Annotated in this window: 52 protein-coding genes, 1 tRNA gene and 4 pseudogenes (1 of these 57 only partly in view); 23 read left to right on the forward strand and 34 right to left on the reverse strand. The window is 62.5% G+C overall.

The annotated features are described in order from the left end of the window. Window positions 1–222: 222 nt before the first annotated feature. Window positions 223–624, forward strand: a complete 402-nt coding sequence (locus tag ACP7DD_RS20000) for a type II TA system antitoxin MqsA family protein (RefSeq protein WP_426176555.1) — start codon at window positions 223–225, stop codon at window positions 622–624. Window positions 625–628: 4 nt separating this feature from the next. On the opposite strand, the gene ACP7DD_RS20005 is transcribed toward ACP7DD_RS20000, so the two are convergent. The 3 genes from ACP7DD_RS20005 to ACP7DD_RS20015 all read right to left on the reverse strand — a co-directional run bounded on the left by ACP7DD_RS20005 (window position 629) and on the right by ACP7DD_RS20015 (window position 2,526). Next, on the reverse strand, window positions 629–1,321 hold the full coding sequence (locus tag ACP7DD_RS20005; RefSeq protein WP_426176556.1) for an amino acid ABC transporter permease: 693 nt from the start codon (window positions 1,319–1,321) through the stop codon (window positions 629–631). After that, window positions 1,237–1,578, reverse strand: a complete 342-nt coding sequence (locus tag ACP7DD_RS20010; protein WP_426176558.1) for a hypothetical protein — start codon at window positions 1,576–1,578, stop codon at window positions 1,237–1,239. Before ACP7DD_RS20010 ends, ACP7DD_RS20005 begins: the two co-directional genes overlap by 85 nt. A 171-nt stretch (window positions 1,579–1,749) precedes the next feature. Further along, window positions 1,750–2,526 (reverse strand): ferredoxin--NADP reductase, encoded by a 777-nt coding sequence (locus ACP7DD_RS20015; protein WP_426176559.1) that lies wholly within the window; start codon window positions 2,524–2,526, stop codon window positions 1,750–1,752. A gap of 495 nt (window positions 2,527–3,021) precedes the next feature. Here ACP7DD_RS20015 and ACP7DD_RS20020 point away from each other — a divergent pair, with 495 nt between their 5' ends. After that, entirely contained in the window at window positions 3,022–3,771 is a 750-nt protein-coding gene (locus tag ACP7DD_RS20020) for a FadR/GntR family transcriptional regulator (RefSeq protein ID WP_426176560.1), read from the forward strand. Window positions 3,772–3,784: 13 nt separating this feature from the next. Here the strand turns inward: ACP7DD_RS20020 and ACP7DD_RS20025 are convergent, their stop codons facing one another. The 3 genes and pseudogenes from ACP7DD_RS20025 to ACP7DD_RS20035 form a co-directional block, all read right to left on the reverse strand. Then, window positions 3,785–5,047, reverse strand: a complete 1,263-nt coding sequence (locus tag ACP7DD_RS20025; RefSeq protein ID WP_426176561.1) for a glycerate kinase type-2 family protein — start codon at window positions 5,045–5,047, stop codon at window positions 3,785–3,787. A gap of 16 nt (window positions 5,048–5,063) precedes the next feature. Continuing rightward, window positions 5,064–6,062: a 2-hydroxy-3-oxopropionate reductase gene (gene glxR / locus ACP7DD_RS20030; protein WP_426176563.1), complete on the reverse strand. Its 999-nt coding sequence runs from the start codon at window positions 6,060–6,062 to the stop codon at window positions 5,064–5,066. Continuing rightward, window positions 5,983–6,753: pseudogene (locus ACP7DD_RS20035) on the reverse strand (aldolase/citrate lyase family protein). Before ACP7DD_RS20035 ends, glxR begins: the two are co-directional and overlap by 80 nt. Before the next feature lie 357 nt (window positions 6,754–7,110). Between ACP7DD_RS20035 and ACP7DD_RS20040 the strand changes: the two are divergent. Next, complete coding sequence (locus ACP7DD_RS20040; protein ID WP_426176564.1) at window positions 7,111–7,347, forward strand: hypothetical protein; 237 nt, start codon at window positions 7,111–7,113, stop codon at window positions 7,345–7,347. 192 nt (window positions 7,348–7,539) lie between these two features. Here ACP7DD_RS20040 and ACP7DD_RS20045 read toward each other — a convergent pair. The 6 genes and pseudogenes from ACP7DD_RS20045 to ACP7DD_RS20070 all read right to left on the reverse strand — a co-directional run. Then, a pseudogene (locus tag ACP7DD_RS20045) lies at window positions 7,540–7,710 on the reverse strand (tripartite tricarboxylate transporter substrate-binding protein); the annotation flags it as partial. Next, on the reverse strand, window positions 7,647–8,105 hold the full coding sequence (locus ACP7DD_RS20050) for a hypothetical protein (RefSeq protein ID WP_426176565.1): 459 nt from the start codon (window positions 8,103–8,105) through the stop codon (window positions 7,647–7,649). The pseudogene ACP7DD_RS20045 and the gene ACP7DD_RS20050, both read right to left, overlap by 64 nt. 141 nt (window positions 8,106–8,246) lie before the next feature. Continuing rightward, on the reverse strand, window positions 8,247–9,329 hold the full coding sequence (locus ACP7DD_RS20055) for a porin (protein WP_426176566.1): 1,083 nt from the start codon (window positions 9,327–9,329) through the stop codon (window positions 8,247–8,249). A gap of 195 nt (window positions 9,330–9,524) precedes the next feature. Further along, a complete protein-coding gene (locus ACP7DD_RS20060) occupies window positions 9,525–10,601 on the reverse strand; it encodes a tartrate dehydrogenase (protein ID WP_426176567.1) in 1,077 nt (358 codons plus the stop codon). A gap of 160 nt (window positions 10,602–10,761) precedes the next feature. Then, a complete protein-coding gene (locus ACP7DD_RS20065; RefSeq protein ID WP_426176568.1) occupies window positions 10,762–13,134 on the reverse strand; it encodes a DNA polymerase II in 2,373 nt (790 codons plus the stop codon). 79 nt (window positions 13,135–13,213) lie between these two features. Further along, entirely contained in the window at window positions 13,214–14,098 is an 885-nt protein-coding gene (locus ACP7DD_RS20070; protein ID WP_426176570.1) for a CAP domain-containing protein, read from the reverse strand. 241 nt (window positions 14,099–14,339) lie between these two features. Here ACP7DD_RS20070 and ACP7DD_RS20075 point away from each other — a divergent pair, with 241 nt between their 5' ends. Beyond that, a complete protein-coding gene (locus ACP7DD_RS20075) occupies window positions 14,340–14,516 on the forward strand; it encodes a hypothetical protein (RefSeq protein WP_426176571.1) in 177 nt (58 codons plus the stop codon). 29 nt (window positions 14,517–14,545) lie between these two features. On the opposite strand, the gene ACP7DD_RS20080 is transcribed toward ACP7DD_RS20075, so the two are convergent. From ACP7DD_RS20080 to ACP7DD_RS20125, 10 genes and pseudogenes are all read right to left on the reverse strand, one after another. After that, window positions 14,546–15,865 (reverse strand): PepSY-associated TM helix domain-containing protein, encoded by a 1,320-nt coding sequence (locus ACP7DD_RS20080; protein ID WP_426176638.1) that lies wholly within the window; start codon window positions 15,863–15,865, stop codon window positions 14,546–14,548. Between the two features lie 248 nt (window positions 15,866–16,113). Continuing rightward, window positions 16,114–16,362 (reverse strand): TonB-dependent receptor, encoded by a 249-nt coding sequence (locus ACP7DD_RS20085; RefSeq protein WP_426176572.1) that lies wholly within the window; start codon window positions 16,360–16,362, stop codon window positions 16,114–16,116. Between the two features lie 58 nt (window positions 16,363–16,420). Further along, a pseudogene (locus ACP7DD_RS20090) lies at window positions 16,421–16,576 on the reverse strand (DUF2946 family protein); the annotation flags it as partial. Window positions 16,577–16,584: 8 nt separating this feature from the next. Continuing rightward, window positions 16,585–19,695, reverse strand: a complete 3,111-nt coding sequence (locus tag ACP7DD_RS20095) for a CHASE domain-containing protein (protein WP_426176574.1) — start codon at window positions 19,693–19,695, stop codon at window positions 16,585–16,587. Window positions 19,696–19,793: 98 nt separating this feature from the next. After that, window positions 19,794–20,174 (reverse strand): DNA-binding response regulator, encoded by a 381-nt coding sequence (locus ACP7DD_RS20100; RefSeq protein WP_426176575.1) that lies wholly within the window; start codon window positions 20,172–20,174, stop codon window positions 19,794–19,796. Then, a pseudogene (locus ACP7DD_RS20105) lies at window positions 20,162–20,482 on the reverse strand (response regulator); the annotation flags it as partial. The pseudogene ACP7DD_RS20105 and the gene ACP7DD_RS20100, both read right to left, overlap by 13 nt. A gap of 91 nt (window positions 20,483–20,573) precedes the next feature. Continuing rightward, entirely contained in the window at window positions 20,574–21,473 is a 900-nt protein-coding gene (locus ACP7DD_RS20110; protein WP_426176577.1) for an MBL fold metallo-hydrolase, read from the reverse strand. A gap of 165 nt (window positions 21,474–21,638) precedes the next feature. Further along, window positions 21,639–22,028 carry a hypothetical protein gene (locus tag ACP7DD_RS20115; RefSeq protein WP_426176578.1) on the reverse strand — a complete coding sequence of 130 codons (390 nt, stop codon included), beginning with the start codon at window positions 22,026–22,028 and terminating at the stop codon, window positions 21,639–21,641. 118 nt (window positions 22,029–22,146) lie between these two features. After that, the gene (locus ACP7DD_RS20120; protein WP_426176579.1) at window positions 22,147–22,674 is read right to left on the reverse strand and encodes a hypothetical protein; all 528 of its coding nucleotides are present in this window, start codon (window positions 22,672–22,674) and stop codon (window positions 22,147–22,149) included. Then, window positions 22,671–24,080: a cytochrome P450 gene (locus tag ACP7DD_RS20125; protein ID WP_426176581.1), complete on the reverse strand. Its 1,410-nt coding sequence runs from the start codon at window positions 24,078–24,080 to the stop codon at window positions 22,671–22,673. The genes ACP7DD_RS20120 and ACP7DD_RS20125 overlap by 4 nt, the downstream gene beginning before the upstream one ends. Window positions 24,081–24,168: 88 nt before the next feature. On the opposite strand from ACP7DD_RS20125, the gene ACP7DD_RS20130 reads away from it, so the two are divergent. Next, the gene (locus ACP7DD_RS20130; RefSeq protein ID WP_426176582.1) at window positions 24,169–25,107 is read left to right on the forward strand and encodes a helix-turn-helix domain-containing protein; all 939 of its coding nucleotides are present in this window, start codon (window positions 24,169–24,171) and stop codon (window positions 25,105–25,107) included. A 93-nt stretch (window positions 25,108–25,200) separates the two neighbouring features. Here the strand turns inward: ACP7DD_RS20130 and ACP7DD_RS20135 are convergent. The 3 genes from ACP7DD_RS20135 to ACP7DD_RS20145 all read right to left on the reverse strand — a co-directional run bounded on the left by ACP7DD_RS20135 (window position 25,201) and on the right by ACP7DD_RS20145 (window position 27,039). Then, window positions 25,201–25,290 (reverse strand) — tRNA-Ser (locus ACP7DD_RS20135). A gap of 104 nt (window positions 25,291–25,394) precedes the next feature. Continuing rightward, on the reverse strand, window positions 25,395–26,708 hold the full coding sequence (gene serS / locus ACP7DD_RS20140; RefSeq protein WP_426176584.1) for a serine--tRNA ligase: 1,314 nt from the start codon (window positions 26,706–26,708) through the stop codon (window positions 25,395–25,397). A 124-nt stretch (window positions 26,709–26,832) separates the two neighbouring features. Beyond that, entirely contained in the window at window positions 26,833–27,039 is a 207-nt protein-coding gene (locus ACP7DD_RS20145; RefSeq protein WP_426176585.1) for a hypothetical protein, read from the reverse strand. A gap of 313 nt (window positions 27,040–27,352) precedes the next feature. Between ACP7DD_RS20145 and ACP7DD_RS20150 the strand changes: the two genes are divergently transcribed. The 6 genes from ACP7DD_RS20150 to asnB all read left to right on the forward strand — a co-directional run bounded on the left by ACP7DD_RS20150 (window position 27,353) and on the right by asnB (window position 33,371). Next, complete coding sequence (locus ACP7DD_RS20150) at window positions 27,353–28,396, forward strand: SGNH/GDSL hydrolase family protein (RefSeq protein WP_426176587.1); 1,044 nt, start codon at window positions 27,353–27,355, stop codon at window positions 28,394–28,396. An 11-nt stretch (window positions 28,397–28,407) separates the two neighbouring features. Continuing rightward, window positions 28,408–30,270: a carbamoyltransferase family protein gene (locus ACP7DD_RS20155; protein ID WP_426176588.1), complete on the forward strand. Its 1,863-nt coding sequence runs from the start codon at window positions 28,408–28,410 to the stop codon at window positions 30,268–30,270. Further along, entirely contained in the window at window positions 30,257–30,391 is a 135-nt protein-coding gene (locus ACP7DD_RS20160) for a hypothetical protein (protein ID WP_426176589.1), read from the forward strand. The genes ACP7DD_RS20155 and ACP7DD_RS20160 overlap by 14 nt, the downstream gene beginning before the upstream one ends. A gap of 15 nt (window positions 30,392–30,406) precedes the next feature. Then, entirely contained in the window at window positions 30,407–30,613 is a 207-nt protein-coding gene (locus tag ACP7DD_RS20165) for a hypothetical protein (protein WP_426176590.1), read from the forward strand. Window positions 30,614–30,623: 10 nt separating this feature from the next. Beyond that, window positions 30,624–31,373, forward strand: a complete 750-nt coding sequence (locus tag ACP7DD_RS20170; protein WP_426176591.1) for a hypothetical protein — start codon at window positions 30,624–30,626, stop codon at window positions 31,371–31,373. 114 nt (window positions 31,374–31,487) lie between these two features. Further along, entirely contained in the window at window positions 31,488–33,371 is a 1,884-nt protein-coding gene (gene asnB / locus ACP7DD_RS20175; RefSeq protein ID WP_426176592.1) for an asparagine synthase (glutamine-hydrolyzing), read from the forward strand. Window positions 33,372–33,460: 89 nt separating this feature from the next. On the opposite strand, the gene ACP7DD_RS20180 is transcribed toward asnB, so the two are convergent. From ACP7DD_RS20180 to ACP7DD_RS20195, 4 genes are all read right to left on the reverse strand, one after another. Beyond that, window positions 33,461–34,762 carry a replication-associated recombination protein A gene (locus ACP7DD_RS20180; protein ID WP_426176594.1) on the reverse strand — a complete coding sequence of 434 codons (1,302 nt, stop codon included), beginning with the start codon at window positions 34,760–34,762 and terminating at the stop codon, window positions 33,461–33,463. Window positions 34,763–34,928: 166 nt separating this feature from the next. Then, window positions 34,929–35,303 carry a TonB family protein gene (locus tag ACP7DD_RS20185; protein WP_426176595.1) on the reverse strand — a complete coding sequence of 125 codons (375 nt, stop codon included), beginning with the start codon at window positions 35,301–35,303 and terminating at the stop codon, window positions 34,929–34,931. Window positions 35,304–35,312: 9 nt separating this feature from the next. Continuing rightward, complete coding sequence (gene lolA, locus ACP7DD_RS20190) at window positions 35,313–35,948, reverse strand: outer membrane lipoprotein chaperone LolA (RefSeq protein ID WP_426176596.1); 636 nt, start codon at window positions 35,946–35,948, stop codon at window positions 35,313–35,315. Between the two features lie 16 nt (window positions 35,949–35,964). Then, the gene (locus ACP7DD_RS20195) at window positions 35,965–38,322 is read right to left on the reverse strand and encodes a DNA translocase FtsK (protein WP_426176597.1); all 2,358 of its coding nucleotides are present in this window, start codon (window positions 38,320–38,322) and stop codon (window positions 35,965–35,967) included. 196 nt (window positions 38,323–38,518) lie between these two features. On the opposite strand from ACP7DD_RS20195, the gene trxB reads away from it, so the two are divergent. The 3 genes from trxB to ACP7DD_RS20210 all read left to right on the forward strand — a co-directional run bounded on the left by trxB (window position 38,519) and on the right by ACP7DD_RS20210 (window position 41,049). After that, window positions 38,519–39,475 carry a thioredoxin-disulfide reductase gene (trxB, locus tag ACP7DD_RS20200; protein ID WP_426176598.1) on the forward strand — a complete coding sequence of 319 codons (957 nt, stop codon included), beginning with the start codon at window positions 38,519–38,521 and terminating at the stop codon, window positions 39,473–39,475. An 8-nt stretch (window positions 39,476–39,483) separates the two neighbouring features. Beyond that, entirely contained in the window at window positions 39,484–40,146 is a 663-nt protein-coding gene (locus tag ACP7DD_RS20205) for a Smr/MutS family protein (protein WP_426176599.1), read from the forward strand. A gap of 297 nt (window positions 40,147–40,443) precedes the next feature. Then, complete coding sequence (locus tag ACP7DD_RS20210; RefSeq protein WP_426176600.1) at window positions 40,444–41,049, forward strand: trimeric intracellular cation channel family protein; 606 nt, start codon at window positions 40,444–40,446, stop codon at window positions 41,047–41,049. 36 nt (window positions 41,050–41,085) lie between these two features. Here ACP7DD_RS20210 and ACP7DD_RS20215 read toward each other — a convergent pair whose 3' ends face one another. Then, complete coding sequence (locus tag ACP7DD_RS20215; protein WP_426176601.1) at window positions 41,086–41,424, reverse strand: P-II family nitrogen regulator; 339 nt, start codon at window positions 41,422–41,424, stop codon at window positions 41,086–41,088. Window positions 41,425–41,441: 17 nt separating this feature from the next. Continuing rightward, on the reverse strand, window positions 41,442–43,055 hold the full coding sequence (locus ACP7DD_RS20220) for an NAD+ synthase (protein WP_426176602.1): 1,614 nt from the start codon (window positions 43,053–43,055) through the stop codon (window positions 41,442–41,444). A 33-nt stretch (window positions 43,056–43,088) separates the two neighbouring features. Between ACP7DD_RS20220 and ACP7DD_RS20225 the strand changes: the two genes are divergently transcribed. After that, a complete protein-coding gene (locus ACP7DD_RS20225) occupies window positions 43,089–44,222 on the forward strand; it encodes a GNAT family N-acetyltransferase (protein WP_426176603.1) in 1,134 nt (377 codons plus the stop codon). A gap of 312 nt (window positions 44,223–44,534) precedes the next feature. After that, entirely contained in the window at window positions 44,535–46,874 is a 2,340-nt protein-coding gene (locus tag ACP7DD_RS20230; protein WP_426176604.1) for a TonB-dependent receptor, read from the forward strand. A 111-nt stretch (window positions 46,875–46,985) separates the two neighbouring features. Here ACP7DD_RS20230 and ACP7DD_RS20235 read toward each other — a convergent pair whose 3' ends face one another. Further along, window positions 46,986–47,936: a LysR family transcriptional regulator gene (locus ACP7DD_RS20235; RefSeq protein WP_426176606.1), complete on the reverse strand. Its 951-nt coding sequence runs from the start codon at window positions 47,934–47,936 to the stop codon at window positions 46,986–46,988. A gap of 201 nt (window positions 47,937–48,137) precedes the next feature. Here ACP7DD_RS20235 and ACP7DD_RS20240 point away from each other — a divergent pair, with 201 nt between their 5' ends. The 7 genes from ACP7DD_RS20240 to ACP7DD_RS20270 are packed head-to-tail and all read left to right on the forward strand — an operon-like array spanning window position 48,138 to window position 54,605. Beyond that, window positions 48,138–49,010 (forward strand): alpha/beta fold hydrolase, encoded by an 873-nt coding sequence (locus ACP7DD_RS20240; RefSeq protein ID WP_426176607.1) that lies wholly within the window; start codon window positions 48,138–48,140, stop codon window positions 49,008–49,010. Beyond that, window positions 49,007–49,768: a 3-oxoacyl-ACP reductase FabG gene (gene fabG / locus ACP7DD_RS20245; protein ID WP_426176609.1), complete on the forward strand. Its 762-nt coding sequence runs from the start codon at window positions 49,007–49,009 to the stop codon at window positions 49,766–49,768. The genes ACP7DD_RS20240 and fabG overlap by 4 nt, the downstream gene beginning before the upstream one ends. Before the next feature lie 14 nt (window positions 49,769–49,782). Then, window positions 49,783–50,970, forward strand: a complete 1,188-nt coding sequence (locus ACP7DD_RS20250; protein WP_426176610.1) for a substrate-binding domain-containing protein — start codon at window positions 49,783–49,785, stop codon at window positions 50,968–50,970. A 1-nt stretch (window position 50,971) separates the two neighbouring features. Beyond that, the gene (locus ACP7DD_RS20255; RefSeq protein ID WP_426176612.1) at window positions 50,972–51,748 is read left to right on the forward strand and encodes an ABC transporter ATP-binding protein; all 777 of its coding nucleotides are present in this window, start codon (window positions 50,972–50,974) and stop codon (window positions 51,746–51,748) included. Next, complete coding sequence (locus ACP7DD_RS20260; RefSeq protein ID WP_426176614.1) at window positions 51,741–52,466, forward strand: ABC transporter ATP-binding protein; 726 nt, start codon at window positions 51,741–51,743, stop codon at window positions 52,464–52,466. The genes ACP7DD_RS20255 and ACP7DD_RS20260 overlap by 8 nt, the downstream gene beginning before the upstream one ends. Before the next feature lie 10 nt (window positions 52,467–52,476). Further along, window positions 52,477–53,523, forward strand: a complete 1,047-nt coding sequence (locus tag ACP7DD_RS20265) for a branched-chain amino acid ABC transporter permease (RefSeq protein ID WP_426176616.1) — start codon at window positions 52,477–52,479, stop codon at window positions 53,521–53,523. Window positions 53,524–53,531: 8 nt separating this feature from the next. Continuing rightward, entirely contained in the window at window positions 53,532–54,605 is a 1,074-nt protein-coding gene (locus ACP7DD_RS20270; protein ID WP_426176617.1) for a branched-chain amino acid ABC transporter permease, read from the forward strand. Window positions 54,606–54,667: 62 nt separating this feature from the next. Here ACP7DD_RS20270 and ACP7DD_RS20275 read toward each other — a convergent pair whose 3' ends face one another. Both ACP7DD_RS20275 and ACP7DD_RS20280 read right to left on the reverse strand, forming a co-directional pair. After that, window positions 54,668–55,714: a T6SS immunity protein Tli4 family protein gene (locus ACP7DD_RS20275; RefSeq protein ID WP_426176618.1), complete on the reverse strand. Its 1,047-nt coding sequence runs from the start codon at window positions 55,712–55,714 to the stop codon at window positions 54,668–54,670. Between the two features lie 92 nt (window positions 55,715–55,806). Beyond that, window positions 55,807–56,805, reverse strand: the 3' portion of a protein-coding gene (locus ACP7DD_RS20280) for an esterase/lipase family protein (protein WP_426176620.1). The gene runs 618 nt beyond the window's last position; only the last 999 of its 1,617 coding nucleotides appear in the window; the start codon falls outside the window, past its right edge; its stop codon occupies window positions 55,807–55,809.

Consider the following 56,805-nt stretch of genomic DNA (forward strand, 5'->3'; position numbering starts at 1 on the left):
TGCGACGCGTTCTTTCCACAGCGCTTCGCGTTCGATATTTGCCATTCCTATCTCCTTTTCAAAACCGGAGTATGGCTAGGTGGAATTGGCAATGGAAGGTGGGTGGACTGGACGCTTACGGATCAGACCCCTGCTGCCGAGGTAGGTATCACACAGTTGAGGTGGCGCGTGTACTTCGTGCGAACGACTTGAGAGGTTTAACCAAATAGGTTAAATTAAGATATGAGATGTCCAAACTGTGGCGCCGCGCACTTAATTCATGACACGCGCGATGTAGCCTATTCTTACAAGGATGAGGCCACTGTGCTACCCCATGTTACCGGCGAATTCTGTCCTGCCTGCAATGAGTACATTCTCGACGCAGACGAGTCGCGACGTACTATGACTCTAATGTTGGCGTTCAACAAGCAAGTCAATGCCTCGATAGGAGATCCGGAATTTATTGTCAGCGTCACAAAGAAGTTGAATCTCGATCAACGGGAAGCGGCCGAACTTTTTGGCGGCGGTGTGAATGCATTTTCGCGGTATGAAACCGGAACAACGAAACCTCCTCTGGCATTGCTAAAGTTATTGAAATTTCTTGATCGTCACCCCGACCTCCTCGCCGAAGTGAAAATGGCGTGATCCGTTAGCTGGGTACTGCAACGCGCCGCTGGACTCGCTTCACCAGCAGCGACAGCGCAAAGCACAGCACGAAATACACGACGGCGACGAACAGGTACATCTCGACCAGCCGGCCGTCGCGCTGCGCAATCTTGCTGGCGGCGCCGACAAAGTCCGGGATCGACAGCACGTACACCAGCGACACATCCTGGAACAGAATGATGGTCTGGGTCAGCAGCACCGGCAGCATGTTGCGCACCGCCTGCGGCAGCACGACCGATCCCATCACCTGCCCGTACGTCAGCCCCAGCGCCTCGCCCGCCAGCATCTGCCCTCGCGCCACCGACTGAAGGCCGCTGCGCATGATCTCGCAATAGTAGGCAGCCTCGAACATGACGAAGGTGATCAGCGCGGAGGCGAATGCGCCCACCTTGACCGGCTGCGCGGCGTCAATCACCCACGCGGCAATATACGGCACCAGGAAGTAGAACCAGAAGATGACGAGCACCAGCGGCACCGATCGCACCAGGTTGACATAGGTGGCGGCCGGCAACGATATGAGCCGGTTGCCGGACAAGCGCATCATCGCCAGCATGGTGCCCAGCACGATTCCGCCACACATGGCCAGCACCGTCAGCTTGAGGGTGAACACCATGCCGGTGCCGAACAGGTAGCCACGCGACCGGACAATGACGTCGACGTCGAAACCGGCGAACATGTCAGTGGACCTTGGACCTTGGCGGCGGCAACGGTGAAACCGGGCACCGCCACCCGCTTCTCCAGCAGTTGCATCAGGGAAGCGACAAGCATGTTGATGACCAGGCAGATGATCGTCGCCGCCGAAAACGCTTCGAACACCTGGAACGAGCACTGCTGGATGGCGCGCGCGCTCGCCGTCAGTTCGACCAGGCCGATGGTCAGCGCGACCGAACTGTTCTTGATTATGTTGAGAAACTCGCTCGTCAGCGGCGGCAAAATCAGACGCGGCGAACAGTGCCCGAACCATTGCCGGAAGCGAAGTCATGGCAATCTCCAAACGAAAAAAGGCCGGCGCCCGATGCGCCGGTGCCTTTAGTTTGGAGTTGGATGCGTGCGGTTTAGTTGCACGCTAAAGCTTGAGACAAGCTTCAGGTGCGGCGCCGTGCGTCACTTTTCGACGAAGGCCCGTTCGATCACGTAGTCGCCCGGCACGCCGATGTGTGGCGAGGATTTGAAGCCGCGCTCATCGAGCAGTACGCAGATGTCTTTCAGCATCGCCGGACCGCCGCAGATCATCACGCGGTCGGTCGCCGGATCGAGCGGCGGCAGGCCGATGTCTTCGAACAGCTTGCCGCTTCGGATCAGGTCGGTCAGGCGGCCGCGGTTGACGTATGGCTCGCGAGTGACGGTCGGGTAGTAGATCAGTTTTGCGCGCACGTCCTCGCCGAAGAATTCGTTGGTCGGCAACTCGTCGGTGATCACGTCCTTGTAGGCCAGCTCGCTGACCTGGCGCACGCCGTGCAGCAGGATCACTTTTTCGAACCGCTCGTACGTTTCCGGATCCTTGATGATCGACAGAAACGGCGCCAGGCCGGTGCCGGTGCCGAACAGGTACAGGTTCTTGCCGGGCAGCAGGTCATGCAGGATCAGCGTGCCGGTCGGCTTGCGGCCTACCAGCAATTCGTCGCCGACGGCCAGGTGTTGCAGGCGCGAAGTCAGCGGACCGTTCGGCACCTTGATGCTGAAAAACTCCAGGTATTCGTCGTAGTTGGCGCTGGCGATGCTGTAGGCGCGCATCAGTGGCTTGCCGTCGACCTGCAGGCCGATCATGACGAAATGGCCGTTCTCGAAACGCAGGCTAGCGTCGCGCGTGGTGGTGAACGAAAACAGCGTCTCGTTCCAGTGGTGAACGCTGAGCACGCGTTCTGTTGCAAAATTTGCCATAGATAAGCCTTAAAAAAACGTCCGATTCCTCAATGTTACCTTGTCCGGCGAAATTGCACTTTCCGCGGGCCTATTTTGAGGCAAACTACCGGCGCCGCCAACGTGACTGATCAGGCCGTACGCGATGCAGTCGCTGCGGTTTTGGGATCCTGCGCAAAGTGGGTCGCACTCATGGAATTTGTCGGTATCAGCCGAAGCCGCACAATTTAGATCGATCAACACACACCAACGTCTTCCCCGCGAAGGCGGGGACCCATTCTGAATATGCAGAATGGTGTCTTCCGCTCAGCAGGGGTCGCCGCCTTCGCGGGGACGACGGCTTTGCATATTGAAGTGTTTAAAACTTCAACTATTGCTGTCGGGGCAGCGCGTGTACCACAGGCTGGACGCACACGGCGGCCGATGTTGTCCGTTGTCGGACAAACGATGTCGCAGTATAATTGGCAGCATCGGCAATAGCAACCGCATCGATATCATCCTTCCCGCCTACACGCCATGAATTCTGCTCCCCTTCCCTCAGCGCCGCCCAAGAAGCATCGCAACCTCGCCCAGGGCGTTGTCGCTTATATTGCCGACAGCATCCGCGATGGCGCGCTCGAGCCGGGCGACAAGTTGCCGACCGAGTCGGAAATCATGCGCATCCTCGGCGTCAGCCGCACGGTGGTGCGCGAGGCGATCTCGCACATGCAGGCGGCTAACATGGTCGAAACGCGCCACGGCATCGGCACCTTCGTGCTGCAGCCGCAGCCGGCCAACACGCTCGGCATCGATCCGAACACCGTTGTCACCGTGCGGGACGTGCTGGCCCTGCTCGAGCTGCGCATCAGCCTCGAGACCGAGGCCGCCGGCCTGGCCGCGATCCGCCGCAGCGACGCTCAGCTGCAACAGCTGCGCCATGCGCTCGATTCGTTCCAGGCGTCGGTGCGCAGCGGCGCCGAGACTGTGCCGTCCGACCTGCAGTTCCACCTGCTGGTGGCGCAGGCCTCGGGCAACCGCTACTTCCACGATATCCTCAGCCACCTCGGCACCAATATCATCCCGCGCTCGCGCCTGAACTCGGCCAAGCTGGCAAAGGACGATCCGAAATTTTACATGGACCGGGTGATCAACGAGCACGAGGATATCTACAACGCGATCGCGCGCCAGGATCCCGAAGCGGCGCGCGCCGCAATCCGCACGCACCTGAGCAACAGCCGCGAACGACTGCGCCGCGCGCAGGAAATAATCGAAGGCGCCGGCGCTTGAAGCCGCCGAATCGTCAAGCGATGATGTAGATCGCGCGGAAATCGTTGACGTTCGTGAGCGTCGGCCCGCTGATCACCGCGTCGCCAAGCGCGCCGAAAAAACCGTGGCCGTCGTTGTTGGCCAAACTCTCACGCGGCTTGATGCCCTGTTGCCACGCGCGTGCCAGCGAATCAGGCGCCAGGTAAGCGCCGGCGATTTCTTCCTGGCCGTCGACGCCGTCGGTGTCGCAAGCCATCGCGTGCACGCCGGCCAGGCCATTGAGCGTCACTCCCAGCGACAACAGGAATTCGACGTTGCGCCCACCGCGCCCATTTCCGCGCACCGTGACGGTGGTCTCGCCACCGGAGAGCAGGATGCATGGCGCCGCGAACGGCTGGCCGTGCGCCACCACCTGGCGCGCGATGCCGGCCATGACGATGCCGACGTCGCGCGCTTCGCCTTCGATGCTGTCGCCCAGAATATGCACCGGCACGCCGGCCGCCCGCGCCACGCCGGCCGCCGCCTCCAGCGCCATCTGCGGCGTGGCGATCATGCGCGTTTCGCTGTTGGCCAGCCGCGCATCGCCCGGCTTGATGCTTTCGCCGCGGCCGCTCTCGAGCAGCGCGCGCACCGCGTCGGGCATCGCAATGCCGTGCCGCTGCAGGATCGCCAGCGCATCGGCGCAGGTGGTGGGATCGAACGTGGTCGGGCCGCTGGCGATGTCGGCCGGGTCGTCGCCAGGCACGTCGGAAATGAGCAAGGTCACCACCCTGGCCGGATGGCAGGCCGCGGCCAGCCGGCCGCCCTTGATGCTTGAGAGATGGCGCCGCACGCAGTTCATCTCGCCGATGGTGGCGCCGCTTTTCAGCAGCGCCTTGTTGATGTCCTGCTTGACGGCCAGGTCGAGGCCATCGCCGGGCAGCACCAGCAGCGACGAGCCGCCGCCGGAAATGAGGCAGATTACCAGGTCGTCGGCGGTTAAATCGCCGACCAGGCCGAGTATGCGCTTGGCGGCGGCGAGCCCCGCTTCGTCGGGCACCGGGTGCGACGCTTCGACGATCTCGATGCGCTCGCACGGCGCCGAATAGCCGTAGCGGGTGACGACCAGTCCGGACAGTTCGCCGGGCCAGTTCTGCTCGACCACGCGGGCCATTTCGGCCGACGCCTTGCCGGCGCCGATGACGAGCGTGCGTCCGCGCGGCGGCGGCGGCAGGTGCGGCGCCAGGCAGTGCGACGATTGCGCCGCTTCGACAGCGGCATCGAACATCTGCCGCAACAGCTTGCGTGGTTCGCTCATGCGCGACTCCTTAGAATTATTGAGGGACTGGCGCGCCGATTTCGTAATTGGCCATGATCTCCAGCGCGCGCACCAATGCCGAATGATCCCACGCTTTGCCGCCGTGCGCAGCGCAGGCGTTGAAAAGCTCCTGCGCGGTGGCGGTGTTGGGCAGCGACAGGCCGACCTGGCGCGCACTGGTCAGCGCCAGGTTCAGGTCCTTCTGGTGCAGTTCGATCCGAAAGCCTGGATCGAAGGTGCGCTTGATCATGCGCTCGCCGTGCACCTCGAGGATGCGCGAGGCCGCAAAGCCGCCCATCAGGGCCTGGCGCACCTTGGCCGGATCGGCGCCCATGCGCGAGGCGAACAGCAGCGCCTCGCCGACCGCTTCGATGTTGAGCGCGACGATGATCTGGTTGGCCACCTTGGTGGTCTGGCCGTCGCCATTACCGCCGACCAGCGTGATGTTCTTGCCCATCAGTTCGAACAGCGGCTTGACGGTGGAGAACGCCGATTCCGGACCGCCTACCATGATGGTCAGGCTGGCCGCGCGCGCGACCACTTCGCCGCCCGACACCGGCGCGTCGAGGTAGTCGCAGCCGAGCGCATTGATGCGCGCGGCGAATGCCTTGGTCTCGACCGGCGAGATCGAACTCATGTCGACGACCGTCTTGCCGGCCGACAGACCCTGCGCCACGCCGCCGCCGTCGAACAGTACCGACGCCACGTGCGGCGTGTCGGGCACCATGATGATGATGATGTCGGCCTGCTGCGCTACTTCCTTGCCGGACGCGCAGGCGACTGCGCCCTGCGCCGCGAGGTCGCTTGGTAACGGCTTGTGGTCGTGCGCGAACAGCTGGTGTCCGCCTTTGAGGATGTGGGTTGCCATCGGCAAGCCCATGATGCCAAGACCGATGAATCCGACTTTACTCATGTTGTTTCTCCTTGTTGGTGTATCAGGTAGCGGTCTTGAACTTGGCGGCCAGCGCCTCGGCGCCGCGCGCGAGGATGCCGATGTCGCTGCCGACGGCGACAAACGTGCAGCCGATCTCGATGTAGCGGCGCGCCAGCGCTTCGTCGCCGACCAGGATGCCGGCAGCCTTGCCGCAGGCGAGGATGCGCGCCACCGCGTCTTCGATCGCGGCCACCACCTGGGGATGCATCGGATGGCCGATGAAGCCCATCGACGCCGACAGGTCGCCCGGTCCGATGAAGATGCCGTCGACGCCGTTGACCGCGGCGATCGCTTCGATGTTGGCCAGCGCCTGCGGCGTTTCGACCTGCAGCAGCACGCACAGGTGTTCTTCACACCGGTTCGGGTAGTCCTTCACGCGGCCGTAATCGGACGCGCGCGCCGCCGCCGAGTAGCCGCGCACGCCGCGCGGCGGATAGCGCGTCGCCGCGACGGCGTTGCGCGCTTCGTCGGCATCCTGGACGAACGGGATCAGCAAGGTCTGCACGCCGACGTCGAGGTAGCGCTTGATGGTGACGGTGTCGTTCCAGGGCGGGCGCACGATCGGATGCGCCATGCCTTGCGCGATCGCCTGCAGCTGCGAATGCACCATCGGCAGCTAGTTGGGCGAGTGCTCGGTGTCGAGCAGCCGCCAGTCGAAGCCGCAATTGGCCAGCACTTCGACGGTGATGTTGCTCGACAGGCCGGACCACAGCCCAAGCTGCAGCTGGCCGGCCGCGATGGCGCGCTTGAATTCATTGGTCGGCATGGTCATGGTCTGGTTTCCTTGAGCGGTGAGAGGAACACACTCGGAAGTGCTAGCGGTCGAAGCCGGGACGCTTGTTATCGAATTTCCAGCCGGGCAAGAAGAACTGCATCGCAACCGCGTCGTCGCGCACATCGAAGCCTGCGAAGTGATCAGTTGTCGTACAACATCAAGAAGTATAGTCAGGCCAACAATTTAGCGCAACCACTGATTGGTACGGTTCGCACATAACTGTTATTGAGCTGGCCGCTAAACTGAAGCGACTCATTACGCTTGTGAATAATGCTTATGAAAACTTGAAATTGGCATTGGAGGTCTTGCGTACCCATACTGGATCTACGCCACCAAATTAATGAGGAACCGAAAATGACGACAACTACCGCAAACCTTTCTGTCCACGGTCACTCACTGTTCGCTGCTGTTTCGACTTTCTTTACCGCCATGTTCGCCGCGCCGAAGGCCCGTGCCAAAGTCACGCTGGTGAAGCCGGTTGCCGCGACAGCTGCCAACACCGGCCAGAACCTCTGGAAACTCTACCGCATGAGCGCCGGCATGGACTCGGTCAACCCGGAACTGTTCCGCGCCCTTGCCGCCAAGGGCTAACCGTAGTCTATAACGGTTCGATGGCAGCGGCTGCGCGTCAGTTTCCCTTGCGCCGCTGCCCACCGTGATGACCAATCCCGCGTCGCCAGCACGGCAGCGACGGTGGCGATTGAACTTACTCGACCGATATCTTCCCAACTTCGCCTTGACGTCTTTCGGCAGCCCTTTCGGCGCTGCGAATGCCTGCCACGAATACACGTCTACCCCGCGCGCGCCGGCTTCGTCGAGCGTCGGCACCTGCGGCAGGAGCGGTGAGCGCCGTTCGCCAGTCACCGCCAGCACTTTCAACTTGCCAGCCTTTACGTAAGGCAGCGCCGTGTTGATGTTGACGAACGAAACGTCGACGGCGCCTTCGCTTTCCAGGCGCCGCTGCGCACGTACCGGTCCATCGCCGGCAGGCGGCGGCCGCTGGCCAGCAACAAGGCGAGCGCAAGGTCCGCCACGTCGTCGGTCAGCACGCCGGGGGTGTTGGTGACCTTGATGCCGCGCAAGCGCGTGGCGTCAAGGTCGACCGCATCGACACCGATGCCGTGGACGACGACAATTTCAAGCGCCGGCAGCAACTCCACCTGAGCGGCCGTGATGCCCACCGTGCCTGTGGTGAAGACGCCCCGCACCTCCGGCGCGACTTGCCGCAGTAAGCTGTCCTGCTGCGGCGCAGCGACGCGCCACAGGTGATGGCAAGTGAACTCGTGGTCCAGACGCGCCATCACTTGCGCCAAAGAGCCGGCGGCCAACACAAGAATCGCAGGGTTCACGCCGAATGTCCTTGAACAGATTAACGTCTGTACCAGGCCATCCTACAAGACTCTTCGATTTCCTCGACTTTCGTGTACGGTTACAGCGGCTGACAGGAAGGCGTGAGCTTGCCCGCCAGTCCGCAGGAAAGACGATTGCGTTCAGAACGAGTGACGCACCCCCAGGTTGAAAGCACGGTCGCCCGTGCCAGGCTCGGTGTTGTTCGCCACCGTGTACCCTGCCCCGTTCTTGTTGTTGACAACGCCGTAGGCCAGGTAAGCGCTGGTGCGCTTCGACAGCGGATAGAGGTAACCGATGCCCCAGGCGCGCGCATCCCGGTTGAAGAAGGTCTTGTCGTTCTTGCGCATGTAGCTGGCCAGCACGGTACCGCCCACCAGCGGCGCTGTGACGCCGACAAGGAATTCGTTGCCGTCGGTCGACGCCGTCGCTGGCACGCCACCGTACGGGTTCGCGTTGTTGCCCAGCGGGGCGCTGTTGAAGCCCTTGTCCCTGCTGTACGCAAAGCAGGCCTTGGCAACGCCGAAGTCGTAGTTGGCCACCAGCATCCGGCTGGTGCCGAGGCTGCGGTCCACCGGCGTGACGCCGGGCGCCGCCGCGATGTCCGTGTTCTTGTAGTTGTAGGCGGCGCGCACGTTGAGTGGTCCCTGCGAGTAGCCGACCGAAAAGCCGAACTGGCGACCGGCCTTGTTGTCGCCCGCCTGTTCGCCGGCGGCGTACGCGATGTCGGCGTTAAATCCCATCAACGGTGGCGCCGAGTATTGCGCCGTGTTGCTCGTACGGACGTTGCTGCCGTAGTCGGGAAACAGGTTCTTCGCGCCGCCCGCGTAGCCTGTGCCCCACGGGTCGCCGACCTGCGCGAGCGCCTGGTGCCACGGGGTGTACTGGCGGCCGATGGTGAGCTTGCCGGCGCGCGTTTTCAGGCCCACGAATGCGTGCCGGTTGAACAGGCTGCCGGCAGCGTCCTGCTCGCCGGTATCGACGCGGAAGCCCGATTCGAGCTGGAACAGCGCGCTCATGCCGCCGCCAAGGTCCTCGGTACCGCGAAAGCCCTGGCGCGAATACGATCCGACGCCGCTGGAAATCTTGTTGACTGTGCCGGCCGCGCCGCCGCTTTCACGAACGTAGCCGGCATCGACGATGCCGTAGATACTCAGGCCTGTCTGCGCCGATGCGCCGCCTGCACTCGCGGCCAGTAACGCCGCTGCCACGATGGTCTTGTTCATGTCCCGATCCTTTTCTTCGAGAGAAAGCACCGCATCAACAGGATGAGGCTGCGAGGCGACCCATCACGGCCCTGTCCCCAGGGACGCCACGGGTCACTCTCCTTTCGACGGAAATGGATGTCGGTGGTTCGGGCGGCGGCCGATTAGGAAGCGACCGCGCGCACAAGGTTTGCTATAGCGCCAGTGCGCCGCAACTCAGAGTGCTAAGGCGATCGCTTCGCCAACTTCCGTTGTATTCGCGCCACCACCGAGGTCAGGCGTGGTCGGTCCCTGCAGCAGCACCGTTTCGATGGCTTTGAGAATGGCATCGTGCGCGGCCGTGTAGCTGGCGTCGCCGTTGCCGAGGAAGTCGAGCATCATCGCGCCGGACCAGATCATGCCGATCGGGTTGGCGATGTTCTTGCCGAAGATGTCAGGCGCCGAGCCGTGCACCGGTTCGAACAGCGACGGAAAGGTGCGCTCCGGATTGAGGTTGGCCGACGGCGCGATACCGATGGTGCCGGTGCAGGCAGGGCCGAGGTCGGACAGGATATCGCCGAACAGGTTCGACGCCACGACCACGTCGAAGCGCTCGGGCGAGAGCACGAAGCGCGCGCACAGGATGTCGATGTGGTACTTGTCCCAGCGCACCTCCGGATAGGACGGCGCCATCGTCTCGACGCGCGAATCCCAGTACGGCATGCTGATCGAGATGCCGTTCGATTTGGTGGCCGACGTCAGGTGTTTTTTCGGGCGGCTTTGCGCCAGCTCGAAGGCGTACTTGAGGATGCGGTCGGTGCCCTTGCGGGTGAAGATCGAGGTCTGCGTGACGACTTCGCGGTCGGTGCCGTCGAACATGATGCCGCCGACGGACGAGTATTCGCCTTCGGTGTTCTCGCGCACGACGTAGAAGTCGATGTCGCCGGGCTTGCGGTTGGCCAGCGGGCAAGGCACGCCTGGCATCAGGCGCACCGGGCGCAGGTTGACGTACTGGTCGAATTCGCGGCGGAACTTGAGCAGCGAGCCCCACAGCGAGATATGGTCGGGCACTATGTCCGGCATGCCGGCGGCGCCGAAGTAGATGGCGTCGCAGCCGTCGAGCTGCTGGCGCCAGTCGTCCGGCATCATCTGGCCGTGCTTGACGTAGTAGTCGCAGTTGGCCCAGTCCATCGTGACGAACTCGAGCGCGAGGTTGAATTTTTGCGCGGCCGCGCGCAGCACGCGCAAGCCCTCCGGCATGACTTCGTTGCCGATGCCGTCGCCGGCGATTACTGCGATTTTCTGGGTTTTCATGTTGAATGTTCGGTAAGGAGCGGGAGTCGTCGATCTTACTAGATTTCGGCGTCCGATGAATGTGCGGCGGCAATACGGATTTCTGTCGGTGCATTGCGCGGATTGGTCGGCCGCTGGCGCGTCTGGGGTCTGACCCGCGGGGTCAGACCCAGTTCGGTCGCTAGAACAGCGTCTGTTGCTGGCTGGTCAGCGCAGTGAAGTCGTCGCGCACGAATGGCAGGATGGCGTCGGCGACCGGCTGCAGCTGGCGCGTCAGATAATGTTCGTAGTCGATCGGCGAGCGCCGCACTTCCAGCGGCTCCGGCCCCGCCAGCGTTATCACATACCGGATCCAGCCGCCGTTCTGGTATTGCAGCGGCCTTCCCTGTTGCCGGTTAAATTCGTCGGCGATGCGCGCCGCGCGCACATGCGGCGGCACGTTGCGCTCGTAGTCGTCGAGCGGCCGGCGCAGCCGCTTGCGATACACCAGCAGGTCGTCGAACTCGCCGCTGGCGGTGCGGCTCGCATAGTCGCGCACATAATCCTGATAAGGCTCGCCCTTGAATATGCGCAGATACAGCGCTTGCTGGAATTGCTGCGCCAGCGGCGTCCAGTCGCTGCGCACCGTCTCCAGGCCTTTGTAAATCATCTGCTCGCTGCCGTCGGCTTTACGCGTCAGGCCGGCGTAGCGCTTCTTGCTGCCCTCTTCCGAGCCGCGGATCGTCGGCATCAGGAAGCGCCGGTAATGGGTCTCGAATTGCAGCTCCAGCGCGTTTTCCAGACCGAATTCGGCGCGCAGGTATTGGTCGAACCATTCGTTGACATGCCGGACCAGCGCGCGGCCAATCTCGGCGGCGGCCTCCTCGCTGTGCGCATGGCGCAACCAGACAAACGTCGAATCGGTATCGCCGTAGATAACCTGGTAGCCCTTCTCTTCGATCAGCCTGCGCGTATGGTGCATGATTTCGTGACCACGCAAGGTAATCGAGGACGCCAGCCGCGGATCGAAAAAGCGGCAGCCGTTTGACCCCAGCACACCATAAAACGCATTCATGATGATCTTCAGCGCCTGCGACAGCGGCTTGTTCTGCTCGCGCTTGGCAGCGTCGCGTCCGTCCCAGATCTGCTTGACGATGGCCGGCAGGCAGTGCTTGTCGCGCGAAAAGCGCGCGCCGCGAAAGCCTTCCACCGACGGCGCGTCGCTATCTTCGCGCGTGCCCACCACCAGGCCCACCGGGTCGATCAGGAAGGTGCGGATGATCGATGGATACAAGCTCTTGTAATCGAGCACCAGCACCGAGTCGTACAGGCCGGACTGCGAAGCCATGACGAAGCCGCCGGGGCTGTCGCCACCTTCGACGTCGCCCAGGTTCGGCGCCACGTAACCCTGGCGGTGCATCATCGGCATGTACAGGTGCTCGAAGGCGGCGACGGAGCCGCCGCTGCGGTCCGCGGCCAGGCCCGTCACGCTGGCGCGCTCCAGCAGGAACGTCAGCAGCTCCGTCTTGGCGAAGATGCGCGTGACCAGCTCGCAGTCTTTCAGGTTGTAGCGCGCCAGCGCCGGCTTGTCTTCGGCGAAGCGGCGGTTGATTTCGTCCATGCGCTGGTACGGATTGTCGATCGACTTGCCTTCGCCCAGCAATGTCTGCGACACGTGTTCGAGCGAGAACGACGAAAAACTCCACGTTGCCGACTTGAGCGCTTCGATGCCGTCGATGATCAGGCGGCCCGCGGCGGCGGCGAAGAAGTGGCCTTGCCTGCCGCCGTGTTCGCGCCACTCCATCGGGCTGCCGTCGCGGCCGAAGCGCAGCGGCACGTTGTAGCGCTCGGCGTGGCGCAGCAGCACGCGCAGGTCGAACTGCACCACGTTCCAGCCGATGATGGCGTCTGGATCGTGGCGCTCGATCCACTCGTTGAGGCGCTCGATCAACTGCGCGCGGGTGGCGCAATATTCCAGGTCGAAATCGAGCGGCTCGTCGCTGCCGTTGGGCGGGCCGAGCATGTAGACCTGGCGCTGGCCGCAGCCTTCCAGGCCGATGCAGTAGAGGTCGCCGTGGGCGGTCGTTTCAATGTCGAGCGAGACGAGCTTGAGTGACGGGCGGTATCCCGGCGCTGGCTTGAGCTGGCCGTCCAGCAGCGGGCCTTTGCCGTCCGGACCAGGCTGGCCGCCAAAGAAGACCGGCGCGGTGATGAAGCGCTCCATCAGGTAGCGCTCGGGCGGGCGGACGTCCGATTCGTAGACGTCGATGCCGTATTCCTTCAGCCGCTTGGACAGCTTTAGCAACTGGCGGTATTGGGCGCAATACAGGCCGAGCACGGGGCGGTGATGGAAGTCGCTCAGCGACAACGACCGCAGCTCGAAGCCGCGTTCGCCCAGCAGCACCGCTTCGGCCTGCTCGCGCTGCTCGGCGGGGATAAACGCCACCGATGGATGCGGCGCCAGCCGGACCTGGCGCGGGCCGTCGTCGGTCGCCAGCCAGAACTCGACTTCGGTGCCGGCAGGCGTGTCGCGCCAATGTCGGGTGAGGAGAAAACCTTGCTGTAGTTGATCCAACGAATTGCCTTCGGGCGCCAATGAGTCTGTAAAACGCATCGCGTGCGTGCCAGCCTCGATTTTACGCCCTGCGGTCGAATTACTTCGGCTGGCCGAACACTTGCGTCCAGTAGATGCGCGACCGGTCGCGCGCGCCGCCGGTGGCGAAGGCGGCGCCCATTTCGGTGAACCAGCGGTTCATGATATTGGCGCAGTGGCCCGGACTGGCGAGCCATCCGGCCATCGCTTCTTCCGGCGTGCTTTGCCCCAGCGCGATGTTCTCGCCGATGCCGCGCCAGCGATAGCCGGCCTGGACCGCGCGCTGCTCGACTTCCTTGCCGTCGCTGCCCTGGTGACTGAAGTAATCCTGCCGGGCCATGTCGACGCTGTGCGCCAGCGCCGCCGCACCGAGCGAACGGTTAAGCGTGAGCGCCGGCGCCGCGGCGAAGTGCCGGTTGCCGCAGCTGCGATCGGTGGAGCGAGCGCGGTTGACTGCGTCGAGCAGGATCTGGCTGGTGTTGCGCGCATCGGGCAGCCGGGCGACCGGGGCCGGCGCTGCCGGGCGCGCAAACACAACCTGCCAGGTGTCGCCGGTGCGCCCGGCGCCGACAGCGGTAAATTCGGTGCTGAGGAGGATCTTGCAGTAAGCCCGCTGAAAGGCGTCCATCGCGGCGTACGCATCGCGCGGGCCGGTAATATAGATGGCCTTGGCGTGGGCGCCGGTGTAGCCGGCCGTCGCGAGCGCCTGCTGCAGCGTTGCGCCGCGACCGACGTACAGCCGGCCTAGCGCGCGATGCTGCGCCAACGGCGCCACCGGGTCCGCCTCCCAGCCTTCGCAACTGCCCGGATCGGCGCGATAGTCGTTGATGAGGTCGACGAGCGAGTCGCGATCCTGTGCATGCGCCGATCCGGCGAGCATCGGAAGGCAGGCGAGCAGGCAGCGCGCCATCGCGATCGGGCCGATGGTGAGAAGACGGTTTTTCAAGGTGCACGCTCTGTGAATGATGTTGTGACAAGCATTAGAGTGGCCGCCTGCCGTCGAGTTCGGGCACAGTAGCATGCCGTGCGGAACGATCGATTGTCCAATCGTTTCAAGATGTTGCTGCGGCCACGCGGAAGCCTCGCCAAACGAATCGTCTATCGAAAACAACAGGCACAGCACGCTTTCAAATGCGCCCGCAACCTTGCGTTCGTGCTATAAATGCATTACTTACCGGGAGATAGTCATGGAAGAACAGCATCAGCGCAAGGATCACGACACCGAAGAAAAAGTCCGCGAAGCGATCGCGATGAAGACTGCTTTCGGCACCGATGTAGCGCGCACTTTCTTGAAGATGCGCGGCATCGATTCCGACTTGACGGAACGAGTACTGACGGCGCCGCCGGAGCAACTGCGCCGGTGACCGGCGCAGGCCGCCGACGCATCGCACGCCTACCTGGCCATCCCCCCTGAAGCCGGTCCTCGGCTGCGCAACAGCAATTCGATGAGCAGCACGGCCGCGGTGGCAATGGCCAGCACGGGCATCAGCACGCACAGCGCCACCGCCGCCACTGCCGGCGCGGCGGCCGCTCTCCACGTCCCCTGAACCAGGCGCGGAAGGCCGAACGAACCCGGCTGGCGCCGCTTGAAATACATCACCCACCCGCATATCAGCGAGAACAGCACGCCGACGCCGAACAGCAGCAGCAACGCCTGGTTCCACCAGCCGAACTCGCCACGATGAAACGGAATGCCGATCGCGGTCGCCTTGCTGAAGGCGGTCTGCTTGTCCCAGCCGGCGAAATACAGCTGCTCGCCATTGGCAGCGTCTAGTGCCAGGTCGAATTTCTTCGTCGGCCGGCTTGGATCGGCTGAGCTGGCGCGCCAGACGCCGTGCATGCCGCGCGGTGGCGTCAGCTGCACCGCCACATCGGGTGCGCTGCGCCGCGTGATGTTCCACGCCGCCTGCCATGTCAGGCCGGTCTCATGATGGGCGGACTCCAGATCGGCCGGCACACGCGGCGGCGCCTGGCCGAGCGCATCGCGCGCGCTTCTGATCTGCTCGCCGGCATACTTGCTCCAGGTAAGTCCGGTGGCCAGGATCGTCAGCGTCAGCACGCTCAACGCAATGCCGAGAAACGCATGCCACTGCTTCCAGGCGACGCGCCCACGCGCGCCAGGCTGCGGCAGCGCTGGCTGCGTGGCTGACGGCCACCACAGCGCCACCCCGCTCAGCAACATGACCATCATCGCGCTGGCGGCCAGCTCGATCATCCAGCGCCAGCCGTCGCCTTGCAGCAGGCGCGAATGGAGGTTCTTGGCCCAGTTGCCGAAGCGCTTGTCGTTGGCCACCGTGCCGATCACAGCCGCTGTGTAGGGATCGACGTAGACCGTGACCGGCTGCGCCGGCGCGCGCACGGCGGCCGGCTTGGCAACGGCGGCGCCGTGATGGTGGCCTTCATCTGCGCCCGAATCCTCGACGAACACCGCCTTCACGGAATCGCGCTCGCCGTACGCCGGCAGCACCGATTGCAGGCGCCATTCGGCGGGCGCGGCGTCGCTGGCGGCCGCCACTGCATCATCGAGCGAACGCATCGCGCCGGCCGGCTCGATTTGGTCGAGCCAGCCAAGCTGGAGTGCCTCGATTTGCGGCGTGAAAATGTAGAGGATGCCGGTCAGCGCGGCAACCAGCAGGAACGGTGACGCAACCAGCGCCGCCCAGAAGTGGATGCGCCACCAGATGCTGCGGCAACGCGCGATGTCGGTGTCGATAGTTTACATTGCAGCGTTCCTTCACAGGTCAAACCTCAGCTCGGCCACCACGGTGCGCTGGGTGTACGGGTGGAAAGCGCAGTACTTGCAATTGTTCAGGTTGTCGATACCGACAGCGGCGCTCACGCGCGGCTGCTGCTTGCCGAGGCTCGCTGCATAGCCCCGTTGGCGGTGATGATTGAATCAGTATAGGTGGCGCTGCTGCCGAGCTCCAGCCCTTTGATGCCGAGGTCGCTCGTTTGCCACGATCACTCCCCGCCGTTGGTACGAATTCTATCGACATTTCGAACCGTCGTAACTGTCTGCGTCAGCGCCTGGGAGTGCAGCGCATCGCGCGTGCGTTCGAGAAACAAGGTGGTGCGCAGCGTGCCGTTGCCGGCGTTGTGTTCTGCGCTCAGTTCTCCGGTCCACGATTTCTCGGGCTTCAGGTTCGGGTCGGTGTTGACGATCGCGTCGCCGCCGATCGAGCCCTGGTACAGCTCGCCAACTGTCGGCATGCGGACGGCTGTTTGGTGGACGGTTCGGCGGGGGCGCCGCCGTCGTCGCCGACCATGACCACGCGCAGGCCATGGCGGTACAGATTTCGGCCCAGGTCTGGCCTGACGACGGCGTGAATGCATGGGAAATCGACGGCGCTAGCGCAGCCAACAGGATCGCAAAACAGGCGAGCCAGGCAGCAAAGCGTCGAGCTATCAATGTCAATCCATGCAAGGAATATATCAGCGCCTAGAATTATTCTTTTCTACACCAACGTTTTGCACCTGGATTGCCAGCGCTTCGCGTACCTTGTGCGCCAGCTGTTCGCTGCGGTAGGGTTTGCCAATGAGCTGCACGCCATCGTGCAGGCGCCCGCCAGTGGTCAGTGCATTCTGCGTGTAGCCGGACGTGTACAACACCGCAATGCGCGGCAGCAGCTCGCGCGCCGCCGCTGCCAGCTGTGTACTCGACACGGGACCGGGCATCACGACATCGGTAAACAGCACGTCGATGGCGGCGCCGCCACCGATCACCGCGAGCGCGCTTTCGCCGTCGTGGGCCTCGAGCACCTGGTAGCCAAGCTCGCGCAGCATGCCGACCGCGGTTGCCTTGACGTCGGCGTCGTCCTCGACCACCAGTACCGTTTCGCTGCCGCCGACGGCAATCAGCGGCGCGGGCGCCAGCGCCGCTTCGTCCGGCGCATCCGAGCGCGGCAGATGGATCACCACGGTGGCGCCCTGCCCTGGCGCGCTTTCGATATGGATGTGGCCGTCGCTTTGCTTGACGAAGCCGTACGCCATGCTCAGGCCAAGGCCGGTGCCCGAGCCGATCGGCTTGGTGGTGAAGAACGGCTCGAATGCCATCGCGACGACCTCGGGCGGCATGCCGACGCCGTTGTCCGTGATCGACAGGCGCACGTAGTCGCCGGCAATCGCGTCGACCCACGCCGGCGTGTCGTCGGCGCGCAGCGTGACGTTGCGCAAGTCGATCTTCAGCGTGCCGCCATCCGGCATGGCGTCGCGCGCATTGATTGCCAGGTTGAGAATGACGTTTTCCAGCTGGCCCAGGTCGGCCAGCGTATTCCATAGTCCCGGTTCGGACACGATCGCCAGCTCGACCTGCTCGCCGATCGCGCGCTGCAGCAAGTCATCCATGTCGCGCAGGGCGCGCTGCGCGTTGACCGCCACCGGCTTGAGCGGCTGGCGCCGCGCGAACGCCAGCAGTTGCGACGACAGCTTGGCGCCGCGGTCGACGGCGCCCTGTATGCTGGCCAGACGCTTCTTGACGCGCTCGTCAAGGCCCTTGAACAGCTGCAGCAATTGCACGTTGCCGCCGATGATGTGCAGCACATTGTTGAAGTCGTGGGCGATGCCGCCGGTGAGCTTGCCGACCGATTCGAGCTTCTGCGCGTGGCTCAGCGCGGTGCGCGCCTCTTCCAGCGCGCGCGAACGGTCGCGCTCAAGGCGCTGCGCCAGCTTGCGGTCCGAGATGTCGCGAATAAATGCGCTGACGGCATGGCCGGCATCCTGGGGAAAGCGGCCGATCGCGAGCTCGACGGGAACGACCCGCCCGCTGCGGTGCAAGGTATTAATCTCCAATACCTTGCCGATCTCTTCGGTGTCGCCGCTGTGCAGGAAGCGCGCGAACACGGCGCTGTGGGCGGCGCGCTTATCTGCCGGCACGATCAGCGCCGTCAGTTGCTGGCCCACCGCTTCAGCCGCCGTCCAGCCGAACATCGCTTGCGCCTTGGCGTTCCAGTCGGTGATGCGGCCGTCTTGTGCGACGGCGACAAACGCGTCGTGCGAATGGTCGAGGATTACCTGCACCCTTTGCCGCTCCGCCGCCAGCCGCGCGTTGGCGGTGCGCAAATCGTCCGCATTCTCGCGCGAGCGGCTGATATCGGTGTGGGTGCCGATCGTGCGCACCGGGTGACCCGCGGCATCGCGCGTAACGGCCATGCCGCGCGCCAGGATCCAGCGCCAGCTGCCGTCCTTGCACAGCATGCGAAACTCGGCCTCGTAGTTGCCGCCGGTGGCGGCAAGGTAGGCGCGCAGGATGGCGCGCACCGGCGGCAAATCGTCCGGGTGGATCAGGCGCTGGAATTCCGACACCTGGCCTGCGATGTCGGCGTCGTCGTAACCGAGCATCTGTTTCCAGCGCGTCGAGAACACCACCGCATCGGTGGAGCGGTCCCAGTCCCACACGCCGTCGCCGGCGCCTTCGAGCGCGTACTTCCAGCGAAACTCGCTGTCGCGCAACTGGCGCGTGACGGCGTCGACCAGCGCCAGCGCTCGCCCGCGGCCCGAGGCCAGCGCCCACACCAGCAACGCCAGCAGCAAGCTGACGATGCTGCCGACCAGCGCGATGACATCCGGGCGATCCGACGCGAGGCGCCTTTCGAGCAGCGGCGCCGAGCGCAGCGCCAGCGTCCAGGGCCGGCCGGCGACGTCGATTCGCTGGGTGGTGCTGAAGTAGGATGCATGCCGCGCCTCGGCCGAGTTGGGCGAATCGGAGCTGTACAGCAGCGACGCCGGCGTCATCTCGGTGCCATCGTGAATCGACAGGATGATGTCGCCGGCGCGCTCAGGGCGCAGGCCGTTCATCAGGTCGTCCATGCGGAACGGCGCGCCGACCCAGCCGATCAGGTTGGCGCGTCGCTGCGCCAGCCCAGCGACCGGCGTCCCGCGCCGATATACCGGTAAATACATGACGAGACCGGCCTGTTCGCCTTTGCCGTCTTCCTGGATCAGCCGCACCTTGCCCGATGCTGCGGCCTGGCCGGTGTCGCGCGCGCGCTCCATCGCCGCCCGGCGGTTCGGCTCGGTCAGCATGTCGAAGCCGGGCGCGCGCAGGTTCAACCCGGACAGCGGCTCGATGTGCGTGATCGACGAGTACACCGGGCGTGGCGCGGCAGGATGGAGCTGGTAGCCCGGGTGCGTCGCTTGCATGCCGGCGACGTGCGCATCGACCTGCGACGGTTCCAGCAGCTTGACGAGGGCTAATCCCTGGATGCCGGGAAAATTCTCGTCGAGCCGCAGCGATTTCACAAACAGGCGGAAGTCGCCGGCGTCGACATTCATCGATCCCAGCAGGTACGCCTGGGTGCTGCGTTCGACTTGCTGGTAAATCGACATCCGCTGTTCGAGGCGCCGCAAGCTCTGGCGCACCGCGAAATCGAACTCGGTCTGCTGAAAGCCCTGCAGTTGCTGGTTCGCCGTGTGCCAGGCGCTGTAGGTTGCCGCCAACGAAACGAGCAACACCGCCGCAGCGACGATCCAGGCGGCGCGCGCGGGCGGCGGGTTGCTCGCTGTGCTATCGGCAGGCGGACGCGAAATCGCAGAGTTGATGGGCATGGGCGCTATCAGGAAAGGACTGCCGCCATTATCGACGAAGGCGGCGTTCTGTGGCGCAAGGTTACTGTAAAACTACAAAATTATTCGGTTGTAGCGGTTCACAACCAGCCGGCGTCGCGCGCCAGCCGAAACGCTTCGACGCGATTGCCTGCATTTAACTTGCTGATGGCCTCCGACAGGTAATTGCGCACCGTGCCTTCGGACAAGTGAATCGCTTTGGCAATCTCCGCCCCGCTCTTGCCCTCCCCGGCCAGCCGCAGCACCTGGCGTTCGCGGTCCGACAAGGGATCCTGTTCGCCGCCCCAGCTTTCCATCGCCAGTTCCGGCGCAATGGCGCGCCCGCCGGCATGTACCGTGCGGATGGCCGCAGCCAGCGAGTCGGCCGGCGCGTCCTTGAGCAGGTAGCCGCGCACCCGGCCTGCATGGCGCGGCGCAGGTATCCGGCGCGCGCGAACGTCGTCACGATGATCACCTTGCATGCGCAGCCCTCCTCTGCCAGCGCGGCCGCCAGTTCCAGCCCCGTCATCGATGGCATTTCGATATCGGTCAGGACGATGTCGGGCGCGGCCGAGCGGCACAAGGCCAGCGCCTGCTGGCCATTGACGGCGCGGCCGACCACTTCGATCTCGTCATCGAGCCCGAGCAGCGCCGCCAGCGCACCTAGCACCAGCGCCTGGTCTTCGGCGATCACAATTCGTATCATCGTCATGCTCTCATCGGTAAGGCAATTTCCAGGGTCATTCCCTGCTCGTTTGCCAGGTGAACATGTCGACTTGGGTAGTGTCATAGTCCCTCCGGTTCAAGATGAGCCGAGTCTAGGGACTATGACATCACCGGACAAGAACCAAAGAGCATGACTTTCGCATTACAAATGTCATTTATTGACCGCCAATGCGGTAAGTCTCGCCACGTTTCAGGTAGCTCACCTTGTTCGCAAGGCCAGCTTCGTTGACCGCCTTGTGGAAGTCGGTCAACGGCGACTCGAAGCGGTCGTAATCGTCGTAATGGATCGGGATGGCGCGCTGCGGAGCGATCAGCTGAAGCATGCGCAAGCGTTCCCTGGCGTCCATCGTCACCGTCACCACGCCCAGGACGCGCGTGCCGCCCAGGTGAAGCAGCGCCAGGTCGATGTCCGGGTAACGCTTGGGAATCTCGTCGATGTCGCCGTAGACCATCGTGTCGCCGCTGATATACATCCGGTAGGGTTTCGCCGCGGCGCGGCGCCACTCCAGCATCGTGCCCATCACGTCGGGCAGCAATGCAGCCACGGCCAGCGGTCCATGGCGCCCCGGCATCGCCGTCGCCGCCAGCGTCGTGTCGCCGTTGACGATGTCGATCCGGCCCCATGTTGCCAGCCCCGTTGCGCGCTTGAAGCCGAGCTTGCGCAGGTGCTCCGCTGACGCTGCATTGTTCACGATCGGCAGGTTGCGGTCGAGCTTTTGCTGCACCAGTCGGTCGAAGTGATCTTCGTGAAAATGCGACTGGATCACCAGGTCGATCGGCGCCAGCGCTTCCAGGTTCATGGCCGGGTCGGTCAGGCGCGTGGCGGTCAGTCCGTAGCCGAGGTGTACCTTGTCACCTGGATCGGTCAGGATCGTGATGCCGCCGATCCGGATGATCACGGTGGCGGTGCCGACAAACTGAACCGAGTTGTCGGCCAGGTCTGCTGACGGTACGCTGGGCAGTTCCAGGCGTTGCGCCGGCGGTGCGGTCTGCGCCGCCGCGACACTCGCCGTCAGTACCAGCATCGCCATTGCCACACGCATCCATTTTTTCATGCCGGCCTCCCCGTTAACTAGCTTCCAGAAAGGCTAGCACAGGGGCCTGTTCAGCGCCCGTCGTCGGATCAATCGCGCCGAATCCTGGCGCGCCACGACTCCGTTGGCTTTCGGCGCACAGCACCATTCATGGTCTGCACGGGCACCAGCGCCTGGCGACGAAGGTTAGACGGCACTCACGCCAAACCAGATAAGCGCCGCCACCGCTGAAAGCGCGATCCAGCCCGGATGCCTTCCTTTGGTGCCAACGAGCACAAGCAAAGCCCCGGCCAGATTAGCGAAGACCGCGGCGCTCAAGATAACGGCGCCCGGTGCGCCGTCAGGATCGAGCGCCAGCCTGAGCATCACGCCTGCGAAAGCCCAGCCAAATACAGTCGCCAGGTGCCAGGTTGCCCAGAGAATGCCGATGTGCCTGGCGCGAAGTGGCGGTGCCGCCATCGCTGGAACAAGTGCGCCTTTTCGCGCGTGGCGGAATATCAGCGCTTCGCCGAACACGGAGTGAACCAGGCCGATGGCGATGGCAAGCACGCCGGCAGCAAGAAGGATTGTTTGCATTGTCTCTCCCTGAACATGATGGTTGGCTATCGCTGCGGACGATAGGTGTTCTTGTACTGCTCGGGAACCTCGTACGGATAAATCCTGCCCATCAGTGCTGCGCATATCAAGGTCGATATCAGCACGCCGATGCAGACGAATAAGCCAACGACCCAAAGGCGCAGGCAAATCGTTGAACCGACGTACCAGGACAGGGCGCAGCCCAGATGAGCAAATAGCGCCAGGACTGCGAAGAAGTAATATGGCGCAAAAAATACGCGAACGGATAAACGTGAAGCCCTGCCGCGGCGTAGTGAAAATTAGTATCGCGCCCGTACACCGCGCGGCCCATCAAGACTGCGGCAACGTGAATCCACAAAAACAGCGCCAGATAGGCGCCAGATCCGGCCTGGAGCAATTCAATCAGGCCGGATCGCGTTTTGCGCCGCAGCCAAACCAGCCGCAGGCCGGTCGCGGCCTGCAGGCTGACACAAGCAAGAAGGAAGACTTCGATGACAGGCTCTCGATATACCAGTCGCAGCTGGTCCATCAGACGCTGGTAAGCGTCCAGGCTTGCCAGCGCCGCAAGGTGATTCGACAGGTGCGCCACAACGAAGATCACCACGATGATCGCCGTGGTTCGATGAAATACGCGCAGCGTCGTCATGCGGGAAACGCCGACAGTGTCAGGCAAAGCGGCTGGCTTGGCCGCAAGGTGATGTTAAACACGGGTTCGGGTGCGAATATTCCGACCGGTACCGTTACCGCAAAGCGCTGCAAGAACATCGCTGCAATGACGATCATCTCGGTCAACGCCAGATGCTGCCCCAGGCACACGCGCGGGCCGGTGCCGAAAGGCATGAACGCGCCACGCGGAATGTCCGGTACGCCTTCGGAAAAGCGCTGCGGGCGAAACGCGAGCGGATCGGGAAACCATTTTGGATCGTGGTGCATCAGCTGCACAGGCACCATGAACATGGTGCGCTTCGGTAGCTGCCATCGACCGAGCGATATGCGCCCGACCGCGCGGCGGCTCATCAGCACGGGGACGGAGGGATACAGGCGCAGCGTTTCCTGCAGCGTCTGGGTCAGATAGCGAAGCTTGGGCAGGTCGTTCGCGGTTGGTACCCTGCCTTGCAAAGTGTCCTGGACTTCCCGCCGCGCCGCCGCTTGCGTATCAGCATTCGCGGCCAGGCACCACGTCCACCAGGTCAGCGTGGCTGCGGCGGTCTCATGCCCGGCAAGAAATGTCGTCATGCATTCATCCCGCACAGCTTTGAGCGGCCACGCCACAGGATCGTCACGGTGCAATATCAGCAGCCGGGTAAGCATATCCTCCGGCCAGTCTTGGGACGCCAGCCGCAGCCGCGCCTGGACGTAGCGGTCGATCATGCCGTTTAGCACCTTGATCCCCCGCCGCTTGGTTGCCTTCCATGGCATGCAGTCGGGCCAACTTGCCGGCCAGTACATTTCCGCATTCGCAGCGCGAGCCGTGTCGTGCACCGCCCGCTCGGCGATACGAGCGTCTTCATCGATGTCGCTGGAAAACATCATGCGCACGATGACGTCCATGGCAAGCGAAGTCAGTGCGCTTTCCACGGGAAAGGTCTCGTCGTCGCCATGCCACTGCGAAAACGCCCTGGCAGCTGCGCTTGTTATTGCGGGAACAAATGATTGGACGGCTTTCGGAGAGAAAGTGGCGCCAAGCGCCTGGCGCTTGGACTTCCACAACTCGCCTTCGGTCGTCAGCACGCTGTGCCCGTGCAGCTGTGAAAATACCTGAACGCCGCGCTCCCAGCGAATCAACCGCTCGTGATGGTTGACCAGCAGGTCGCGCACGAGCTGCGGTTCGGATACGACGATTTGGCGCTCCGGCCAGATGCGCACATGCACGATATCGCCGTAGCGGCGCCGCCATTCGGCCACGGTGCCCAACAAATCTTTCGACATGCCGCGTAGCAGGCGCCAGCCAGTCAAACCGCTCGCCGGACCGGGTGGCCACGTTGCTGCCGCGGCTGGGGGATTGGTATCGACAGCGGCCTCGTATGGGCATTTGGATGGTGTTGGTTTCATGCGGCCAGTATTGGATGCCGATTGGTCGCTGTCTTGAACCCAAACGACATGACGAATTGAAAACTTTTACTTGCTATACTTGGACGCTATGCTTTCTGACAACCCAACCTGCGCATCGCTTTGCCCTGATCCGCTCGAGCGGGCGCCTCGCGCATGCGCCAAGGGGAACGACGAATCAGGTGCGTGGTTGCGCTTGGCGCCGCCAGCATTGCAAGGGGTATTGGTTGCGCTGGTTGCCAGGGATACGAAAGGACTTTCGTTAAACGATGCGCAGCGCCTGACGCATTTTCCCGCATCGCCGTTAGTGTCGATTTCGTGGTTTCAGGGCCCCGACGTTGGCCTGGTTGAGCGAGGTGAGCATGGCCCACGCTGGCGCCCGTTCGACGCCCAGGTCGTCATCGCCGGCAGTCAATCGCATCCAACGGCCACTTGGGCGCCGACCTCAGGGCGCGGCTATATGGCCTGCTTTACTGCGGACGCGGCGCAAGCACTGTTCGAGGTGGAGCTGGCTGCAATTCAGGACCGTTTTCTGCCGGTGAGCCAGGTGCTGGGCAGCAAATGGTCGCCGCTGTGGCAGGCGCTGACCGCCAGCGAAGATGCGGACGTGATGGCCGTGCTGACACGCCATCTTGCAGGGCCTTGGCAGGCGCTGCAAGGACGCACCTCGGCCGAGCCATCTTTGCGCCAGCTGGGACGCCATTGGGTCGAACGGCTGGCTTGGAAGGCCCAGGAGTGGCGGCGCCAGCAAAGTCCACGACACGTTGAGCGGCGCATCAAATCGTTCAGTGGCAGGTCGCTGCGCGAGTGGCAAGCCCTGGTCCGGACGGAGGGCTTGTTCTTCGCCGCGCGCGAACGCTACGAGAATGGCCAGCCGTTCGGTTGGGCGGCGCTGGCGCAAGACCAAGGATTTGCCGATCAGGCGCATATGAGCAGGGTGGCGAAACGCGTCACCGGCTTTTCACCTACCGGATTTGCCGACCGGTTTGCCGAAGACGAATCGTTCTGGCTGTATCGTTTATGGGTGTGACGTCGGCGTCATTCCTGGCGGACGCGGTATCTTTGGTTTCCACTATGAGAAGGCGAAAAAAAAGCTCCCGTTTGGGAGCTTTTTTCCTGCTACTGGCGGAAAGGGTGAGATTCGAACTCACGGTACGCCTAAACGTACGCCAGATTTCGAGTCTGGTGCATTCGGCCACTCTGCCACCTTTCCTGATCCGGGCCTTGCTGTTCTCGCTTGCTGCTGCGAGGACAGAATTATAGCAAACCTGCCGAAAAACGGAAGAGCTTTTTTTAGGCAACTTTACACGCCCCTGGTCAGCCGTTCCGCGCGGTTGAGCCAGCTGGCGTCAACCGCTCCAGCCCGCCCATGTACGGCTGCAGCACCGCCGGAATCAGAACGCTGCCGTCGGCCTGCTGGTAGTTCTCCAGCACCGCCACCAGCGTGCGTCCCACTGCCAGGCCGGAGCCGTTGAGCGTATGCAGCAGTTCCGGCTTGCCCTGGGCGTTGCGAAAGCGCGCCTGCATGCGGCGCGCCTGGAACGCTTCGCAATTCGACAGCGACGAAATCTCGCGGTAGGTGTTCTGCGCCGGCAGCCACACTTCCAGGTCGTACGTCCTGGACGCGCCAAAGCCCATGTCGCCGGTGCACAGCGACATCACGCGATACGGCAAGCCGAGGCCCTTGAGGATCGTTTCCGCGTGGCCGACCATTTCCTCCAGTACGTCGTACGACGTGTCGGGATGGACAACCTGCACCAACTCCACTTTGTCGAACTGGTGCTGGCGGATCATGCCGCGCGTGTCGCGGCCGTAGCTGCCCGCTTCCGAACGGAAGCATGGCGTGTGCGCGGTCATCTTGATCGGCAAGTCATCGAACGCGACGATTGCATCGCGCACCATGTTCGTCAGCGTCACTTCCGACGTCGGGATCAGGTAGAACGTCTCGCCCTCGCCTTCGGCGCCGCCTTTTTTGACCGAGAACAGGTCCGCCTCGAATTTCGGCAGCTGGCCGGTGCCGCGCAGCGAATCGGCGTTGACCATGTAGGGCGTATAGCATTCGGTGTAGCCATGCTCGCCCGTGTGAATGTCGAGCATGTACTGGGCCAGCGCGCGGTGCATGCGGGCGATGCCGCCCTTCATCACGGAGAACCGCGAACCGGTCAGCTTGGTGGCAACTTCGAAATCGAGCCCGAGGCCGGCGCCGACGTCGACATGGTCCTTGACCTCGAAATCGAATACCGGCGGCGTGCCGACCTTGCGCACTTCGACGTTGCCGGTTTCGTCCTGTCCGGCCGGCACCGATGCGTGCGGCAGGTTGGGGACCGATTCCATGAAGGCGGCCAGCTTGGCCTGCACTTCCGACAGCGACGCTTCGTTCGCCTTGAGCTCGTCTCCCAGGCCGGCCACGTCGGCCATCACGCCGGCGGTGTCTTCGCCTTTACCCTTGAGCATGCCGATCTGCTTGGACAGCGCGTTGCGCTTGGCCTGCAAATCTTCGGTACGGGTCTGGATCGCCTTGCGTTCGGCTTCGAGGGCGTTGAACGCTGCCACGTCGAGGACGAATTTGCGGCTTGCCAGGCGGGCGGCGACATTGTCGATGTCTTTGCGGAGAAGCTGGATGTCTATCATGATGGATTGCCGGTTTGTCGAGACCGCAATTGTACCAAGTCGACAGCCATTCTTAGCGAACTTTGGCGGGGAGCTCCCCAGCCGCGAGTCGCCGACGTTGCAATCACCTTGCGCATGCGCTCTGTTACGCGCCCAGCTTGGCTTTCTGTGCCGCGGTCAGGCGCTGGCCCTTGATGACGACGACTTGCATCGGTGCGTCGACGGTGACGGTGTGCGCGGCCACTGGCGCGGTGGCGATGCGGGCCGATTCATTGGCGGTGGCGTAGCTGGCGAACGTGGCGAGAACTGCTGCTGCGACGAAGGCTGCTTCGAAATTTTTCATGACTTTCATGGTGTGCTCCTGGTGGTGAAGTGGTTTGGTATGGTTGAACTTTAACGAGTCCGCCCTCCGTTCTCTACCGACTTGCGACGAACCGCAAGAAACGCGGGACAGTCTGCCGAAAAGGCGGCCTCGATGCAGGCTGCCAGACGTTCCAAACACCTCAAAAAAATGTGAAGGCCAAGCGGCATAACGAAACACTCGTTTTGGCTCAAAGAATAGCGAGAAAGCGAATAGAACCTTTGGGACATTGCGATTTATCCAAGTCAAATTGAGGCTTAAAGCACAACATTGTTCCTGCCAATCTAACAACCTGGGGGGAGTAATGAGGCAACTCTATGAATATCATCCGATCGTCGGCTATCGCTATATCCCTAATCTGCGAGCGCGAATACCGCATGAAGGTGGCGGGTATCTGATGCAGGTGAATGAGCATGGATTTCGGTCCGACCAGCCGTTCGTGAAGGCCCGCACGCCGGGGCACCGACGGGTTCTGGTATTTGGCGATTCGTTCACGGCAGGCAACGCCGTGATGAATCGCCAACGCTATACGGAACTGTTGGAGACGCGCCTTGGATCAGCGGGTGCAGCGCCGGTCGACATCTATAATTTCGGGCTGTCCTCGACGGGAACCGACCAGCAATACCTGATCTGGCGTGAGTTTGCCAAAGGCATTGAACACGACTTGGTCGTCATCGCGGTGTTCGTTGAAAATATCCGGCGTGTTGTTGCGCAGTTTCGTCTCCATCATGACGAACACGGCCGCGAACGCGTCTACGCCAAACCCTATTACGAACTAGACGACGGTCGATTGAACCTGCGACAAGTCCCGCCGCGGCGCGAACCCTACGAGGATCACGAGTTAAGCGCCGCCCAGCGCGCCGCCGTTGACCAGGGTGGGCGTTTCTTGAACTTGCGCAGGCTGGCCGCCGCGCTTGGGATACGTGAAATGGTTCAGAAGGTATCGAAATACCAGCCGGTGCCACATTACGATTCGCCATCCACACCATCTTGGCAGCTGATGCGTGCCATTCTCGCGCAATGGGTCGGCGCGATCGATAAGCCGGTGCTGCTGATGCCGCTGCCGCTACCCCAGCACCTCGACCAGACTTGCGATGCGTCCGCCTACCAGGCTCGCTTTACCGAGCTTTCCGACGAGCTCGGATGCTACCTCCACGATCCGCTGCCCGACTTGCTCAACATCGAACCCGCGGAACGGCGGCGCCTGCGCTGGCCAAAAGACATCCACTTCACGCCGACTGGACACGCAGCGCTAGCGCAGTCGCTTGAAACGCCGATGGCCCGGATCCTTGCGCATTTGCCGATCATGCGCGACACGCACGCGGCCGCGATACCAGCGATTGACTAAAGGGGATGACAATGGGAAAGATCAGTTTGGGCATCTCAAGCGATTACCACGACTCGGCAGCGGCGCTAGTGCGCGATGGGCAAATCGTCGCGGCCGCCCAGGAGGAACGGTTCACGCGCAAGAAGCACGACCCGTCATTTCCAGTCAACGCCATCAATTACTGCCTCGAGGAATGCTTCATCGATGCATCCGAGCTTGACGCCATCGTGTTCTACGATAACCCCTTGATGACCTTCGACCGAGTTGTACAGAATGCCCGGGCCGGCGGCGCACAGGGACGTGACTTTTTCGCCAAGGCTGCCGGCTCGCTGCTGGGTGACAAGATATGGGTCAACGAACACGTTCAGCGAGCGCTTGGCACGCTCGGACGGGAAGGACGGGTGCTGTTCGCGGAGCACCACATGGCGCACGCAGCCAGCGCCTTCTACCCTTCTCCTTTCGACAGCGCGGCGGTGCTGACCATCGATGGCGTCGGCGAATGGGCAACGACGAGTTTGGGCGCCGGCAACGGACGCTCGCTCGAATTATTTGCCCAGATCGACTATCCGCATTCGCTCGGCCTGCTGTACAGCGCATTCACCGCGTTTTGCGGCTTTAAGGTGAATTCCGGCGAATACAAACTGATGGGCCTGGCTCCCAACGGGCGTCCGACCTATGCGGACCAAATCCGCGAGCACCTTATCGATATCCGTGCAGACGGCTCCTATCGCCTCGATATGACCTATTTCGGCTACCTGGATGGCGCGGCGATGTTCGGACCGCTATTCGCGCACCTGTTCGGTGGTCCGGCGCGGCTTCCCGAGTCGCCCATCACGCGCCGCGAGATGGATCTGGCCGCAAGCATCCAGAAAGTCACAGAAGAAATTGTGCTTGATACTGCCCGCTACCTGCGCCGCACGACAGGAGAGAAGAACCTTGTTCTGGCAGGCGGAGTCGCGCTCAACTGCGTTGCCAACGGCAAGCTGGCCGCATCCGGGATTTTCGACCGCATCTGGATCCAGCCGGCAGCAGGCGACGCTGGCGGCTCGCTCGGCTCAGCGCTGCTGGCGCAGCATGCATACTGGGACGTGCCGCGAACGCGCGGTACAGGGGCCGGTGATGCCCAGCGCGGCAGTTATCTGGGACCGCGCTATTCGAGCGAAGAGATCGCCGCCTTCCTTGATCGCAAAGGCTATCCATATCGCCGCATTGTGGACCAAACAGAGCGGCTGACCTTGGTGGCAGAGAGCTTGGCCAAAGGAAATATCGTCGGCTGGATGTCGGGTCGGATGGAGTTTGGACCTCGCTCGCTGGGCGCGCGCTCGATCTTGGGCGACCCGCGCAATCCACGTACGCAAGCCAGCATGAACTTGAAGATCAAGTACCGCGAGTCATTCCGCCCGTTTGCGCCGGCAGTCCTTCGGGAAAAGTGCAGTGCGTATTTCGAGTTCGACGACGACAGCCCTTATATGCTGCTGGTGGCTCCAGTTAAGAAAGCACTCTGCAAGCCGATGGACCTGGCGGCCTTCGACAATGGCGATGACGACATGATGGGAGTGAATAACCAGCCGCGCAGCGACTTGCCGGCAATTACCCACGTTGATTATTCAGCAAGAATCCAGACAGTGGATTGTAAAAGCGTCGAGAACGGCGGCCATCCCGAGTTCCGCTCCCTGCTCGAAGCCTTTGAACAGGTGACGGGTTGCCCAGTGCTGGTCAACACCTCGTTTAACGTACGTGGCGAGCCAATCGTGTGCAGTCCGCAAGATGCCTACCGCTGTTTCATGCGTACTGAGATGGATCTGTTGGTGCTGGAGGACATGATTCTGTGGCGATCCGAACAGCCACCGCTGAAGGACGATGACGACTGGAGGAAAACGTATGAACTCGATTGATCACAAGGCATTGCGAGCGCTGACCGATCCGCTGTTTGAGGCGCTTACACGGGACATCAACCCGACACTTTCGCCATTTCCCCTCGGTCCCGATCCGAAGGAGACCAGCTACTACATTTAACGCACGCATTGCACCATGACGCCCGCGGATTTCCGAGCCGCGTCTTGCCTCGATGCCGATGAGTTTGGCCGCAGCCTGAACGCCTACTGGACGGCGATCGGCCACCCCGAACTGGCGCTCTGCACGCCTGAAGTGGTCGAGGCGGCGCGCGCACTGCACGCGCTGCAACTGGAGGCCCAGCCCGAGCCGGACGTATCGGCTCTCATTTATCAAATGTTCTAGCGGTGCTTCCATGATTCATGACTTTGCGGATATGGCTTCCAAAACTGCCATCGCGGCGTTTTTACGCGGCTTCCCCCATGCCTTTGTCGCGGTGGCGCCGACCACACTGGCGTGCGGAAAAACTGTGCCAGCCTTCGCGGTTTCTCGCTGGCTGGCCGCGCGCGGACGGGACGGCCGAGTACTGCTGAGCGAGACGGCTGCTCCGTGGGTAAACATCGGCTACCTTGCCGCGCGTGCTGCCTGCTTCGAATCTTCCCTGCAGTTGCTGACCGAATCGCAGTCGCTGGCGATCGCGCACGACTTGGCGCGCCAGCCAATTAACTGGAGTGGAGGTGCCGTGGGCGTGGGCAAGCTTTTCCAAGGACTGCATCGGAGCGGCTTTGACCGGCCCCAGGCGGCGTGCATGCCCTCGGCCCATCGGAGCGAACGACGCTGGCATATGTTGTCAAATGGACAAATCATCGTCGACATTGCCGGTAACGCATTCAATTGGGTGTTCGACGATATTCAAGGCGATGGAGAGGGATTGGTGGCGCGTGCGTTCGCCGAGAACTCGCCGACCGTGTCCGAAGCGCCCGGCGCGACCATGGAATACGGACTCGGCTGGTGGCCGCGCCGCGGCTGCGGCTGGCACGGACGGGCCCTCGCGCGCGGCGGCAGCTGGTCATCCCAAGAGGGATCAGGGCTTTTTACAGTAATCGATGAAAGGCCGCGGGCTGAGAGACCGTACATCGGGTTTCGGTGTACGTTGCCGATGTAGCAGCCGATTCTGTTCGGATCTGCAAAATCTGGAACCGGTTTCAATACGCAGCTTGCCCTCTGAGTGATTTCTCGCGGCAGGGTTTAGTCTTACCCAACCATTTAGGATTAAGACATGTGCGGTATCAGCGGAATTATTAACAAGAATGGCTCGCCGGTCACAGATTGGCAGATAAGTTCGATTAATAACATGATTACTCACCGCGGTCCTGATGGCTGTGGATTGTATTTTGGCCGAAACTTGGCGCTCGGACACCGCAGGCTGGCGATCGTCGACGTGACGACTGCCGGACATCAGCCCATGGTATACCACAATAAGCATGTGATAACGTTCAACGGAGAAATTTATAATTATTTGGAGTTGCGAGCACTGCTTTGTGCTGCGGGCTACGACTTTATGTCAGGAACCGATACGGAAGTCATTCTGGCGGCATACGAGGAGTGGGGTGCCGATTGTGTCAAGCGGTTCAACGGCATGTGGGCTTTTGCAATCTACGACATAAAGAAAGCCGAGATATTCTGCAGCCGCGACAGGTTTGGTGTAAAACCATTCTATTATTCCGACACGCCCGACAAGTTGGTGTTTGGATCCGAAATAAAGCAGATCCTGGTGGGCGCAGGTCGCGGAGCGATTGCAAACATGGCCGTCGTAAGAGATTTTTTGGTCGAAGGATACCACGGGCAGACCGGCGACACGTTTTTCAAGGGTGTCCACAGTCTGCGAGCGGGTCACAACCTGATATTCTCCCTTGAGAAGAATACCTTCAAGGAAGTAAAGTACTACTCGCTAGAAATCCAGCCCGGATTTCCAGAAATGAACGAGGGCTCAGCAACAGAACTCGTCTTGGCGAACCTCATCAAGGCGGTCACATATCAAGTGCGTTCCGACGTCAAAATCGGGCTGTGCTTGAGCGGCGGCCTTGACAGCTCGAGCTTGGCCGGGTTGGCGTCAATGAGCTATAACGGAGGATCGATCGGACCAATGGATGCTGTCCACGCAAAGTCAAGCGAAGGCAGCAAGGATGAAAGCGAATACGCCCTCGCGGTAGCAGCCGCCGCGGGGATCAAACTGTCCATTATTCAGCCTACGGCAGCAGAGTTCAACAGTGCAATTGACGAGGTGGTCTATGTGCAGGAAGAGCCTTTCAATTCTCCCTCAATCTTTATGCAATATTTTGTGTTTCAAAAAGCCAAAAAATTAGGGTGTAAAGTAATGTTGGATGGTCAAGGTTGCGACGAACTGCTACTAGGATACGACCGCTATTATTCAGCACACTTGCTCTCGATGCACTGGATATCCGCTCTGCGCGAGATTCTTCAGATAAAGAAAAATTCCAATATATCAATCCGCGCCATCGTTGGCAATCTGGTGTACTTTTCCATGTCTGAAGTCCGGATATGGAACTTGAAGCGGCGGTTTAGCTTTCTCAAGAACGAATATAAGCGCGACTTTCCAAATATAAAACAAATATCAAAAGCGGTAAGAAACATGCGCGAAATGCAGAAATTGGAAATCGAGTGTTTCCAATTGCCACCCCTGTTGCGATATGCCGACAAAAATTCTATGCGGCATTCGGTAGAAGCGCGCGTCCCATTCCTTGATCACAACTTCGTAGAAGTTTGTTACGGGATCAGTACGAACTTAAAGCTAAGCGACGGCTGGACAAAACACATTCTCAGGAAAGCCATGCGTGGGGTGATACCACCAAATGTACTCTGGCGAAAACTCAAGTTTGGGTTTGAGGCACCAGCGGAAACTTGGGTCAAAGAGACGAACGACGCCATGGTACGAGCCATCTGCGACTCGCCCGTGATAGAAATGATGTGCCAAGAAAAACTCGACTTTAAGAAACTTGATCGAGCAATTTTTTGGCGGCTATATAGCATCGCTAAATGGGAGGCTGCGTACTCGGTGCAAATTAGTCCTGATGAGACCGACTTGCCTCCCGTGGCTCACTCCAGGCGATCTTTTTTTCCCAAGCATGCCCAACAGCATTAGCGTTTCTTCGGCATGTGGCCTGAAAATCGCGGCGCCAAGGGCTTGTGATTTACCGTTACATTAAAGCGGATGCGCTCGGCCAAACGCGATCAACCGGCGGCGTCACGGTCCAGGCTGCGTAGCCAGGCCAGCTTTTCGGCGATCTTCGCTTCGATGCCGCGCGGGACGGGCTCGTACCAGCCCGGTTCGGCCATGCCCTCGGGCAGGTAGGTCTCGCCGGCCGCGTAGGCATTCGGCTCGTCGTGGGCGTAGCGGTACTCGTGGCCGTAGCCGAGCTCCTTCATCAGCTTGGTCGGCGCGTTGCGCAGGTGCACCGGCACTTCGCGCGACTTGTCCTTTTTGACGAACGCCACCGCGCGGTTGTAGGCGTTGTAGCCGGCGTTGCTCTTGGCGGCGATCGCCAGGTAGATCACCGCCTGCCCCAGCGCCAGCTCGCCTTCGGGCGAACCGAGCCGCTCGTACGTGGCGGCGGCATCGTTGGCGATCTGTATCGCGCGCGGGTCGGCGATGCCGATGTCTTCCCATGCCATGCGCACGATGCGACGCAGCAGGTACTGCGGGTCGGCGCCGCCATCCAACATGCGGCACAGCCAGTATAGCGCCGCGTCCGGGTGCGAGCCGCGCACCGACTTGTGCAGCGCCGATATCTGGTCGTAGAAATTGTCGCCGCCCTTGTCGAACCGGCGCGAGTTAAGCGTCAGCGCGTTGTCGACGAATTCGCCGCTGATGTGGGTGATGCCGGACGTCTCGGCCGACGTCTTGGTTTGCTCGAGCAGATTGAGGAAGCGGCGCGCGTCGCCGTCGGCGTAACCGATCAGGGTGGCAATGGCGACGTCGTCGAACGTCAGGTGCATGAGCACGCGTTCCTGCACGCGCGCCAGCAGCTGCAGCAGCTCGGCGTCGGTGAGCGCCTTCAGCACGTACACCTGCGAACGCGACAGCAGCGCCGAGTTCACCTCGAACGATGGATTCTCGGTGGTCGCGCCGATCAAGGTCACCAGGCCCGATTCGACAAACGGCAGCAGCGCGTCCTGCTGCGACTTGTTGAAGCGGTGGATTTCGTCGATGAACAGGATGGTGTGCTTGCCGCCGGCCAGGTAGTGCTCGGCCTGCTCGATCGAGGCGCGGATGTCCTTCACGCCCGACAGCACCGCCGACAGCGCGATGAACTCGCAGTCGAACGCATACGCGGTCAGGCGCGCCAAGGTGGTCTTGCCCACGCCTGGCGGACCCCACAGGATCATCGAATGCGGCCGGCCCGACTTGAACACCAGGTTCAGCGGCTTGCCCGGGCCGAGAAGATGGCTCTGGCCGATGACTTCCTCGATGGTGCGCGGGCGCAGCGCTTCGGCCAGCGGTGGCGACGGCTCGTTCTTGAACAGGTCATCCATGCGAGCTTCTCCGCGGCGAACAGGGGCGCACTGGCGCAAAGCAGGACAAACTTGATGGCATCATTGGAGGTGGCGGTTAAACGATTGCTGATAGTTTAATGGATGAGCGCCAGCTCCGTGAAGGTAAGACCGGCAATCGGGCGCGGCGTTCCCCGGGCAAGCGCGATTAAGCCGGCGGCAATGCCGCGCCGACTTGCACCTGCGGGCCGAACTTGAACTCCATCGTGCCCGCCTGCGGCGCGGCGCCGGCCGCGGGAACCGGCAGCTTGCAGCGCGACAATGCCATGATGGCGGCCTTGTCGAGCGCACTTGCGCCGCTGCTCTTGAGGATGCGGATGTCGGCGAAGCGCCCCTCGGCGTTGCCGACATACTGCAGCGTGACGTCGCCGGACAGGTTTCCCTTCACTGCCGCGATCGGCAGCACCGGCGCCGGACAATCGTAGGGCTTCGCTGCCTGGCTGGCGTCGGCCGCGTGCAGCGCGCCGGCCGACAGCGCCATCATCACCAGGTTCATGGCTAAAAACACGCTCTTGGCGTTCATATCGTCCAATCAGTTGTTGAAAATGTCGGCGCCTTTCGGCGTCACGAACTTGAACTGCTGCGCCGTCAGTGGTGGATTCTTCTCGAACTTCTTGAACAACAGTACCGACGTCTGCCCGAATGCGTCGTGCAGCTCCATCGCTTCGGGCGTGCCGTTACGCAACCCAATGCTGATTTTTTCGAACGTGCTGTCCTTGGCCTTCGGTACGGCATTAAGCCACTCCAGGCCGTTGCGCGTGCCCGCTTCCGACAAGGTGAAGTTTTTTTCCAGGTCGTTGCTGCCGAACAGGATGGCGGCCGGCGACGAACCGAGCGCGTTGCCCAGCTTCTTCACCGTGACCTGGTTCAAGTCCTTGTCGTAGATGTAAAGGTTGTCGCCATCGGCCTGCAGCACCTGCTCGTACGGCTTGACGTAGGTCCAGATGAACTTGCCAGGGCGGGCAAACACGAAGGTGCCCGACGACAACGGCGACGTCTTGCTGTTCTCGGCTTTCTTCATCTGCTGCTGGGTAAATTCGCCGCGCGCGGCCTTGGTGCCGGCCACAAACGACTTGAACTGGTCCAGCGCGCTCGCCTGCGCGGCGCTACTGAACGCCAGCACGCCGGCAAACAGCGCCGCGACCATGTGTATTTTCTTCAAGCTCATTGATTTCCTTGTATCGTTACTCGGCGCTGGCGGCCGGCACCAGGATTTCCCGGTTGCCGTTCGACTGCATGGACGACACCACGCCGCTGTTTTCCATTTGCTCGAGCAGGCGCGCGGCGCGGTTGTAACCGATACGCAAGTGTCGTTGCACCAGTGAGATCGACGCGCGCCGGTTCTTCAGCACCACCTGGACCGCCTGGTCGTACAGCGCATCGGCCTCGCCGCCGCCTTCGCCTGCCGGCGCGCCATCGGCGCCGCCTTCACCTTCGAGCGTGCCGCCTTCGAGAATGCCATCAATGTAATTCGGTTCGCCCGTCTGTAGTAAATGTTTTACAACTCGATGCACTTCTTCGTCGGAAACGAAGGCGCCGTGCACCCGCACCGGCAATCCTGTACCCGGCGGCATGTAGAGCATGTCGCCCATGCCGAGCAGCGCTTCGGCGCCCATCTGGTCGAGAATGGTACGCGAGTCGATCTTCGACGATACCTGGAACGCGATGCGGGTCGGAATGTTCGCCTTGATCAGGCCGGTGATGACGTCAACCGACGGACGCTGCGTGGCCAGGATCAGGTGCAGGCCAGCGGCGCGCGCCTTTTGCGCGATGCGGGCGATCAGCTCCTCGACCTTTTTGCCGACGACCATCATCAGGTCGGCCAACTCGTCGATGATGATGACGATCGTCGGCAGCTTCTCGAGCGGCTCCGGCGAATCCGGTGTCAGCGAGAACGGATTTGGGATGTGCTCCTCGCGCTTGGCGGCCTCGGCTATCTTGGCGTTGTAGCCGGCCAGGTTACGCACGCCGAGCTTACTCATCAGCTTGTAGCGGCGCTCCATCTCGTTGACCGCCCAGTTCAGCGCGTGGCCGGCCTGGCGCATGTCGGTCACAACCGGCGCCAGCAGGTGCGGGATGCCTTCGTAGACCGACATTTCCAGCATCTTCGGGTCGATCAGGATCAGGCGCACGTCGGCCGGGTCGGATTTATACAGCAGCGACAAGATGGTCGCGTTGATGCCGACCGACTTGCCCGAACCGGTCGTGCCCGCCACCAGCAGGTGCGGCATCTTGGCCAGGTCGGCGATGACCGGCTTGCCGGCGATGTCCTTGCCGAGCGCGATCGTCAGGCTCGACGGGCTGTCGTTGTAGATCTTCGAGCCGACGATTTCGGTCAGTCGCACGATCTGGCGTTTCGGGTTCGGCAGCTCGAGCGCCATGTAATTCTTGCCGGGGATGGTCTCGACCACGCGCAACGACGTCAGCGACAGCGAGCGGGCCAGGTCGCGCGCCAGGCCGACGATCTGGCTACCCTTGACGCCGGTGGCCGGCTCGATTTCGTAGCGGGTCACGACCGGTCCAGGGAAGGCGGCCACGACCTTGGCATCGACGCCGAAGTCCGACAGCTTCTTCTCGATCAGGCGGCTGGTAAATTCGAGCGTCTCGACCGACACGGTTTCCTGGTATTCGGCGGCCTCGTCGAGCAACGACAGCGGCGGCAGCGGCGAGTCGCCCGGCAGGTCGCGGAACAGCGGCGCCTGCTTCTCTTTCTCGACGCGCTCGGACTTGACGATGACGCTCGCCACTTGCGGCGCGATCTTGACCGGCGGCGAGTCGATATGCTTCTCGACATGCTTGGCGCGTTCGATGACGACCACCTCGTCGCGCTTGACGGCGGCCACTTCCCCCTGCTTGCGGTCTTCGCGGTCCTGGTAGCGCAAGCGGAACCAGTCGATCGTCATCTCGATGTACTCGCCGATGCGCTCGGCCACGGCCAGCCACGAAATATGGAAAAACAGCGACAGGCCGATGCCGAACAGCAGCAACAGCAGCAAGGTCGCGCCGGTGAAGCCGAACGACAGCGCGCCCTGGCCGATCAGCTGGCCGAGCACGCCGCCCGGCGCACGCGGCAACTGCACCTGCAGCGAGTACATGCGCAAATATTCCAGGCCCATGCTGCCGATGACCAGCAGCACGAAGCCGGTCCAGCGGATGACCGCCTCGTGCTGGTGCTCGGGATCGAACTGCGCTTCCATGACGAACTTCTGGGTCAGCGCGCGGTAATCCTTCCACACCAGGCGCAGGAAGCACACCACCCACCACCAGGCCGAAAAGCCGAAAATGAACAGCATCAGGTCGGCCAGCCAGGCGCCGGCGCGCCCGCCGAGGTTCGACACTTTATTGACGACGACGTCGTGCGACCAGCCGGGATCGCCCTTGTTATAGGACAGCAAGATGATAACCAGGTACAGGCACAGCACCGCCAGCGCGATCCAGCGCGCCTCGGATAACAGGCGCACCAGGCGGTTCGGCAACGGCTGCCGAGTCGTGGGATTGCGGGTGTAGCTGGAATTTGTCGGGGGCGGGCTGGTCTTTGTCATACTTGATACGGGCGTTTTCGCTGCTGAAAATACGATGCGCTCATTCTAAGCCATATATTGTTCGGCAGGCCCATCATTCATGCCTGCCCGCATCATCGTTGCCAGCTTCGTCTATAATCGCAGCGTCGACGCCGGCCTTGATGTTCCAGCGAACGGCCCCAATTTCCCTCCATACACACACGACCAGAAGCTCTCCATGACCACTACCAAACACGCCAAAGTCCTGATTCTCGGTTCCGGGCCTGCCGGCTACAGCGCCGCTGTCTACGCCGCACGCGCCAACCTGAACCCGATGCTGGTGACCGGCGTCGAGCAAGGCGGCCAGCTGATGACCACCACCGACGTCGAAAACTGGCCGGGCGACCCGATGGGCGTGCAAGGTCCGGACCTGATGCAGCGATTGCTGCAGCATGCCGAGCGCTTCAAGACCGACATCGTATTCGACCACATCCACACCGCGTTCCTGAACGAAACGCCGATCCGCCTGCTGGGCGACATGCACGAGTTCACCTGCGATTCGCTGATCATCTCGACCGGGGCGTCGGCGCAGTACCTCGGCCTGCCGTCGGAACAAGCGTTCATGGGCAAGGGCGTGTCCGCCTGCGCCACCTGCGACGGCTTTTTCTATCGCGGCCAGGAAGTGGCGGTCATCGGCGGCGGCAACACCGCAGTCGAGGAAGCGCTGTACCTGTCGAACATCGCCACCAAGGTCACGATCATCCACCGCCGCGACAAGTTCCGCGCCGAAGCGATTTTGATCGACCGCCTCAACGCCAAGGCTGCCGAGGGCAAGATCGTCATCAAGTACAACCACACGTTGGACGAAGTGACCGGCGACGGCAGCGGCGTTACCGGCATCATCATCAAGTCGACCGAGACCGGCGAAGTCACGCCGATGGCGGTGCACGGCGTCTTCGTGGCGATCGGTCACAAGCCGAACACCGGCATATTCGAAGGCCAGCTCGACATGCACAACGGCTACATCAAGACCCGCACCGGTCTCGAAGGCATGGCCACGGCGACCAACATTGCTGGCGTATTTGCCGCCGGCGACGTGCAGGACCACATCTACCGCCAGGCGATCACCAGCGCCGGCACCGGCTGCATGGCCGCGCTCGACGCCCAGCGTTACCTGGAAGCACTGGAAGACTGATCGTTGCCATGGCTGGACTGAAAGACTTCGCCGACCTGAATGCCTTGCGCGCGACGCTCAAGGAGCAGGAACACGCGCGCGCGCTTGAAAGGGCCGAGCGCGAGAAGCGCGAGCGCCAGGCCAGGGAAGAGGCCAACGTGTTCCATGGCGCCATCAAGGACGTCAAGCCGATTCCCAAGTCCGACCGCTACGTGGCGCCGATGGCGGCCATTCCGCTGCGCGGCGCCGCGGCCAGGCCGCGCACGGCGGAGGAAGACAACGCCGCCGTGATGCGCGAATCGCTGTCGGACCAGTTCGATGTCGACGGCTTGCTCGACGACGATCCGACCTTGAGCTATTCGGCCCCTGGCGTGGGGGCCGACGTGGTGCGCAAGTTGCGCAAGCGGCACTGGCCGGTTCAGGACGAGCTCGATCTGCACGGCATGAACCGCGAGATTGCGCGCGACCAGGTGGGTGACTTCCTGGGCCGCGCGATGAAACGCGGCCTGCGCTGCGTGCGCGTCATCCACGGCAAGGGCTACGGCTCGGCCGGCGGCGAACCGGTGCTGCGTTCCATGGTGCACAGCTGGCTGGTGCAAAAGGACGACGTCGTCGCCTTCTGCGTGGCCAACAAAAAAGACGGCGGCCACGGCGCCCTGATCGTGCTGCTCAAGCCCGTGCTGGACCGCTAACCGCCGCGTTTGCAGGTCCGGGGTCTGCAGGTCCGGGGTCTGCAGGTCCGGGGTCTGCAGGTCCGGGGTTTGCAGGTCCGGGGTTTGCAGGTCCGGGGTTTGCAGGTCCGGGGTTTGCAGGTCCGGGGTTTGCAGGTCCGGGGTTTGCAGGTCCGGGGTTTGCAGGTCCGGGGTCTGACCCCACGGGGTCAGACCCCGGTGTAGCCGCCACGACTCCCACGTCGGCCACCTGATCCGTTTTGCATGTTTACATGCCTGCATGATAGGCTGTCAACATTCTCCACAAGCACGCACCGCATGACCCTCATTAAGTTCATCGAAATCATGGCGATCCTGGTCGGCGCGTTCTCCGGCTTCATTGAAGCGCGGCGCAAGCGGATGGACCTCGTGGGCGTTTTCACGGTAGCCTTCATCACCGCGTTCGGCGGCGGCACCTTGCGCGACATCCTGCTCGACCGCCGGCCGCTGTTCTGGGTCATCCACCAGGAATACGCGATCCTGATCTTCGTGCTGGCCCTGGTCGCCTCGCCGCTGATCCGCACGCTGCGCCAGATCGTCTCCGAGCGCCTGATCGTCATCGCCGACGCCATCGGCCTCGGCCTGTTCTCGATTGCTGGCGTCGCCGCTGCGCTGGACGCGCACATGCCGATTTTCATCGCTTCGATGATGGGTGTAATCACGGGAATTTTCGGTGGCGTGCTGCGCGACATCGTCTGCAACGAGGTACCGATGGTGTTCCGGGATGGCAAACCCTACGCGATTTGCGCCTTCCTCGGCAGCTGGATGTTCCTGCTGATGCGCATGTCCGAGTTGCCCCACGACTTCGCGCTCTGGTCGAGCGCGACCTTCATCGTCGTGCTGCGCCTGGTCAGCTGGAAATTCGACATGCGCCTGGGCCGCTGAAATTCCGCTGCCAACCGACCCCGCTGGCAAAGACAATTACACCGCTTCCGGGCCCGTCTCGCCGGTGCGGATGCGGATCACCTGCTGCACGTCCTGCACGAAAATCTTGCCGTCGCCGATCTTGCCGGTGCGCGCCGCCTTGATGATCGCGTCCACCACCTGCTCGGTCATGCTGTCGTCGACGACCACTTCAATCTTCACCTTCGGCAGGAAATCGACGACGTATTCGGCGCCGCGGTACAGCTCGGTGTGGCCCTTCTGCCGGCCGAACCCCTTCACCTCCGTCACCGTCAGGCCCGTCACGTTGACGTCGGCCAGCGCCTCGCGCACTTCGTCCAGCTTGAACGGCTTGATCACACAGGTAATCTGTTTCATCGCTAACTCCCTTTTAATTACTCGTAAAACTTGGACGTGATCGGGTAGCGCCAGTCGCGCCCAAAGCCGCGGTGCGTGACGCGGATGCCGACCGGCGACTGGCGCCGCTTGTATTCGTTGATCTTGATGAGCCGCGTCACGCGCGCCACGTCGGCCGCCGGATAGCCGGCCGCGACAATCTCGGCGATCGAATGGTTCTCTTCCATGTACATCCGCATGATGCCGTCGAGGATCTCGTACGGCGGCAGCGAATCCTGGTCGAGCTGGTTCTCGCGCAGCTCGGCCGACGGTCCGCGCGTCAGGATGCGCTGCGGAATCACGTCGGACTGCGCATTGCGCCAGTCGCACAGCCTGTACACCAGCGTCTTGGCGATGTCCTTGATGACGGCGAAGCCGCCGGCCATGTCGCCATACAGCGTGCAGTAGCCGACCGCCATCTCGCTCTTGTTGCCAGTGGTAAGGACGATGCTGCCGTGCTTGTTCGACAGCGCCATCAGCAAGGTGCCGCGGATGCGCGCCTGGATGTTTTCTTCCGTCGCGTCTTCCTTCAGGCCGGCAAATTCGGCCGCCAGCGTGGCGCGAAAGGCGTCGAACGTGGCCTGGATCGGAATCTCGTCGTAGCGCACGCCGAGCCGCCCGACCATCTCGCGCGAATCGATCCACGAAATGTCGGCCGTGTATTGCGACGGCATCATGATCGCGCGCACCTTGTCGGCGCCGAGCGCGTCGACCGCGATGGCCAGCGTCAACGCCGAATCGACGCCGCCCGACATGCCGATCAGCACGCCCGGAAAACCGTTCTTGCCGATGTAGTCGTGCACGCCCAGCACCAGCGCCTTGTAGACCTGCCCTTCGAGCGGCAACACCGCCGGCAGCGGCTGCGCCACCGGCCGCGCGCCGTCGAATTCGACGATGCACAGGTCTTCCTCGAAATGCTTGAGCTGCACGCGCAGCTCGCCTTCCTGGTCCATCACGAACGAGTGGCCGTCGAAGATCAGCTCGTCCTGGCCGCCGACCAGGTTGGCGTACACCAGCGACATGCCCAGCACGCTGACGTTCTGGCGCATCGTCTCGTAGCGCAGGTCCTGCTTGTTCATGTGGTACGGCGAGCCGTTCGGCACCAGCAGCACTTCGGCGCCGGCCGCCTTCGCGCGTTGCGGCGCGTGCGGGAACCAGGTGTCTTCGCAGATGTTCAGGCCAAAGCGCACGCCCTTGACGGCAAACACCAGCGGCTCGTCGCGCGACGTGAAGTAGCGTTTCTCGTCGAACACGGTGGTATTCGGCAGCTCGTGCTTGCGGTAGGTGGCGGACACGGCGCCGTCGAGCAGCACCGACGAGGCGTTGTAGCGCGCCTTGCCGTCGGTGCCCGGATGGCCGACGATCACGTGCAGTCCGGGGAAGGCGGCCAGGTCGGCGGCCAGCCCCACCAACGTTTCCTCGGTTTTTGCGTAGAATGCATTGCGCAGCAGCAGATCTTCAGGCGGGTAGCCGACCAGCGACATCTCGGGCGTGAGCACGATGTCGGCCCCGTCCGCGGCGGCGCGGCGGGCAGCGTCGAGGATGCGGGCGCGGTTGCCGGCGAGGTCGCCGACGGTGCTGTTCATCTGAACGATAGCTACTTTGACTGTCATAACGGTAATACCTGATCACACCGAATTTGGATAATGAATTATCGCACGCATATCGTTTCTTCCCTATCGGACATCGGCCAGGGCGCATGGGATCAGCTGGCCGCGGCGCAGCCGCGCAGCAACCCGTTCCTGTCGTACGCATTCCTGCACGCGCTGCACGAGTCCGGCAGCGCCAGCGCAGAGTCGGGCTGGCAGCCGCAGTTCATCGCGCTGTACGATGGCGACACGCTGGCCGCCGCCATGCCGCTGTACGTCAAGGCGCACTCGTACGGCGAGTACGTGTTCGACTGGGCCTGGGCCGACGCCTATCACCGCAACGGCCTCGACTACTACCCGAAGCTGCTGTCGGCCATTCCATTCACCCCGGTGACCGGCCCGCGCCTGATGGCGGTCGACGCCACGGCGCGCGCGGCCTTGCTGAAGGTGCTGCGCGCCACCCAGAAAGCATCCGGCGTGTCGTCGACCCATATCCTGTATCCGCCCGAGGACCAGGCCCAGCAACTGGCCGAAGCCGGCTTCATGCTGCGCAGCGGCGTGCAGTTCCACTGGCTTAACGCCGGCTACGCCGATTTCGATGCCTTCCTCGCTACGCTGGAGCAGAAAAAGCGCAAGAACATCCGCGCCGAGCGGCGCAAGGTGCGCGAGGCCGGCGTCACGCTGCGGCGGGTGCGCGGGCGCGATGCCACCGACGCCGACTGGCGCTTGTTCGACCGCTGCTACCAGCACACCTATGCGGCGCACCGCTCGACGCCCTACCTGAACCTGGATTTTTTCCGCCGCATCGGCCGCAGCATGCCCGACAACATCCTCTTGGTGATCGGCGAGCGCGACGGCGAGCCGATCGCCGCCTCATTGGTGATCCACTCGGCCGATACGCTGTTTGGCCGCTACTGGGGCGAACTCGAACACGTGCCCTGCCTGCACTTCGAGACGGCCTATTATCAGCCGCTGGAGTATTGCATCGAGCAAGGCATCGCCGTCTTCGAAGGCGGCGCCCAGGGCGAGCACAAGATGGCGCGCGGCTTCCTGCCGACCAAGACCTGGTCGGCGCACTGGCTGGCCCACCCCGCGTTCGCCGACGCCATCGAGCGCTTCCTCGAGCAGGAAGCCGGCGGCATCGACGACTACATCGACGAGCTGACCGACCGCAACCCCTTCCGCAGTTGAACTAAGACCGTCGTGCCCGCATCCTTCGGAAGTCGGGTTCGCCAGTGGCCGACACGACGACGGTTTTAGCGAGCAATTCAGCAAACCGTTGCGCCTTCGCTACGCTCGCGCCCACCCTGGCAAAACTACGAGCACCGTCCGCTTGCGCGCTCCTTCGCTGCGAAAAAGCCCTTTCCGCACCCATGTTGTGCAATTTTGCACACAGGCCTTGCAAGCGGCTGGCTATTAATGAACTGCCAAACCGGGCACACTCTGTTGCATTGTGAATAAGCCGCAATAACAAAACATAAAATAACCCTGAAGGAGACTGTAATGCGTATGACGAATAAACAGAAGACGGTGCTGCGTCGCTCGGTCGCGCTGATCATGGCGATCCCCGCCGTGTCGTGGAGCACGGCATACGCGCAGACCGATACCGGCGGCCAGACCGCCAACGGCGACATCGAAAAAGTCGTCGTCACGGCGCGCCGCCGCGCCGAGCTGATTCAGGACGTGCCGGGCGCGGTCACCGCCATCTCCGGCGCCCAGCTCGAAAAGCAGGCCATCCCCGACATCGCCGCGCTGGCCAACATGATCCCCGGCACCACGCTGAAAAGCTCGCGCGGCACCAACACCACCTTGACCGCCTTCATCCGCGGCGTCGGCCAGCAAGACCCGGTCGCCGGCTACGAGCAAGGCGTCGGCATCTACCTCGACGACATCTACCTGGTCCGCCCGCAAGGCGCGCTGACCGACATCTACGACCTCGAACGCATCGAAGTGCTGCGCGGCCCGCAAGGCACGCTGTACGGCCGCAACACCATCGGCGGCGCCATCAAGTACGTCACCCGCAAGCTGGCGCCGAAGATGACGCTCGACGCCAAGGCCACCATCGGCAGCTACGGCCAGAAGGACCTGGTTCTCAAGGCGAGCACCCCGGTCAACGAGATGCTGCGCGTCGGCGGCACCATCGCCACCTTCAACCGCGACGGCTTCGGCAAGAACGTCATCACCGGCGCCGAGAACTACAACAAGGAAGTCGTCGCCGGCCGCCTGAGCGTGGAACTGACGCCCAACAGCGACCTGTTCATCCGCCTGGCAACCGACCGCACGGTCGACGACTCGAATCCAAAACAAGGCTACCGCCTCACCGCCGGCCCTGCGCCGACCAACCTGCCGCCGCTCGGCGGCGACTACGACACCCGTTCGAACCTGAACGCTGTCAACGGCCACGCGCAGCAAGTCATCGTCCAGGGCACGTCGCTGATGGGCGAGTACCAGATCAGCCCGACCCTGTCGTTCAAGTCCGTCACCGCGTACCGCAAATCGAAGACCTTCGCGCCGATCGATTTCGATTCGCTGCCAACGCCGCTGTTCGAGGCGCCGACCATCTACTCGGACAACCAGACCAGCCAGGAATTCCAGTTCACCTACACCGGCTCGAAGTTCCAGGGCGTGGCCGGCGTGTTCTGGATGAAGTCGAACGCGTTCAACGAATTCGACGTGCTGTACAACGCCGCCGGCGGCCTGTCGCTGTACACCCTCGACGACATCGACTCGAAGACCTGGGCCGCATTCGCCGACGTCAGCTACAACGTCACCGACACCTTCAACATCAACATCGGCGGCCGCTACACCGACGACGAGCGCAGCGCGCGCATCTTCAAGAAGAACTACCTCGGCCTGACCGGCTCGCCGACGCTGGGCAACCCGGCAGCCGTCGGCGGCGTCGCCAACACCGACCTTGGCAAGGATGCGCTGCACCGCACCGACACCAAGTTCACGCCAAAGCTGGGCTTCGGCTGGAAGTTCGCGCCGGAGCACAACATCTACGGCACCGCCTCGCAAGGCTTCAAGGGCGGCATGTTCGATCCGCGCATGGACTTGGCCGGCAACCCGAACACTCCGGGCTCGCTCGCCAAGCGCAAAGGCGTCAATCCGGAGGAAGTCACCGCGTTCGAGCTGGGCATCAAGTCGAGCATGAATGGCGGGCGCCTGCAGACCAACGCAGCGGTGTTCTACACGGACTACAAGAACGTGCAGATCCCGGGCTCGGTGCCGACGTATGACGCCGCCGGCAACGTCAACGGCTTCGCCGGTTCCCTGAGCAATGCCGGCAAGGCCAAGATCAAGGGCTTCGAGCTCGAGGCGGTGTCGCATGTGACCAGCCAGCTCAATATCAGCGGCATGTACAGCTACATCGATGCCAAGTACAATGAGTGGATCGTTCCGAACGCCGCCGGCACCGCGCTGATCAACGTCGCCGCGCAAGCCGAGTTCCAGAACACGCCGAAGCACGCCGCCAACATCACCGCCACGTACGATTGGGGCATGCCGCTGATGGGCCGCTCCGGCACCCTGTCGTTGATCAACAGCGTCTCGTACAAGGGCATGGTCTACCAGACCGAATTCGCCCGCACCGGCTCTACCCCGGCGCTCGACGCCACCGTGCCGTCCAACCTGAGGCTGGCGCAGGCTGGCTACTCGCTGTGGGATGCAGGCCTGGTGTGGACCAGCAGCGACCGCAAACTGCAAGTGGGCCTGCATGGCCGCAACCTGCTCGACAAGCGCTACAAGGTCGCCGGCTACAACTTCTCCGGCTTCTTCAACACCGTCACCACGTTCTACGGCGACCCGCGCACTGTGCGCCTGACGCTCGGCTACAAGTTCTAAGCTAGTCGTTCCAAACCAACAAAAGGGCGCCGCATCTTAAATGCGGCGCCCTTTTTATATATGCGTGTCTGACCTATGGTCAGACTCCGGATATCGATCGAAGTTCGGTATTTATGCTTTGCGCAGGCGCGGCGAACTGAGCGCCGTGCCGCCGGCATGGACGAACAGCTCCGGCTGCGCGTCGGCGTATTCGCGCAGCAGGTTCCACACGGCGCGCACACGCGGCAGGCGGTACAGGTCGACCGGCGCCACCATCCAGTAGGCGCGCTCGGCGAACACCACGTCCTGCAGGATCGGCACCAGCCGGCCGTCGTCCGGAATCACATACGGCGGCGCCATCATCAGCCCCAGGCCGGCGGCGGCCGCTTCGGCCTGCGCCATCATGCCGGTGCAGCACAGGCGCCGGCGCGGCGTGAAGCCGAGCGCGTCGAGAAAATTGAGTTCGTTGCTGGCCAGCCGGTCCTGCACGTAGTCGACGAAATCGTGTTCGGCCAGGTCGGACTGGCGCTCGATCGGCCGGTGGCGCGCCAGGTAGTCGGGCGAGCCGTACAAATACAGCCGGAACGACGCCAGCCGCGTGACCATGTAGCGGCCCGTGTTGGGCGCATCGAGCGTGACGCCGAGGTCCGCCTCGCGGTTGGCCAGGTTGGCGAAGCGCGGCTGCACCAGCAGGTCGATCGACAGGTCCGGATGCTCGGTCAGGAAGCGCGCCAGAAGGGGCGTGATGACGCGCACGCCGAGCACCTCCGGCACGCCGAGGCGCACCACGCCGCGCACTTCGACCTGGTTGCCGCTTAGCTGGTCCTGCGCCGCCAGCGCCGCGCTTTCCATCACTTCGGCGTGCGGCAGCAGCGCCTGGCCCATCTCGGTCAGCTCGTAGCCTTCGCGCGAGCGATCGAACAGCGTGGTGCCGAGCTGCGTCTCGAGGCGGTCGATGCGGCGCGCCACGGTGGTGTGTTCGACCTCGAGCCCGCGCGAGGCGCCGGACAAGGTGCCGGCGCGCGCCAGCTCGAGAAAGAAACGCAGATCTGTCCACTCAGGCAAGGTTTTCATGCGAGACATTGTGCATCAGTGCGCATCGAAATGGCAATTCATTCATCAAACGGGGCACAAATGCACAGCAAGACGGAGCCGATTTGCCCGCTGCCGCCTGGCGTTGTGCATTAATGCACAAAGGGTGTTCGCCGTCTTATCTTACGAACAAGGGGCTTTTGGCGCACACTGCACGGCAATCAGGATTCCAAAAAAATATACGGGACGGACGTGGCCACTTTCAGCGAAACCAGCTTTACCAGCGACGACGGCCTGCGCCTGTACGCACGCGACTATGCGGCGGCCAGCGGGCCGGCGCGCCTGCCGGTCATCTGCATCCACGGGCTGACGCGCAATTCCGCCGACTTCGACGAGCTGGCGCCATGGATCGCCGCCCAGGGCCGGCGCGTGCTGGCAGTCGACGTGCGCGGCCGCGGCAACTCGGCGTACGACCCGAATCCGGCCAACTACAACCTGATGGTCTACGCCGGCGACATCGTCAAGCTGGCGCACGACCTGGGCATCGCGCGCGCGGTCTTCATCGGCACCTCGATGGGCGGCCTGATCACGATGACGCTGGCGCTGCGCCGTCTCAAGCTGATCGCCGCCGCGGTGCTCAACGACGTCGGTCCCGCGCTGTCGGGCCGTGGCCTGCAGCGCATCGCCGGTTACGCCGGCAATTCCGAACCGGTCGCCAGCTGGGACGACGCGGCCGCCTACATGCGCGGCATAAATGAAGTGGCCTTCCCCGCCAACACGGAGCACGACTGGGACAAGTGGGCGCGCCGCGCGTTCGCCGAGACCGCGCCCGGCCAGCTCGGCATGCGCTACGATCCGAGCATCGCCATCGGCATCCGCACCGGCAAGCTCAAGCCGTCGTCGCTGACGGCGCGTTTTGCCTTCCGCCGGCTGGCGCACAAGCGCCCCACCCTGTTGATCCGCGGTGCGCTATCCGACCTGGTCGAGCAGGAACAGGTGTCGATGATGCGGGCGGCGGCGCCGATGATGGCGTACGCCGAAGTGGCCGACGTCGGCCACGCGCCGATGCTCAACGAGCCGCAGGCAATGGCGGCGCTGCGCGATTTTCTCGGGAGCGTAGATTGAACAACGCCGGCGCCATGAACCTGTGCGGCAAGGTGATCGTCGTCACCGGCGCCGCGCAAGGCATTGGTTTTGCGATCGCCGAACGCTGCGCCGACGCCGGCGCCGCCGTGGCGGTGTGGGACAACCAGGCCGACGCGATAGCCGGCGTGCTCGAACGGATTGGCGATCGTAATCCGCGCGCGCAGATCGCCGGCTTCATCGTCGACGTGGCCGACCTGGCGGCGGTGCACGACGCGGTGAAGGCGACGCTGGCGCGCTTTGGCCGCATCGATGGCCTGGTCAACAACGCCGGCGTCGTCGCCGACGCGCAGATATCGAAGATGAGCGAAGCGCAGTGGGACCGGGTCATCGACATCAACCTCAAAGGTGTGTTTAACTGCACCCGCGCCAGCGTCGAGGCGCTGCTCGCCAGTGCCGGCTCGATCGTCAACATCTCGTCGATCGTCGGCCTGACGGGCAACTACGGCCAGACCAATTACGCCGCCGCCAAGGCCGGCGTGCTGGGCATGAGCAAGACGTGGGCGCGCGAGCTCGGTCGCAAGGGCGTGCGCAGCAATGCGATTTGCCCCGGCTTCATCGAAACGCCGATACTGGCAAAGATGCCGGTGCGGGTCATCGACGAGATGGTGGCACAGATCCCGCAGAAGCGGATGGGACAACCGCGCGAGATCGCCGCGGCAGCGGTTTTTCTGCTGTCGGCCGAAGCGAGCTACATTAATGGTGCCACGCTCGAAGTTACGGGCGGGCTGACACTTTGACGGAGACACACGCAATGAAAAAACTGATTCCCCTGCTGATTCCCGTGCTCGTTGCCGCCGCTTTCGCGCCGGCCGCCGCATCCGCCCAGGACCTGAAGGTCGCCCTCATCGCCGGCAAGACCGGCGTGCTCGAAGCGTACGCCAAGGAGACCGAGACCGGCTTCATGATGGGCCTCGAGTACCTGACCGGCGGGAAGATGGAGATCAATGGCCGCAAGCTGAAGGTCATCATCAAGGACGACCAGAGCAAACCTGACCTCGGCCGCACCCTGCTGGCCGAAGCGTATGGCGACGACAAGGTCGACATCGCGGTCGGCACCAGCTCGTCCGGTTCGGCCATCGCGATGCTGCCGGTGGCGCTCGAATACAAGAAGGTGCTGATCGTCGAGCCGGCGGTGGCCGACGCCATCACCGGCGACAAATGGAACCGCTACATTTTCCGTACCGCGCGCAATTCGACGCAGGACGCCGCCGCCGCCGCCGCCGTTTCGCCGGCCGGCAGCTACGCGTTCCTGGCGCAGGATTACGCGTTCGGGCGCGACGGCGTCAAGGCGGTAAAGGCGGCGATGGCGGCAGCCGGGCGCAAGGCCAACGTGGTCCATGAAGAATACGCGCCGCAGACCGCGACCGATTTCACCGCGTCGGCGCAGCGATTGTTCGACGCGCTCAAGGACAAGCCGCAGCCGCGCGTGCTGTCGATCGTCTGGGCCGGTCCGCACCCGATGAACAAGATCGCCGACATGAAGCCTGAACGCTACGGCATCACCCTGGCGCCGAACGGGAACATCCTGCCGGTGCTTAAAACGTGGAAAAACTTCGGCGGTACCGAAGGAACGATCTATTACTACTACGCCTTCCCGAAGAACAAGATGAACGACTGGCTGGTGGCCGAGCACACCAAGCGCTACAAGGCGCCGCCCGACATGTTCACCGCCGGCGGCTTCGCCGCGGCCAGCGCGGTCGTCACCGCATTGACCAAGGCTGGTTCCGGCGACAGCGAAAAGCTGGTGGCGGCGATGGAAGGCATGGAGTTCGAGACGCCAAAGGGCAAGATGAGCTTCCGCAAGGAAGACCACCAGGCGATCCAGTCGATGTACCACTTCCGCATCAAGAAGCAGCAGAAGAGCGAATGGGACCTGCTCGAGCTGGTGCGCGAGATCCCGGCGGGCGAAATGCCGGTACCGGTGCGGAACAAGCGCTGACATGGGCGCCAGCAGCACGCTCGTGCCATCCTTGTCGACGCGCGACCTGACCATCCGCTTCGGCGGCCACGTCGCGGTCAACCAGGTCACGGCCGATTTTTATCCCGGCACGCTGACCGTGATCGTCGGCCCGAACGGCGCCGGCAAGACCACCTACTTCAACCTGATGTCGGGGCAGCTGCCGGCGACGTCGGGCAGCGTGCACCTGCGCGGCAAGGACATCACCGGCTCAGGCGCGGCGCATCGCACCCGGCTCGGCATCGGCCGCGCCTTCCAGCTCACCAACCTGTTCCCTAACCTGTCGGTACTGGAAAACGTGCGGCTGGCCGTTCAGAGCCATGCCGGCATCGGCATGAACATGTTCTCGATGTGGTTCAGCCACAAGGAACTGATCGAGCGCGCCGGCCATTACCTCGAGCGCGTGGCGCTCGACGGGCGGCGCGACACCAAGGTCGCGACGCTGTCGCATGGCGACAAGCGCAAGCTCGAAGTGGCGATTTTGCTGGCGCTGGAACCGGACGTGATGATGTTCGACGAGCCGACCGCCGGCATGAGCGTCGACGAGGTGCCGGTGGTGCTCGACCTGATCCACCAGGTCAAGGCCGAGCGCAACAAGACGATCCTGCTCGTCGAGCACAAGATGGACGTGGTGCGCAAGCTGGCCGACCGCATCATCGTGCTGCACAACGGCACCCTGGTCGCCGACGGCAATCCGGTCGAAGTCATGGCCTCGCAGATCGTACAGGAAGCCTATCTTGGAACACCCGAACATGCATGAACCTCTCCTGACGCTGTCCGGCGTGCACACGCACATCGGCCAGTACCACATCCTGCAAGGGGTGGACCTGGTGGTGCCGCGCGGCGGCCTGTCGGTGCTGCTGGGCCGTAACGGCGCCGGCAAGACGACGACGCTGCGCACCATCATGGGGCTGTGGCAGGCCAGCGCCGGCAGCGTCAAGTTCGACGGCCGCGAGATCAGCAAGATGGCCACGCCCGACATCGCGCAGCTGGGCATCGCCTACGTGCCCGAATCGATGGCGGTGTTTTCCGAATTGACCGTGCGCGAAAACATGCTGCTGGCCGCGCGCAATGGCCCGCTGGACGACGCCAGGGCCGAATGGATCTTCGGCTTTTTTCCGGCGCTGAAGAAATTCTGGAATTACCCGGCCGGTAACTTGTCGGGTGGCCAGAAGCAGATGGTGGCGATCGCGCGCGCCATCGTCGAGCCGCGCAAGCTGCTGCTGGTCGACGAGCCGACCAAGGGCCTGGCGCCCGCCATCATCCAGAGCCTGATTGCCGCCTTCCGCGAGCTGAAGGATACCGACACCACCATCCTGCTGGTCGAGCAGAACTTCAGCGTCGTCAAATCGCTGGGCGATTCCGTCGCCGTGATGGACGATGGCCGGGTCGTGCACGCCGGCGCCATGCGCGAACTGGTCGAGGACCTGGACTTGCAACAGCGCCTGCTCGGGCTCTCGCTCGACTCCCACCAATAGGACCGCCAACATGACCACCCTCGTTCCTCCCGCCGTGACCGAAGTGCGCCTGCCCGCGGCGCCGGACGCCGTGCTGCCGGCGGCCAAGCGCGATATCGCGCCGCTGCTGCTGGTGCCGGCGCTGATGCTGGCGATGCTGCCGCTAGTGGGCAGCTTCCCCACCTGGATTACGCTCACCGTCGCCGGTCTCGCGATGGGGATGATGATCTTTATCATGGCCAGCGGCCTGACGCTGGTGTTCGGTCTGATGGACGTGCTCAATTTCGGCCACGGCGCCTTCGTCGCCGTCGGCGCCTATGCCGCCACGATGGTGCTGCTGCCGATGCGCGGCATGCTCGAAGTCGATTCGCTGCCGCTCAACCTCGGCGTGCTTGGCCTGGCGATCCTGGTGGCGATGCTGGTTACCGGCGTGCTGGGCTGGGCGTTCGAGCGCATCATCATCAAGCCGGTGTACGGCCAGCACCTCAAGCAGATCCTGATCACGATGGGCGGCATGATCGTCGCCGAGCAGCTGATCAACGTGATCTGGGGCGCAGAGCAGATTCCGCTGCCGCTGCCCGAAAGCCTGCGCGGCGCCATCGTGCTGGGCGACGCCGCGGTCGAAAAATACCGCCTGGTGGCGGTGGTGATCGGCCTGATCGTATTCGCCGCCATGTTCCTGGTACTGAACCGCACCAAGATTGGCCTGCTGATTCGCGCCGGCGTCGAGAACCGCGAAATGGTCGAGGCGCTTGGCTACCGCGTGCGACGCCTGTTCGTGATGGTGTTCGCTGCCGGCTCCGCGCTGGCGGGCCTGGGCGGCGTGATGTGGGGCCTGTACAAGGAGACGCTGACGGCGTCGATGGGCAGCGAAATCATGGTGGCCGTTTTTATCGTCATCATCATCGGCGGTCTCGGATCGGTGGGCGGGTGCTTCATCGGCGCGCTCTTGATGGCGCTGGCCGCCAACTACGCCGGCTTCCTGGCGCCGAAGGTGGCGCTGGTATCGAACATTATCCTGATGATCGCCGTGCTGATGTGGCGCCCGGCCGGCCTGTTTTCCAACGCAAGGCGCTAGGGACCGCAATGACTTTACTGACTCGTATTTTCTCCGGCGACCTGCCGCGCAGCCGCGTGCTTGGCGCCCTGCTGCTGGCCGTGTTCCTCGGCCTGGCGCTGGCGCCGTTCCTGACCTCCGGCGCGCGCCCGCTCAATACTGCCGCCACGATTTGCATCTACATCGTGCTGGTGGCCTCGTACGACCTGCTGCTCGGGTACACCGGCATCGTCTCGTTCGCGCACACGATGTTTTTCGGGATCGGCGCCTACGGCGTCGGCCTTGGTCTGGCTAGCGCAGGCCCGACGTGGACCGGCGCGCTGGTGGGCCTGGTCCTCGCGCTGCTGCTGACGATTGCGCTCGCCCTGGTGGTAGGTTTGTTCGCGTTGCGCGTGCGCGCCATCTTCTACGCCATGATCACGCTAGCGGTGGCGTCGTCGTTTGCCGTGCTGGCGTCGCAGCTGTCCGACTTTACCGGCGGCGAGGACGGCAAGACCTTCAGCGCGCCGGAGCTGCTGTCGCCGGGCTTCAAGTTGATCGAGAACGAGATCTTCGGGCGCGCCATCGACGGCAAAGTCATCACCTATTACATCGTCTTCTTCGGCTGCCTGCTGCTGTTCCTGTTCATGCTGCGGCTGGTGAATTCGCCGTTTGGCCGGGTGCTGCAAGCGATCCGCGAAAACGAGTTCCGCGCCGAGGCGCTGGGCTATCGCACGGTCCTGTACCGGATCTGGGCCAACGTGCTGGCGGCGCTGGTGGCGGCGCTGGCCGGCGCGTTGATGGCGCTGTGGCTGCGTTATGTCGGCCCCAAGACGATGCTCGGGTTCGAGGTGATGACAGATATCCTGCTGATCGTCGTCATTGGCGGCATGGGCACGATGTATGGCGCCGTGGTTGGCGCGACGCTGTTCATCATCGCGCAGAACTACCTGAAGATGCTGATGGCCGATGGCGCCTCGTCGCTGGCCGGCATCCCGCTGCTGGCCGAGGCGCTGCATCCGGACCGCTGGATGCTGTGGCTCGGCGTGCTATTTGTGCTGTCGATTTACTTCTTCCCCGCGGGGATTGTGGGTAAGCTGCGCGGGCAGACGGCGCAGCATTAACACACCGCACCAGTATCGGACCAGTCCATGCCGAAGTTCCGTGATTGGCTTGGCGAATGAATCTAGAACGCGCCGCTGCGCGGTCGAAGCGAGGGAATTACAGCGTCCCACAGCGCGACCGCTTCCATTTCGCTAAGCGTCGCAGTCCCAATAAGGCCCGCCGTCGTTTTTCGCGAGTCTTGCCCATCGACAGGACGCACATCGCCGTTGTCAAAGTCAATAGCAATCAGCGGGGAATTAGCGCTCCCGATCTTGTTGTTCGCTTCGAACGTAAATTTGTAGGTCATAATCTGTTTCCGTTCGGGGTCTGGCTCGCCGAGCATCTTGTACAAAAATTCCTCGCCTTCACTTACTTGGTCTACTGGACGCTTTCCCACTCTAAGGATGCGTCCTTGTGCTGATTCGATGATTGGCTTGGTGCTCAGTCCACGGTTAACCAAAGAATCAGACCGCACGTACGAGCTATCGAAACTGAAAGCAAAAAACACATCATTGGCGTTTTTGAGTTTAAAAGAATGCGCGACTCTCTCCGCAGATGTCGACGGGCCAGCGACAAATCCGTTCCGAAAACAAAGTCCTGTCTGGGTTGGGATCTCACCGTTCTGACGGCCACGCGTTCGGCTCACCAGTTCGATTAATTGTTCGCTCTTTTCCTTTGTTGTTGTTTTCGATTCCTTGATCCAAGCGTCATTTGCAAACTCAGGAAAATCAGTATCGATTGCGGCAATATCGGCGAAAATCGCATAGTCATTCTTCCACTCTATCAGTTCAAGCATGCGCCCCATTCGACTGGTCCCGCCATCATTCTCTGCTCGATCGAACAGAACAGCAGTTTGCGTCTTCCCAAGCATCGTTGCCGACTTTAGGAAAGGGAATTTGTCCGTCCCGGGGAGGACCTTGGATGCATAATCCTTTATTTTTGCTTGCAGCAGGTTTTGATAGTCTCGCTCGGACATCGGCACGACCCTTAGTGACGCGCCATTGATTTCGGGTCCGCCTTCAGTACTCTCGACCAGCTGCTCCGGCAAGTTGATCAAAAACCTACCAATGCAGCGAGTTGTCGTTTTACTTGTTAATGCTTCAATACGACTTTTTTCGTCTGGGCTCATAACTGCGGTCCTTGGTTGGCATCCGAACATGGGAAAGAATAAAAGGCCAAAAATTACGCAGGGGCCGATGCAAGGTAGTTGTCGTAAAATGATCATGGCGTTTGGTAACGAAGACTCGTTTCTGTGACGCGCTGAGCGATTTTGACCACTGCGCGGAGTGTAAATCTTTTTGCGGCGTCAGAGTCTTTAAAAGCGGGCTCATGCCCGACTTTCACCTGCATTAACTCCACTACATTTTTACTGTCGCGGGGGCAAACGCCCGATCGATGTGGGACAGTGCCGTCACCCGGTTCGTCCGGCTCGCCGATTGTGTATCGCTGCTTTTGCTCCTTTTTCCATCCCTTTCCATCCAGCGGCGCGGCCACGTTTCGAATAACGCTAAACTCGCCAAGATTCAAAGATCTGGCGGTTAACGGATCTGAGTTTCGGCCGCCACGGAGGAGAAGATCGTCTACGTTCACATCGACACCGCTCCACGTAACGTTTCCGTATGCGCGATTGTCCTCGTGGCTACCGAAGAAGGCGTGAGTGTTTGGATGATATCGGTTGGCTACACCAACATGAAACGGCCTGACCTTTAGCTTCACCACATTGACAAAATCGAGCCACTCCGTGTCGTGCGTTATCCGACCGGAGTTCCCGTCGTGCTGGGCGGTCTTGGGGTTGATAAGCTTGTCATCGCACATGCTCCACCACTTTCCACGAACGGTGTAAATTTCGGTGTACGGATCACCTTTTTGGGGAAAACTTATCAATTTTTTCCCGTCTTTAATTTGCAGCCATCCATTCCCATACTCCGCCGTCGGTAATAGCTGCATCGGTCCAGGGGCACTAGACAGCACGGCGGTCATTTCGGCGGCGTTGCGACCGAGCACCAAAGCCGCAACGAGATCCCCCTCTGTACCCGCTTTGAATCTCCGATAGACCGCCGCCGCACCGATGGCAGGCATAACGCCATGTACTACACCGAGAATTTTATCGGACATCCCTAGTAGTTCAGAACAATATCTGCCGACCAATCCGCCCATCGAATGGGTAATGAGGATGACTTTTTCACACATCTTTTTTTCGCCGCGATAGCGTGCGATTAC

The sequence above is a fragment of the Massilia sp. TWR1-2-2 genome (assembly GCF_049897565.1).
Classification (GTDB): Bacteria; Pseudomonadota; Gammaproteobacteria; order Burkholderiales; family Burkholderiaceae_D; genus JAFCUW01.

Coding starts and splice junctions, on each gene's coding strand:
- ACP7DD_RS20000 (WP_426176555.1), top strand. CDS start 223: ATGAGATGTCCAAACTGTGGCGCCGCGCACTTAATTCATGACACGCGC.
- ACP7DD_RS20005 (WP_426176556.1), bottom strand. CDS start 1,321: ATGTTCGCCGGTTTCGACGTCGACGTCATTGTCCGGTCGCGTGGCTAC.
- ACP7DD_RS20015 (WP_426176559.1), bottom strand. CDS start 2,526: ATGGCAAATTTTGCAACAGAACGCGTGCTCAGCGTTCACCACTGGAAC.
- ACP7DD_RS20020 (WP_426176560.1), top strand. CDS start 3,022: ATGAATTCTGCTCCCCTTCCCTCAGCGCCGCCCAAGAAGCATCGCAAC.
- ACP7DD_RS20025 (WP_426176561.1), bottom strand. CDS start 5,047: ATGAGCGAACCACGCAAGCTGTTGCGGCAGATGTTCGATGCCGCTGTC.
- ACP7DD_RS20040 (WP_426176564.1), top strand. CDS start 7,111: ATGACGACAACTACCGCAAACCTTTCTGTCCACGGTCACTCACTGTTC.
- ACP7DD_RS20055 (WP_426176566.1), bottom strand. CDS start 9,329: ATGAACAAGACCATCGTGGCAGCGGCGTTACTGGCCGCGAGTGCAGGC.
- ACP7DD_RS20060 (WP_426176567.1), bottom strand. CDS start 10,601: ATGAAAACCCAGAAAATCGCAGTAATCGCCGGCGACGGCATCGGCAAC.
- ACP7DD_RS20075 (WP_426176571.1), top strand. CDS start 14,340: ATGGAAGAACAGCATCAGCGCAAGGATCACGACACCGAAGAAAAAGTC.
- ACP7DD_RS20085 (WP_426176572.1), bottom strand. CDS start 16,362: ATGCCGACAGTTGGCGAGCTGTACCAGGGCTCGATCGGCGGCGACGCG.
- ACP7DD_RS20095 (WP_426176574.1), bottom strand. CDS start 19,695: ATGCCCATCAACTCTGCGATTTCGCGTCCGCCTGCCGATAGCACAGCG.
- ACP7DD_RS20100 (WP_426176575.1), bottom strand. CDS start 20,174: ATGCAAGGTGATCATCGTGACGACGTTCGCGCGCGCCGGATACCTGCG.
- ACP7DD_RS20110 (WP_426176577.1), bottom strand. CDS start 21,473: ATGAAAAAATGGATGCGTGTGGCAATGGCGATGCTGGTACTGACGGCG.
- ACP7DD_RS20115 (WP_426176578.1), bottom strand. CDS start 22,028: ATGCAAACAATCCTTCTTGCTGCCGGCGTGCTTGCCATCGCCATCGGC.
- ACP7DD_RS20120 (WP_426176579.1), bottom strand. CDS start 22,674: ATGACGACGCTGCGCGTATTTCATCGAACCACGGCGATCATCGTGGTG.
- ACP7DD_RS20125 (WP_426176581.1), bottom strand. CDS start 24,080: ATGAAACCAACACCATCCAAATGCCCATACGAGGCCGCTGTCGATACC.
- ACP7DD_RS20130 (WP_426176582.1), top strand. CDS start 24,169: ATGCTTTCTGACAACCCAACCTGCGCATCGCTTTGCCCTGATCCGCTC.
- serS (WP_426176584.1), bottom strand. CDS start 26,708: ATGATAGACATCCAGCTTCTCCGCAAAGACATCGACAATGTCGCCGCC.
- ACP7DD_RS20145 (WP_426176585.1), bottom strand. CDS start 27,039: ATGAAAGTCATGAAAAATTTCGAAGCAGCCTTCGTCGCAGCAGCAGTT.
- ACP7DD_RS20150 (WP_426176587.1), top strand. CDS start 27,353: ATGAGGCAACTCTATGAATATCATCCGATCGTCGGCTATCGCTATATC.
- ACP7DD_RS20155 (WP_426176588.1), top strand. CDS start 28,408: ATGGGAAAGATCAGTTTGGGCATCTCAAGCGATTACCACGACTCGGCA.
- ACP7DD_RS20160 (WP_426176589.1), top strand. CDS start 30,257: ATGAACTCGATTGATCACAAGGCATTGCGAGCGCTGACCGATCCGCTG.
- ACP7DD_RS20165 (WP_426176590.1), top strand. CDS start 30,407: ATGACGCCCGCGGATTTCCGAGCCGCGTCTTGCCTCGATGCCGATGAG.
- ACP7DD_RS20170 (WP_426176591.1), top strand. CDS start 30,624: ATGATTCATGACTTTGCGGATATGGCTTCCAAAACTGCCATCGCGGCG.
- asnB (WP_426176592.1), top strand. CDS start 31,488: ATGTGCGGTATCAGCGGAATTATTAACAAGAATGGCTCGCCGGTCACA.
- ACP7DD_RS20180 (WP_426176594.1), bottom strand. CDS start 34,762: ATGGATGACCTGTTCAAGAACGAGCCGTCGCCACCGCTGGCCGAAGCG.
- ACP7DD_RS20185 (WP_426176595.1), bottom strand. CDS start 35,303: ATGAACGCCAAGAGCGTGTTTTTAGCCATGAACCTGGTGATGATGGCG.
- lolA (WP_426176596.1), bottom strand. CDS start 35,948: ATGAGCTTGAAGAAAATACACATGGTCGCGGCGCTGTTTGCCGGCGTG.
- ACP7DD_RS20195 (WP_426176597.1), bottom strand. CDS start 38,322: ATGACAAAGACCAGCCCGCCCCCGACAAATTCCAGCTACACCCGCAAT.
- trxB (WP_426176598.1), top strand. CDS start 38,519: ATGACCACTACCAAACACGCCAAAGTCCTGATTCTCGGTTCCGGGCCT.
- ACP7DD_RS20205 (WP_426176599.1), top strand. CDS start 39,484: ATGGCTGGACTGAAAGACTTCGCCGACCTGAATGCCTTGCGCGCGACG.
- ACP7DD_RS20210 (WP_426176600.1), top strand. CDS start 40,444: ATGACCCTCATTAAGTTCATCGAAATCATGGCGATCCTGGTCGGCGCG.
- ACP7DD_RS20215 (WP_426176601.1), bottom strand. CDS start 41,424: ATGAAACAGATTACCTGTGTGATCAAGCCGTTCAAGCTGGACGAAGTG.
- ACP7DD_RS20220 (WP_426176602.1), bottom strand. CDS start 43,055: ATGACAGTCAAAGTAGCTATCGTTCAGATGAACAGCACCGTCGGCGAC.
- ACP7DD_RS20225 (WP_426176603.1), top strand. CDS start 43,089: ATGAATTATCGCACGCATATCGTTTCTTCCCTATCGGACATCGGCCAG.
- ACP7DD_RS20230 (WP_426176604.1), top strand. CDS start 44,535: ATGCGTATGACGAATAAACAGAAGACGGTGCTGCGTCGCTCGGTCGCG.
- ACP7DD_RS20235 (WP_426176606.1), bottom strand. CDS start 47,936: ATGTCTCGCATGAAAACCTTGCCTGAGTGGACAGATCTGCGTTTCTTT.
- ACP7DD_RS20250 (WP_426176610.1), top strand. CDS start 49,783: ATGAAAAAACTGATTCCCCTGCTGATTCCCGTGCTCGTTGCCGCCGCT.
- ACP7DD_RS20255 (WP_426176612.1), top strand. CDS start 50,972: ATGGGCGCCAGCAGCACGCTCGTGCCATCCTTGTCGACGCGCGACCTG.
- ACP7DD_RS20260 (WP_426176614.1), top strand. CDS start 51,741: ATGCATGAACCTCTCCTGACGCTGTCCGGCGTGCACACGCACATCGGC.
- ACP7DD_RS20265 (WP_426176616.1), top strand. CDS start 52,477: ATGACCACCCTCGTTCCTCCCGCCGTGACCGAAGTGCGCCTGCCCGCG.
- ACP7DD_RS20270 (WP_426176617.1), top strand. CDS start 53,532: ATGACTTTACTGACTCGTATTTTCTCCGGCGACCTGCCGCGCAGCCGC.
- ACP7DD_RS20275 (WP_426176618.1), bottom strand. CDS start 55,714: ATGAGCCCAGACGAAAAAAGTCGTATTGAAGCATTAACAAGTAAAACG.